52 protein-coding genes and 2 tRNA genes (1 of these 54 cut by a window edge) are annotated in these 56,311 nt (G+C 63.3%); 35 read left to right on the top strand and 19 right to left on the bottom strand.

The features are described 5' to 3' along the window. The first annotated feature begins 277 nt into the window (after positions 1 to 277). From GCN74_RS19135 to GCN74_RS19155, 5 genes are all read left to right on the top strand, one after another. The gene (locus GCN74_RS19135; protein ID WP_152258145.1) at positions 278 to 931 is read left to right on the top strand and encodes a phasin family protein; all 654 of its coding nucleotides are present in this window, start codon (positions 278 to 280) and stop codon (positions 929 to 931) included. A gap of 139 nt (positions 932 to 1,070) precedes the next feature. After that, entirely contained in the window at positions 1,071 to 1,742 is a 672-nt protein-coding gene (locus GCN74_RS19140; protein WP_152258146.1) for a TetR/AcrR family transcriptional regulator, read from the top strand. A gap of 49 nt (positions 1,743 to 1,791) precedes the next feature. Further along, positions 1,792 to 2,565: a hypothetical protein gene (locus GCN74_RS19145; protein ID WP_152258147.1), complete on the top strand. Its 774-nt coding sequence runs from the start codon at positions 1,792 to 1,794 to the stop codon at positions 2,563 to 2,565. A gap of 11 nt (positions 2,566 to 2,576) precedes the next feature. Next, positions 2,577 to 3,122, top strand: a complete 546-nt coding sequence (locus GCN74_RS19150) for a TIGR00730 family Rossman fold protein (RefSeq protein WP_193317163.1) — start codon at positions 2,577 to 2,579, stop codon at positions 3,120 to 3,122. A 301-nt stretch (positions 3,123 to 3,423) separates the two neighbouring features. Continuing rightward, positions 3,424 to 4,026, top strand: a complete 603-nt coding sequence (locus GCN74_RS19155) for a PEP-CTERM sorting domain-containing protein (protein ID WP_152258149.1) — start codon at positions 3,424 to 3,426, stop codon at positions 4,024 to 4,026. 132 nt (positions 4,027 to 4,158) lie between these two features. Here the strand turns inward: GCN74_RS19155 and GCN74_RS19160 are convergent, their stop codons facing one another. The 3 genes from GCN74_RS19160 to GCN74_RS19170 form a co-directional block, all read right to left on the bottom strand. Further along, positions 4,159 to 4,671, bottom strand: coding sequence for a YgjP-like metallopeptidase domain-containing protein (locus GCN74_RS19160; RefSeq protein ID WP_152258204.1), 513 nt, complete (start codon positions 4,669 to 4,671; stop codon positions 4,159 to 4,161). Positions 4,672 to 4,805: 134 nt separating this feature from the next. Continuing rightward, positions 4,806 to 5,219, bottom strand: coding sequence for a KGG domain-containing protein (locus GCN74_RS19165; protein WP_152258150.1), 414 nt, complete (start codon positions 5,217 to 5,219; stop codon positions 4,806 to 4,808). Between the two features lie 35 nt (positions 5,220 to 5,254). Continuing rightward, the gene (locus GCN74_RS19170) at positions 5,255 to 5,767 is read right to left on the bottom strand and encodes a phasin family protein (protein WP_152258151.1); all 513 of its coding nucleotides are present in this window, start codon (positions 5,765 to 5,767) and stop codon (positions 5,255 to 5,257) included. Positions 5,768 to 6,112: 345 nt separating this feature from the next. On the opposite strand from GCN74_RS19170, the gene purU reads away from it, so the two are divergent. Together purU and GCN74_RS19180 are read left to right on the top strand one after the other, a co-directional pair. Then, positions 6,113 to 6,994: a formyltetrahydrofolate deformylase gene (gene purU / locus GCN74_RS19175; protein ID WP_152258152.1), complete on the top strand. Its 882-nt coding sequence runs from the start codon at positions 6,113 to 6,115 to the stop codon at positions 6,992 to 6,994. A 50-nt stretch (positions 6,995 to 7,044) separates the two neighbouring features. Continuing rightward, complete coding sequence (locus GCN74_RS19180; protein WP_086139415.1) at positions 7,045 to 7,587, top strand: YaeQ family protein; 543 nt, start codon at positions 7,045 to 7,047, stop codon at positions 7,585 to 7,587. A gap of 60 nt (positions 7,588 to 7,647) precedes the next feature. On the opposite strand, the gene GCN74_RS19185 is transcribed toward GCN74_RS19180, so the two are convergent. Continuing rightward, the gene (locus tag GCN74_RS19185; RefSeq protein ID WP_152258153.1) at positions 7,648 to 8,433 is read right to left on the bottom strand and encodes a head GIN domain-containing protein; all 786 of its coding nucleotides are present in this window, start codon (positions 8,431 to 8,433) and stop codon (positions 7,648 to 7,650) included. 188 nt (positions 8,434 to 8,621) lie between these two features. Here GCN74_RS19185 and GCN74_RS19190 point away from each other — a divergent pair, with 188 nt between their 5' ends. Beyond that, positions 8,622 to 9,257, top strand: coding sequence for an SAM-dependent methyltransferase (locus GCN74_RS19190; protein WP_034786181.1), 636 nt, complete (start codon positions 8,622 to 8,624; stop codon positions 9,255 to 9,257). A gap of 115 nt (positions 9,258 to 9,372) precedes the next feature. On the opposite strand, the gene GCN74_RS19195 is transcribed toward GCN74_RS19190, so the two are convergent. Both GCN74_RS19195 and GCN74_RS19200 read right to left on the bottom strand, forming a co-directional pair. Next, positions 9,373 to 10,647 carry a cytochrome c gene (locus GCN74_RS19195; RefSeq protein ID WP_152258154.1) on the bottom strand — a complete coding sequence of 425 codons (1,275 nt, stop codon included), beginning with the start codon at positions 10,645 to 10,647 and terminating at the stop codon, positions 9,373 to 9,375. Continuing rightward, entirely contained in the window at positions 10,644 to 11,378 is a 735-nt protein-coding gene (locus GCN74_RS19200) for a c-type cytochrome (protein ID WP_152258155.1), read from the bottom strand. Before GCN74_RS19200 ends, GCN74_RS19195 begins: the two co-directional genes overlap by 4 nt. 140 nt (positions 11,379 to 11,518) lie before the next feature. On the opposite strand from GCN74_RS19200, the gene GCN74_RS19205 reads away from it, so the two are divergent. Both GCN74_RS19205 and GCN74_RS19210 read left to right on the top strand, forming a co-directional pair. Further along, positions 11,519 to 12,931: a PLP-dependent aminotransferase family protein gene (locus GCN74_RS19205; RefSeq protein WP_152258156.1), complete on the top strand. Its 1,413-nt coding sequence runs from the start codon at positions 11,519 to 11,521 to the stop codon at positions 12,929 to 12,931. Between the two features lie 101 nt (positions 12,932 to 13,032). Then, on the top strand, positions 13,033 to 13,380 hold the full coding sequence (locus GCN74_RS19210; RefSeq protein WP_152258157.1) for a DUF4870 domain-containing protein: 348 nt from the start codon (positions 13,033 to 13,035) through the stop codon (positions 13,378 to 13,380). A 21-nt stretch (positions 13,381 to 13,401) separates the two neighbouring features. Here the strand turns inward: GCN74_RS19210 and GCN74_RS19215 are convergent, their stop codons facing one another. Genes GCN74_RS19215 through GCN74_RS19225 form a run of 3 tightly spaced genes read right to left on the bottom strand, consistent with a single transcriptional unit; the run spans position 13,402 to position 15,041 of the window. Beyond that, positions 13,402 to 13,830, bottom strand: coding sequence for an SMI1/KNR4 family protein (locus GCN74_RS19215; RefSeq protein WP_152258158.1), 429 nt, complete (start codon positions 13,828 to 13,830; stop codon positions 13,402 to 13,404). A gap of 44 nt (positions 13,831 to 13,874) precedes the next feature. Further along, positions 13,875 to 14,522, bottom strand: a complete 648-nt coding sequence (locus tag GCN74_RS19220) for a 3'-5' exonuclease (protein ID WP_152258159.1) — start codon at positions 14,520 to 14,522, stop codon at positions 13,875 to 13,877. 9 nt (positions 14,523 to 14,531) lie between these two features. Then, on the bottom strand, positions 14,532 to 15,041 hold the full coding sequence (locus GCN74_RS19225; RefSeq protein ID WP_152258160.1) for a ProQ/FINO family protein: 510 nt from the start codon (positions 15,039 to 15,041) through the stop codon (positions 14,532 to 14,534). Positions 15,042 to 15,602: 561 nt separating this feature from the next. Between GCN74_RS19225 and rpoD the strand changes: the two genes are divergently transcribed. After that, positions 15,603 to 18,149 carry an RNA polymerase sigma factor RpoD gene (gene rpoD / locus GCN74_RS19230; protein WP_152258161.1) on the top strand — a complete coding sequence of 849 codons (2,547 nt, stop codon included), beginning with the start codon at positions 15,603 to 15,605 and terminating at the stop codon, positions 18,147 to 18,149. Between the two features lie 191 nt (positions 18,150 to 18,340). Here rpoD and GCN74_RS19235 read toward each other — a convergent pair whose 3' ends face one another. The 3 genes from GCN74_RS19235 to ppc form a co-directional block, all read right to left on the bottom strand. After that, positions 18,341 to 19,480 (bottom strand): HAF repeat-containing protein, encoded by a 1,140-nt coding sequence (locus tag GCN74_RS19235; protein ID WP_152258162.1) that lies wholly within the window; start codon positions 19,478 to 19,480, stop codon positions 18,341 to 18,343. A gap of 55 nt (positions 19,481 to 19,535) precedes the next feature. Further along, positions 19,536 to 21,329, bottom strand: coding sequence for a PAS domain S-box protein (locus GCN74_RS19240; RefSeq protein WP_193317157.1), 1,794 nt, complete (start codon positions 21,327 to 21,329; stop codon positions 19,536 to 19,538). Between the two features lie 175 nt (positions 21,330 to 21,504). Then, positions 21,505 to 24,345 (bottom strand): phosphoenolpyruvate carboxylase, encoded by a 2,841-nt coding sequence (gene ppc / locus GCN74_RS19245; protein WP_152258164.1) that lies wholly within the window; start codon positions 24,343 to 24,345, stop codon positions 21,505 to 21,507. A 243-nt stretch (positions 24,346 to 24,588) separates the two neighbouring features. Between ppc and hemC the strand changes: the two genes are divergently transcribed. The 4 genes from hemC to GCN74_RS19265 are packed head-to-tail and all read left to right on the top strand — an operon-like array spanning position 24,589 to position 28,720. After that, positions 24,589 to 25,593 carry a hydroxymethylbilane synthase gene (hemC, locus tag GCN74_RS19250; RefSeq protein WP_152258165.1) on the top strand — a complete coding sequence of 335 codons (1,005 nt, stop codon included), beginning with the start codon at positions 24,589 to 24,591 and terminating at the stop codon, positions 25,591 to 25,593. Then, a complete protein-coding gene (locus tag GCN74_RS19255; protein WP_152258166.1) occupies positions 25,586 to 26,368 on the top strand; it encodes a uroporphyrinogen-III synthase in 783 nt (260 codons plus the stop codon). Before hemC ends, GCN74_RS19255 begins: the two co-directional genes overlap by 8 nt. Next, positions 26,365 to 27,519, top strand: coding sequence for a uroporphyrinogen-III C-methyltransferase (locus tag GCN74_RS19260; RefSeq protein ID WP_152258167.1), 1,155 nt, complete (start codon positions 26,365 to 26,367; stop codon positions 27,517 to 27,519). The genes GCN74_RS19255 and GCN74_RS19260 overlap by 4 nt, the downstream gene beginning before the upstream one ends. A gap of 4 nt (positions 27,520 to 27,523) precedes the next feature. Then, complete coding sequence (locus GCN74_RS19265) at positions 27,524 to 28,720, top strand: heme biosynthesis protein HemY (RefSeq protein WP_152258168.1); 1,197 nt, start codon at positions 27,524 to 27,526, stop codon at positions 28,718 to 28,720. Between the two features lie 109 nt (positions 28,721 to 28,829). Here the strand turns inward: GCN74_RS19265 and GCN74_RS19270 are convergent, their stop codons facing one another. Continuing rightward, positions 28,830 to 31,256 carry a membrane-bound PQQ-dependent dehydrogenase, glucose/quinate/shikimate family gene (locus GCN74_RS19270; RefSeq protein WP_193317158.1) on the bottom strand — a complete coding sequence of 809 codons (2,427 nt, stop codon included), beginning with the start codon at positions 31,254 to 31,256 and terminating at the stop codon, positions 28,830 to 28,832. A gap of 659 nt (positions 31,257 to 31,915) precedes the next feature. Between GCN74_RS19270 and ppa the strand changes: the two genes are divergently transcribed. Further along, complete coding sequence (gene ppa, locus GCN74_RS19275; protein ID WP_152258169.1) at positions 31,916 to 32,458, top strand: inorganic diphosphatase; 543 nt, start codon at positions 31,916 to 31,918, stop codon at positions 32,456 to 32,458. Between the two features lie 212 nt (positions 32,459 to 32,670). Then, positions 32,671 to 33,231, top strand: a complete 561-nt coding sequence (locus GCN74_RS19280) for an HdeD family acid-resistance protein (RefSeq protein ID WP_152258170.1) — start codon at positions 32,671 to 32,673, stop codon at positions 33,229 to 33,231. Between the two features lie 56 nt (positions 33,232 to 33,287). On the opposite strand, the gene GCN74_RS19285 is transcribed toward GCN74_RS19280, so the two are convergent. Then, a complete protein-coding gene (locus GCN74_RS19285; protein ID WP_152258206.1) occupies positions 33,288 to 34,445 on the bottom strand; it encodes a GNAT family N-acetyltransferase in 1,158 nt (385 codons plus the stop codon). 102 nt (positions 34,446 to 34,547) lie between these two features. Between GCN74_RS19285 and GCN74_RS19290 the strand changes: the two genes are divergently transcribed. Continuing rightward, entirely contained in the window at positions 34,548 to 36,164 is a 1,617-nt protein-coding gene (locus GCN74_RS19290) for an NAD+ synthase (protein WP_152258171.1), read from the top strand. Between the two features lie 41 nt (positions 36,165 to 36,205). Beyond that, a complete protein-coding gene (locus tag GCN74_RS19295) occupies positions 36,206 to 36,544 on the top strand; it encodes a P-II family nitrogen regulator (protein WP_034758685.1) in 339 nt (112 codons plus the stop codon). 25 nt (positions 36,545 to 36,569) lie between these two features. Here GCN74_RS19295 and GCN74_RS19300 read toward each other — a convergent pair whose 3' ends face one another. The 3 genes from GCN74_RS19300 to trxB form a co-directional block, all read right to left on the bottom strand. Continuing rightward, complete coding sequence (locus tag GCN74_RS19300; protein ID WP_071324539.1) at positions 36,570 to 37,199, bottom strand: trimeric intracellular cation channel family protein; 630 nt, start codon at positions 37,197 to 37,199, stop codon at positions 36,570 to 36,572. 123 nt (positions 37,200 to 37,322) lie between these two features. Then, positions 37,323 to 37,997, bottom strand: coding sequence for a Smr/MutS family protein (locus GCN74_RS19305; RefSeq protein ID WP_152258172.1), 675 nt, complete (start codon positions 37,995 to 37,997; stop codon positions 37,323 to 37,325). A gap of 7 nt (positions 37,998 to 38,004) precedes the next feature. Further along, positions 38,005 to 38,958 (bottom strand): thioredoxin-disulfide reductase, encoded by a 954-nt coding sequence (gene trxB, locus GCN74_RS19310; protein ID WP_086139433.1) that lies wholly within the window; start codon positions 38,956 to 38,958, stop codon positions 38,005 to 38,007. Between the two features lie 216 nt (positions 38,959 to 39,174). On the opposite strand from trxB, the gene GCN74_RS19315 reads away from it, so the two are divergent. From GCN74_RS19315 to GCN74_RS19325, 3 genes are all read left to right on the top strand, one after another. Further along, the gene (locus GCN74_RS19315) at positions 39,175 to 41,529 is read left to right on the top strand and encodes a DNA translocase FtsK (protein ID WP_152258173.1); all 2,355 of its coding nucleotides are present in this window, start codon (positions 39,175 to 39,177) and stop codon (positions 41,527 to 41,529) included. Positions 41,530 to 41,548: 19 nt separating this feature from the next. Continuing rightward, entirely contained in the window at positions 41,549 to 42,205 is a 657-nt protein-coding gene (gene lolA / locus GCN74_RS19320) for an outer membrane lipoprotein chaperone LolA (RefSeq protein WP_152258174.1), read from the top strand. Between the two features lie 69 nt (positions 42,206 to 42,274). Beyond that, entirely contained in the window at positions 42,275 to 43,594 is a 1,320-nt protein-coding gene (locus GCN74_RS19325) for a replication-associated recombination protein A (protein WP_152258175.1), read from the top strand. Positions 43,595 to 43,596: 2 nt separating this feature from the next. Here GCN74_RS19325 and GCN74_RS19330 read toward each other — a convergent pair whose 3' ends face one another. Both GCN74_RS19330 and GCN74_RS28825 read right to left on the bottom strand, forming a co-directional pair. Beyond that, the gene (locus GCN74_RS19330; protein WP_152258176.1) at positions 43,597 to 44,337 is read right to left on the bottom strand and encodes an NAD-dependent epimerase/dehydratase family protein; all 741 of its coding nucleotides are present in this window, start codon (positions 44,335 to 44,337) and stop codon (positions 43,597 to 43,599) included. Further along, complete coding sequence (locus tag GCN74_RS28825) at positions 44,334 to 44,624, bottom strand: DUF2917 domain-containing protein (RefSeq protein WP_193317159.1); 291 nt, start codon at positions 44,622 to 44,624, stop codon at positions 44,334 to 44,336. Before GCN74_RS28825 ends, GCN74_RS19330 begins: the two co-directional genes overlap by 4 nt. A gap of 180 nt (positions 44,625 to 44,804) precedes the next feature. Here GCN74_RS28825 and GCN74_RS19340 point away from each other — a divergent pair, with 180 nt between their 5' ends. The 13 genes from GCN74_RS19340 to xsc all read left to right on the top strand — a co-directional run. Further along, complete coding sequence (locus tag GCN74_RS19340; protein ID WP_152258178.1) at positions 44,805 to 46,226, top strand: PLP-dependent aminotransferase family protein; 1,422 nt, start codon at positions 44,805 to 44,807, stop codon at positions 46,224 to 46,226. Between the two features lie 149 nt (positions 46,227 to 46,375). Next, positions 46,376 to 46,579, top strand: a complete 204-nt coding sequence (locus GCN74_RS19345) for a hypothetical protein (RefSeq protein WP_152258179.1) — start codon at positions 46,376 to 46,378, stop codon at positions 46,577 to 46,579. Between the two features lie 147 nt (positions 46,580 to 46,726). Beyond that, a complete protein-coding gene (gene serS / locus GCN74_RS19350; protein ID WP_152258180.1) occupies positions 46,727 to 48,016 on the top strand; it encodes a serine--tRNA ligase in 1,290 nt (429 codons plus the stop codon). Between the two features lie 111 nt (positions 48,017 to 48,127). Further along, a tRNA-Ser gene (locus GCN74_RS19355) sits at positions 48,128 to 48,217 on the top strand. Between the two features lie 334 nt (positions 48,218 to 48,551). Next, a tRNA-Ser gene (locus GCN74_RS19360) sits at positions 48,552 to 48,641 on the top strand. 304 nt (positions 48,642 to 48,945) lie between these two features. Continuing rightward, positions 48,946 to 50,001, top strand: coding sequence for a histidinol-phosphate transaminase (gene hisC, locus GCN74_RS19365; RefSeq protein WP_152258181.1), 1,056 nt, complete (start codon positions 48,946 to 48,948; stop codon positions 49,999 to 50,001). A 4-nt stretch (positions 50,002 to 50,005) separates the two neighbouring features. Next, a complete protein-coding gene (locus GCN74_RS19370; RefSeq protein WP_152258182.1) occupies positions 50,006 to 50,443 on the top strand; it encodes a GNAT family N-acetyltransferase in 438 nt (145 codons plus the stop codon). 63 nt (positions 50,444 to 50,506) lie between these two features. Continuing rightward, complete coding sequence (locus tag GCN74_RS19375) at positions 50,507 to 51,376, top strand: NAD(P)-dependent oxidoreductase (protein ID WP_152258183.1); 870 nt, start codon at positions 50,507 to 50,509, stop codon at positions 51,374 to 51,376. 205 nt (positions 51,377 to 51,581) lie between these two features. Then, entirely contained in the window at positions 51,582 to 52,646 is a 1,065-nt protein-coding gene (locus tag GCN74_RS19380; protein ID WP_152258184.1) for a YeiH family protein, read from the top strand. A gap of 16 nt (positions 52,647 to 52,662) precedes the next feature. Next, the gene (locus GCN74_RS19385) at positions 52,663 to 54,012 is read left to right on the top strand and encodes a D-amino acid dehydrogenase (RefSeq protein ID WP_152258185.1); all 1,350 of its coding nucleotides are present in this window, start codon (positions 52,663 to 52,665) and stop codon (positions 54,010 to 54,012) included. 29 nt (positions 54,013 to 54,041) lie between these two features. Beyond that, positions 54,042 to 54,851: a thiazole synthase gene (locus GCN74_RS19390; protein ID WP_152258186.1), complete on the top strand. Its 810-nt coding sequence runs from the start codon at positions 54,042 to 54,044 to the stop codon at positions 54,849 to 54,851. A gap of 71 nt (positions 54,852 to 54,922) precedes the next feature. Then, the gene (locus tag GCN74_RS19395; RefSeq protein WP_152258187.1) at positions 54,923 to 55,933 is read left to right on the top strand and encodes a porin; all 1,011 of its coding nucleotides are present in this window, start codon (positions 54,923 to 54,925) and stop codon (positions 55,931 to 55,933) included. 226 nt (positions 55,934 to 56,159) lie between these two features. Next, positions 56,160 to 56,311 carry the 5' portion of a sulfoacetaldehyde acetyltransferase gene (xsc, locus tag GCN74_RS19400; RefSeq protein ID WP_193317160.1) on the top strand. It continues 1,675 nt past the right edge of the window, so the window shows 152 of its 1,827 coding nt (coding positions 1-152); the start codon lies at positions 56,160 to 56,162; its stop codon lies beyond the right edge, outside the window.

Here is a 56,311-nt window from a genome sequence, read left to right on the forward strand (position 1 = left end):
GTGACCGTGATGGGGATTGGACGGCAGATGGGGTGCAAGTTTGCGCCACTGCTTTTCAGTAAGGTCAGTTCGGCTCATCGTCCTATGACCATTCAACCCTAATTAAGTTCAGTCAGACAGACCCTAGGCGCCGCCGCGCAAGCCGCCGGCCGGGACGTGCGCTGGCGCACGATTGGAAGCCGATTTCTATCGAATTAGACTCCCGTCTCTAGTTTTGCTCACTAGAATAAAAAACATCCATGAAGTGGCATGGCCTTTCAGATGACGGGAGCTGGCGATGGTGAAGAAATTGAAGGAGCTGACGGAAGACAAGGAACTGGCAAGCGCCGTGCGCTTGTCCGCGCAGCAGATCTGGCAAGCGGGTCTCGGCGCCTTCGCCAAGGCGCAGGAAGAGGGCGGGCGCGTGTTTTCCAAGCTGGTCAAGGAAGGCACGGAATTCCAGAAGCGGGCCGAAGACAAGGTGGCCGATGTCAGCGACAGTGTCAGCAGGCTGGCCGATGGCGTGGGCAAGCAGGCCAGCGGTTCCTGGGACAAGCTCGAGCAAGTGTTTGAAGAGCGTGTCGCGCGCGCGCTGGCCACCATCGGCGTGCCCCGGCAAGACGATATCGCCGCGCTGCACGCGCGGATCGATGCCTTGAGCCGGCAGGTGGCGGCGCTGTCGGCCGAGGCCGCGCCGGCGGCCAAACCAAAGGCTGCGGCCAAGCCCGCCGTGAAGGCGACGCCGAAAGCGGCATCGAAAACCGTCTCGAAAGCCGCGCCGAAAACCGTAGCGAAAGCGGTCGCCGCCAAGGCCCCGGCCAAGCCGGCAGCCAGGGCTGCGCCGCGCGCCGCGGCCACGCCTGTGAGCAAGGTAGTGAGCAAGCCGGCAAGCAAGGCGGCGAGCAAGCCAGTGACTAAGCCGGCGGCGAGGAAAAAAACACCGTCCGCCTGAGTTGGCGTCGCATCCCGCCCGGCCTGCTCGCGCAGGCTTTTTTTTGCCCCCCGTTTTCACCGGCGCCGGCAGGCGCAGTGTTTCATTACGGCTATTTTAGGTGGTATGCTTGCGGCAGAACACAGAGAGATTGCCCGCCATGCTACAAAAAGCACCACGCCGTACCCGCGAACGCATCCTGGAGTTGTCGCTGCGCCTGTTCAATGAGTTTGGTGAGCCGAATATCACGACGACCGTGATTGCGGAAGAGATGAACATTTCGCCGGGAAACCTGTATTACCACTTCCGTAACAAGGACGATATCGTCAATTCGATCTTCGTCCAGTTCGAGGCGGAAATCGAACGCATCCTGACCGTGCCTGACGGGCGCCGTTCGAATATCGAGGATGTCTGGCTGTACCTGCACCTGATGTTCGAACTGATCTGGCGCTACCGCTTTTTCTATCGAGATCTCAACGATTTGCTGTCGCGCAACCGCAAGCTGGAACTGCACTTCAAGCTGATCCTGGCGCACAAGATCAAGGTGGCCACGCAGCTGTGCGAAGATTTGCGCAGCGAACAGTCGCTGGAAGCGTCGGACATGGAAGTGGCTGCGATGGCGACGAACATGGTGGTCGTCGCCACCTACTGGCTGTCGTACGAGTATGTGCGCAACCCGCGCAAGTACAGCGAGCAGCAATCGATGTCCGATGCGCTGGCGCGCGGCTGCTACCAGGTGCTGTCGCTGATCGGGCCGTATTTGCGCAATGAAACGCATTTGTTGTTTCGCAAACTGTCGGAAGAGTATGTGACCAAACTCAAGAGCGACTGACAGGGCCGCTGGCGGCAAGGCGGCAAGTCGTTATTTACAGGAGACATGTATGGCTTGGAATCAATTTCCCTATCCGGATGACGCATATGTCTACACGCCGCAGACCCTGGAGGCGGCCTGGGCGCGCCTGCATGCGGGCGACGTGGAACCTTTTCCCACGCACCCGGTGCTGCTGCAGGCCTGGCTGGCCTTTCACGCGGGCGACTTCGAGCGCGCGGCGAAGCTGGGCCTGGCCGTCGGCGTGCCCGGCTATGCGGTAGCGCACAAGGCCACCTGCATCTACGCCACGCACCTGGAAGTGAGCGACAGCCAGAAACTCGACATGTACGAAGAAGTGGCGGAACGCTGCGAGCGCCAGCAGAGCGAGCAGCCGGACAATCCGGCCGGCTACTACTGGCATGCCTACAGCCTGGGCCGCTATGCGCTGGGGACTTCCGTCGTCAAGGCCCTGGCGCAGGGCATGGGCGCCCGCGTGCGCAACAGCCTGGACCGCACGATGACGGTGGCACCCATGCATGCGGAAGCGCATATTGCGTTTGGGATTTATCATACGGAAATTATCGACAAGGTCGGGGCCATGATCGGCAACCTGACCTATGGCGCCAACAAGGAAGACGGCTATCAGCACTTCAAGACGGCGCTGGCCCTGACGCCGTATTCGGCGCTGGCGCACAGCGAATATGCGCGCGCCTTGAACATGCTCGACGGAAAGAAAAAGCTGGCGGAAGCGCTGGCCCTGTATGAAAAGGCGGCCGATTGCGTGGCACTGGACGCCAAGGAACGCCTCGAGGTCGAGGCGGCGATCGATGAACTGAAAGGATAAGGATTACTGTGATCAAGGCTTTATGTGTGTACTGCGGCGCCAATGCGGGCGTCTCGCCGGACTATGCCGTGGCGGCGCGCGCACTGGCGCGCGTGCTGGTGGCGGAAAATATTTCACTGGTGTATGGCGGCGGCAAGGTCGGCCTGATGGGCGTGATCGCCGATGAAGTGCTGCGCCTGGGCGGCGAGGTGACGGGCGTGATTCCCACCCAGTTGGTCGAACGCGAAGTGGGCCACACGGGCTTGACGCGCCAGTTCATCGTGAAGGACATGCATGAGCGCAAGGCGATGATGGCCAGCCTGTCCGATGCCTTCATCGCCATGCCCGGCGGCTATGGCACCCTGGAAGAACTGTTCGAGATGCTCACGTGGGCCCAGCTGGGCCTGCATGCCAAGCCCATCGGCTTGCTCAATGTCGACCGTTTTTATGATGGCTTGATTGCTTTCGTGCAAAACGGCAAGGAGCAGGGCTTCATCCGCCCGCAGCACGCGGCCTTCCTCAACGCCGATGCCGATCCGGCAGCGCTGGTACAGCGCCTGAAGGAGTGCGCGCCCTAGCATCGCCGAAGTCCAGCGATACAGCCATGCCCTGGAAAGTGCATGGCTTTTTTTATTTCTGTACGGGAAAATTGATCAAGCTCAATTAATTAATTAATAAAAATGTGGCCATTTTGTTTCCCTTGAGGCATGTTTTTTTGAAAATGAAGATGCTTTTTATGCATTAGTGTGGTCTACTGGAATTGTTCAAAAGACAGGCATGTCGGACACCCAGCGAGGCGCCTCCCGTTTCCCGCTACGACGCCTAAGTATTGCAAGTTGCCACAACCTCGCTACTTCATCATTTTGAAAGGATGCTACTGTGAAACCAATGACCCTCTTGCGCACGGCTGCTGTCGCTGCCATCCTCGCCGCCGGCGGCGCCCACGCTCAAACCACCATCATCGGCTTTGATGCGCTGGAACACCCCGGCATCCTCGGATCCGTCTTCGACTCCTATTCCGAAGGGGGCTACAATTTCGACAGCAGCTTCCTGGGCTTGCTCAGTTCTGCCCATCAAAGCAATTTTGCCTATGCGGGCTCGGCCGGCCTTGGCGCCACGGTGCTGACGACAACCACACTGAGCCGTAACGATGGGGCCGCATTCTCGCTGAGCTCGATCAGCCTGGCCGACTTCGTGAGCTTGCCCGGCCCCTACGACGTGACTTTCGTCGGCCATCAGGCAGGCGGCGGCACGGTGACCCAGACCTTCAGTCTCGATGGCAGCCATACTTTCAGCAATTACACGTTCACGGGCTTCAACAACCTGCTATCGGCATCGTGGCAGGAAGGCGCCCTGCACACCTTCCAGGTCGATAATATTGCCGCCAGCGTCAGCGCCGTGCCGGAACCGGCCACATACGGCATGATGCTGGGCGGACTGGGCCTGCTGGCCTTCCTGCGCCGCCGCAAGAACGCCGCCTGAGCCTGGCGCCGCCTGGCGCAGGCCACGCCAGCGCATGCGTAAGCCACCGCCCGTTTCAGCCGGCGGCGATACCCACAGGCTGGCGCCCGTCACTACGCCCCGGAGTTTCTCCGGGGCGTAGTCATTCGTGCGTCACGACCACAGGGGCTGGCCGGACAGGTCGAGCTGGGTCAGGTACAGGCGCACGTCGAATTCGTACTGGTGGTACTGCGGTTCCATATATGTGCACAGTTTGTAGAACGCCTTGTCGTGCTGCTTTTCCTTGACATGCGCCAGTTCGTGCACGGCGATCATGCGCAGGAATTCCAGCGGCACTTCCTTGAACATGGTGGCCACGCGGATTTCATGCTTGGCCTTGAGCTTGCCGCCTTGCACGCGCGAGATCGAGGTATGCAAGCCCAGCGCATGCTGGATCACATGGATCTTGCTGTCGAACGCCACCTTGTTGATGGGTTCGGCATTGCGCAGGAATTCCGTCTTCAAGTCTTGCACGTACAGGTACAGCGCCTTGTCGTTGCGCACATCGTGCGCATTCGGGTAGCGTTTTAGCAGGACTTCGCCCAGCTTGTCCTGCGCGATCAGTTGTTGCACTTGCGATTGCGTTTGTTCGGAATAGGCGCTCAGGTATTTCAGGGATGGCTGCATGCGGGGAAGGGCGGGATGGAAGGCGAGGCGAGAATGTACCATACCGCCGCGTCCGGTGCTGCGCCAGCCCCGGCACGGGGCCGCCAGGGCTGCCCCGTGCCGTCGTCTAGCCGCGCGCTGCCGGGGCGGCCCGGTCAGCCCTTGTCGTCTTCGTCCTTGCTGCCCTGCCGGCCAGTGCGTCCCTGCTCGGTGCGTCCCTGCTCGGTACTGCCGCTGCGCGTGGCCGTGCCGCTGCGGCTTTCATTGGCGCGCTGGGCCGATTGCCGGCTTTCGCCACCCTTGCGGCCGATTTCCGCCATGTGTTCGCGGTTGCGGCTGACGGCTTCTCCGCCTTTCTGCCCGGCCCGGCGCGCTTCTTCCGAGTCGAATTCGTGCGCCGTGCCCTTTTGATGGGCTGCCTGGCCGCCCTTGCTGGCAATTTCGCGTTGCTGCTCCTCATTCATGGCGGCGAAGCCGCGCTTGCTCGTGCCTTTGGCGCTGCCCGATTCGCCCGCTTTCTGGCTGCTGCCAGCGCCTTTGCCTTGTTCATTGCCTTGATTGTTAGCCATGTCGGTCTCCTTGCTATCGAGTGGGAATCAGATGCTCAATGCGCCTGATCGGATTGTCTGCCCGTATCGCGGCTGCGGCCCGCGCCATCGCGGTGGCCCGTGGCCTGCATTTTTTCGATCATTTCACGCTGGCGTTGCGTGGCTTTTTCCGTTTCTTCGGCCGTCTTGCGCACCACTTCGTCAGCGAAGGCCATGGCCGTGCGGCTGGTTTCGGGCAGGTGGTTTTCTGCCGTGCGGTTCATTTCGACATTGGCGTTGGCGACGAGACTGCCGAGTTGCTGCTGGTACTGGCGCAGCTTGTCGTTACCCGGCTGCAACTGGGCCGCGGCCAGCGACAGGAACTCGCCCGTGTCGCGCGCGCACAGCAGTCGCTGGCTGGCGTTGCTCCATTCCTGCAGCAAGTCTTGCGCCAGCCGCAGGTGCAGTTCGCTCAATTGCTGCGCCGTATCGAACAGCTTGCGTGACAGTTCCGTGGCGAAATTGCACTGGGCCTCCAGATGGGACTTCAGGGCGGGGCTGAGACTGGGGGAAATACTGTTTGTGAACATGTTCTACCTCAATGAAAAACTGATCCAGGAAACACCCGGTGCACCGGATGCGGCGTATGGTGAGACAAGCAAAGAGATAGACGCCGGATGGCGTGCCAGGTTCCACGCCAGATGCCGCTTTGGCGCGAGAATGGCCCCTGGCTGAGGGAAAAACGCGATGACTTTGTGCTAGATCAAATGAACGTGAATTGGCTTGCCGCCGTCGGCCGCCATGCTGCTTGTGTGGAAAATGCAGGTTTACGGGCCCGGCCGTGCGACAATAGCCGGCTCGCGGCAGCGCAGCCGATGGCCGGCGCGCGTGGCTGAGCCGAGCATAGCCCTACTTTTTTGCCTTATTCCGCGACCATGACGCATCCCGAATACATCCTGACCCTGTCCTGCCTGGACCAGCGCGGCATCGTGCACCGCGTGTCCGGCTTCCTGGCCGAGCGCGGCTGCAACATCCTCGATTCCGCCCAGTTCGGCGACCAGGAATCCCAGCTGTTCTTCATGCGCGTGCATTTCGCGCTGGAAGACGGCGCCGTCAGCGACGCCCAGCTGCGCAGCGACTTCGCTGACCTGTCGCAAGCCATGCAGTTGAACGGCCCTTTCCACGGCCAGCTGCACGATGCGCGCGTCAAGCCGCGCGTGATGCTGATGGTGTCGAAGATCGGCCATTGCCTGAACGATTTGCTGTTCCGCTACAAGAGCGGCTTGCTGAACGTGGAAATTCCCGCCATCGTGTCGAACCACATGGAGTTCTACCAGCTGGCGGCCAGCTACAATATTCCCTTCCACCACCTGCCGCTGGCGGCGGGGGCGCCGGAAGCGGCCAAGCTGGCGCAGGAAGCGAAGATCGTCGAGCTGATGGACACGCACAAGATCGACCTGGTGGTGCTGGCGCGCTACATGCAGATCCTGTCGCCGGGGCTGTGCCAGGCGCTGGACGGCCGCGCCATCAATATCCACCATTCCTTCCTGCCCAGCTTCAAGGGCGCCAAGCCGTATGCGCAGGCGCACCACCGCGGCGTCAAGCTGATCGGCGCGACGGCCCATTTCGTCACGGGCGACCTGGATGAAGGCCCGATCATCGAGCAGGACGTCGAGCGCGTCGACCACGCGATGGATGCCGAGACCCTGACGGCCATCGGCCGCGACGTCGAGTGCGTGGTGCTGGCACGGGCCGTGAAATGGTTCGTCGAGCACCGCATCCTGAAAAATGGCGACAAGACGGTCGTCTTCCGCTAGATTGGCGGGCAGCATTTACTTACCTGATTGATTACTGAGACAGAAATACGATGGCCCTTAAAGCAACAATTTTCAAAGCCGATCTGCAGATCGCCGACATGGACCGCAATTATTACCAGGATCACGCGCTGACCCTGGCGCGCCACCCGTCCGAAACGGACGAGCGCATGATGGTGCGCCTGCTGGCATTTGCCATCCACGCCGACGAGGCGCTGACCTTCACCAAGGGCCTGTTCGACACGGAGGAGCCCGACCTGTGGCAGAAGGATCTGACGGGCGCCATCCAGCTGTGGATCGAGGTGGGCCAGCCGGACGAAAAACGCATCCTGAAGGCCTGCGGCCGTTCGGAACAGGTGATCGTCTACAGCTATGGCGCAACCAGCCACATCTGGTGGAAGCAGATCGCGAACAAGCTGGAACGGGCGAAGAACCTGACCGTGATCAATTTGCCGTCGGAAGCGGCGCAAGACATGAGCAAGCTGGCGCAGCGCACGATGCAGCTGCAATGCACGATCCAGGATGGCCAGATCTGGCTGACGGACAGCGTCGACACGGTGCTGATCGACCGCGAACCGGTGAAGCCGGCCCGCTGATTCTGGCTGTGTGAAATGCAGAAAGCCCGGAGCGATCCGGGCTTTTGTCATTGCGGGCGCTTAATTCGGCGCCGCGCCCAGGCGCCTGATGCTGCTCGAACGCTGCATGCTGCGGCTGATGCGCGGGTCGCCGTAGTAGCTGACTTCGCCCGAACCGCCGATGCTGACGGTCAGGTCGTCCTTGGCCCATACCTCCGCTTCGCCCGAGCCGCCGATGCTCACCTGCACTTCGCGCGCGCCCAGGCGGCCCGCCTGGATATTGCCCGAGCCGCCGATCGATGCCGTCAGCTGCTCCGTCTTGCCGCTGGCCTTGAAGTTGCCGCTGCCGCCGATGGCCACGGACACCATGCGGCTGTCGAGGTCGCGCGCGTGGATGGAACCGGAGCCGCCCACGTCGAAGCGCAGCTTCTCGGCGCGCAAGCCCGTTGCCGTGATGTTGCCCGAACCGCCCACGCTGACGCGCTCCACCTGCCGCGCCTGGATGACGATGTTCAGGCTGCTCTGGCGGAAATTCGCGTTGCGCTTGGCGGGGCGGATGCGCAGGGTGCCGTTTTCCACCGCCGTCTCGATCAGGGGCAGGATATTGTCGTCGGCTTCGATGGTGATGCTATCCGTGTTGCCGATGCGCAGCTCGACCGTGCCCGGCACGTTCAGCGCCACGCCATGGAAACTGCCGACATCGCGCGTCTGCTTCTGCAGCTTGCCGCTGCCCTGGATGCTGTTGCCGGAGATCCAGTCGAGCGGCGACGCCAGCGCCGGCGCGGCGGGGAGGGCCAGCGCGCAGGCGGCCAGCAGCAGGGCGGTGGCGGCGCGGGCCTGGCGGGGATGGAAAAGTGGATGTGTCATTCTGGCTCCCTGTTTTGAGTTGGTATGCATGCATGGTATGCGAAGCGGCCACGCTTGCGTACTGCGCTGCGACAGACTGCGGCAGCGGCGGCACAGAATGCAGGAGGATGCGACAGGATGGCATGAGGTATCATGCGTGGATTGGACATACGACGACCGGCAGGTGCCGGTCCCACTACTGGAATTACATGCTGATCATCACCATCAAACAGGGCAAGGAAAAGAGCTTGCTGGGCCAATCGTGGATTTACGCGTCCGCGATTGAAAAAGTCGAAGGCAAGCCGCAGGAAAAAATGAAGCCGGGCTCGACGGCCATCGTGCAAAGCTCGTCGAAGCAGTTCATCGCCCGCGCCGCCTACAATTCGAAGTCGCAGATCCGCGCGCGCATCTGGAGCTTCAAGGAAGACGAACCCGTCGACCACGCGCTGATCAAGCGCCGGGTCAAGGCCGCCATCGAGAAAAAATTAACTGCCATCAAGAAGGCGGGCGAGAACCAGCTGCTGACCCTGATCAAGGGCGAAGACGAGGGCTTGCCGGGTCTGGTGGTGCAGCTGTTTGGCGGCGTGCAAGGCTATCTGATCTGCGAATTCAACGCGGGCGGCGTCGATGCGTGGAAAGTGGCCATCGTGCAATCGCTGATGGCCTCCACGGGGTGCGTGAACGTGTACGAGCGTTGCGACGACCTGATGCGCAAGGGCGAAGGCTTGCCCCTGATCGACGGCGCCCTGGCCGGCGAGGAGCCGCCCGATGAAGTCATGCTGACGGACAATGGCGTGCGCTATGCGCTGGACCTGAAGACGGGACACAAGAGCAAGTTCCGTTGAGGACTGCTGTTTGAGATGAAAAAAAACCGGCGCTGGCCGGTTTTTTTTCGTATGCGTGCCTGCAAAACGTTCAGGGCAAGGCGATGCAAGCCGCCATGGACGTTCTGCAGGCGCCTTACTCCAGCGGCACGCTGCGGTACTTGTTCACCTCCAGCGCCGACACGGCCGGCGCATCATTGCCCCATGACGCGCGCAGATACGTGACCACGGCGGCCACTTCGGCGTCATCCATGACGGGGCCGAACGGCGGCATGCCGTAGGGGCGCGGATTGCCGCTGGTCCCGGGCGCGAAGCCGCCGTTGAGCACGAGGCGGATGGCGTTGACGGCCGAGACGGTCGTCAGCGCGCGGTTGCCGGCCAGCGGCGGGTAGCCGGGCGGCACGCCCTTGCCGTCGTCCCCATGGCAGCTTGCGCATTGCGCCTCGTACAGTTTGGCGCCCAGCGCCAGTTGCTGCCGGGCTTGCTCCGAGGTGTCGCGCGGCGTCCGTTTGACCGCTTGCGCGGGGCCGGGCAGGCTTTTCAGGTACACGGCCATCGCCTGCACGTCGGCCGTGCCCATGTGCTGCAAGCTTTGCCGCACCACCTCGGCCATGGGGCCGAAGACGGTGGCGCGCGGCGACACGCCCGTTTGCAGCAATTCCACGATATGCGCCGTGTCCCAGTCGCCCAGGCCCGCTTCCGCGTCCGACGTCAGCGACGGCGCGTACCAGCCCAGCACGGGGATCAGGCCGCCCGACAGGCCGTCGTCGCTGCCGCCCAGGGTGCTGCGGCTGCTATGGCAGGCGCTGCAGTGGCCCAGGCCCTGCACCAGGTAGGCGCCGCGGTTCCATTCCATGCTTTTTTCCGTCAGCGGCTGGTACACGCCCGGCTTGAAGTACAGCGCGCGCCAGGCGGCCAGCGCGATCTGCTGGCTATAGGGGAAGCGCAGCGCGTGCGGCGCGTTTGCCTGCCTGTGCGGCGGCACGCTCTGGAAATACGCGTACAGGGCGTCGCTGTCTTCGCGCTGCACCTTGGTGTAGTTGGTGTAGGGAAAGGCCGGATACAGCAGCCGGCCGTCTTTCGACTTGCCGTTGTGGATGGCGCGCCAGAAATCGTCGGCCGTCCAGCTGCCGATGCCCGTTTCCCTGTCGGCCGTGATGTTGGGCGAGAGCACCTTGCCGAACGGCGTCTGCAAGGCCCGTCCCCCCGCGTACGGCACGCCGCCGCGCGTCGTGTGGCAAGCCATGCAGTCGCCCGCCTTGGCCAGGTAGGCGCCGCGCGCGACCAGCTGTTCCTGGCTCAGGGTGCTGGCAACCGCGGGCGGCAGCTGGTCGTCGTCCGGGTACAGCAGGAATGTGGCGCTGCTGCCGGCGACCAGCACCAGGCCGGCCGCGATCATCCATGTCTTCATGGCGCCACCTGCGCGCTGGAACCGGGCACGCCGCCGCAGTGCAGCGGCAAGGGCAGGGCGATGCCGGCGGCGGGACGCGCGTCGGCGCCGGCCACCTGCGTGCCCAGCCAGGCCGACACGGCGCCCACGTCGGCGTCCGACAGGCGCTGGGCCACTTGCGCCATGCAGTCGGGCGCGTGGGCGCGGCGGATGCCGTTCTTCCACGCGCCCAGCTGGGCGTTGATGTAGTCGCGCGGCAAGCCCAGCAAGCCGGGGATGGCGGGCGCCACGCCGGCCAGCTTCTCGCCGTGACAGGCGATACAGGCAGGAATCTTCTTGCCGGGATCGCCGTGCAGCACCAGCTGCCTGCCGCGCGCCAGGGCCGCCGTGCCGGCGCCGCTGGGCTGGGCCGGCGGCGGGGCAGGGTGCTGCGCCGCGAAGTAATCGGCGATTTCGCGCAGGTAGTCGTCCGGCAGGTGCTCGACCATGTAGTTCATCATCGGATACTGGCGCCTTCCCTCGCGGAAATTGAGCAGCTGGTTGTACAGGTAGCCGGCCGGCTTGCCGGCGATGCGGGGAAAGAAGGCGTCGTGGCGCTCCTTAGGCGCATGGCAGGCCGTGCACGCCTTGATGCGCTGTTCCAGGCTGTCGTGGCTGGCGGAGACGGCGGCGGGAGCGGCCAGCACCATGCCGGGCAGCGCGGCGGCCAGGGCCAGCAGGGAGAGGGAATGCAGTTGCCTGGAAAGTCGCATGGAAAGGTCACCTGTCTCGTCGGTCGGTATGGCGTGCCGGTGTTGCTCCCCGGATGTTGTTACCCTAGCATATAACGGGTGCTGTCACGGTGACAGGATCAGTTGTGCAATAAAACTACGGATCAGTTTGAGGAGCAGGGTTGAAACGATATGAGGAATTGGCGGAAGAAGTGGCCGCCATGATAGCCACGCAGCTGTTGCTGCCGGGCAATAAATTGCCTTCCGTGCGCCAGCAGCACGCGCGCAGGGGCGTGAGCCCGTCGACGGTGTTCCAGGCGTATTATTTGCTCGAGGCGCGGGGCATGATCGTCTCGCGTCCCCGCTCCGGCTATTACGTGGCGCCGCAGCGCGCCGCGCTGGCGCCCGAGCCGGACAGTTCCCACCCGCTCGACGCCAGCACCACCGTCGATGTCAGCGATCTCGTGTTCGAAGTGCTGGGCGCCGCGGGCGCGCGCGATATCGTACCCTTTGGCTCGGCCTTTCCCAGCCCCCATCTGTTCCCGATGGAACGGCTGGCGCGGGCCGTGTCGGCCAGCATGCGCCGCCTCGACCCGTGGAGCACCGTCACCGATTTATCCCTGGGTAATGCCGAACTGCGCCGCCAGATCGCCCTGCGCTACCAGCTCGACGGCGTGCCCGTTTCCAGCGACGACATCGTCATCACGAATGGCGCGCTGGAAGCGCTGAACCTGTGCCTGCAAGCCGTCACGCGGCCCGGCGACACGGTGCTGATCGAGTCGCCCAGCTTCTATGCCTGTCTGCAGGCGCTGGAGCGGCTGGAGCTCAAGGCTGTCGAGATCGCCACCAGCCCGCGCGACGGGGTTGATCTGGCGGCGCTCGAGGAATTGCTGCAGCGCCATCAGCCCAGGGCGTGCTGGCTGATGACGAGCTTCCAGAATCCCCTGGGCAGCCTGATGCCGCCGGAAAAGAAGCGCGCGCTCGTCGCGTTGCTGGCGCGCCATGGCGTGCCCCTGATCGAGGACGACGTATATGGCGAGCTGTACTTCGGCAAGCAGCGCCCGGGCTTGACGAAAAGCCACGACAGCGCGGGCCTCGTCATGCATTGCAGCTCGTTTTCCAAGACCCTGGCGCCCGGTTTCCGGCTGGGCTGGGCCGTGGCGGGCCGCTACGCGCGCCAGGTCGAGCGATTGAAACTGACGACCAGCCTGTCGGCACCGATCCCGCTGCAGATGGCGCTGGCCGACTACCTGGCGCAGGGCGGCTACGACCGCCATTTGCGCCAGCTGCGGCTGACCCTGGCGGCGCAGCAGAACACCATGCTGCAAGCCATCGCCGTGCATTTTCCGCCCGGTACGCGGGTCACGCGGCCGCAGGGCGGCTATTTCGTCTGGGTGGAGATGCCTGCCAGTGTCGACGCGCTGGCCTTGCACCGCAGCGCGCTGGCGGCCGGCATCAGCATCGCGCCCGGCCCCATTTTTTCCGCCACGCGCGCGTTTCGCCACTGCGTCCGCCTCAATTACGGCCACCCGTGGAGCCCGCAGCTGGAAGAGGCCATCGCCACCCTGGGACGGCTGGCGCAGGCGGCGGCGTAAGGGGGCATGCAAAAAAAGTCCCTGGTGGCAGCAAGTGTTTCATTCCAAAAAGAAATATTACTGTTATATTGATGTATCTATAACTAATGATGGGAATGATAATGGACAACACGCAGCCGGAAGTGGGTCGTACGCAAGATACGACGATCGCCATCCTGTCCCACGTTGGCGGCCTGTTCACCAGCTGGGTGGCGCCGCTGATCATTTATTTGATCAAGAAAGACGATGCGGATAAATTCTCGGCCGAGAACGCCCGCGAAGCGCTGAATTTCCAGATCACCCTGATCATCTGGTATTTCGCCTGCTTCATCCTGTCGTTCGTGCTGATCGGCCTGTTCCTGTTCTGGGTAGTGGCGCTGGCCAACCTGGTGTGCTCGATCGTCGCGGCCGTCAAGGCCAGCAATGGCGTCACCTACCGCTATCCCTTGACCTTGCGCCTCGTCAAGTAAGGCTGCACGGCCTGCCGGGTGTCAGCCCGGGCGGCCGGGCAGCGCCAGGAATGGGGCAAAGCCGGGCGCCACCGTGGCGGTGGCGCCTGTTTCGTGCGACCACAGCACGACTGCCGTTTCGCCCGCCGCCTCCGTTTGCGCATAGTCAAAACAATAGTAATCGCCCGTGCCGAACCGGGCAAAGGGCAGCAGGCTGCCGGCGTCGTTGCCGGACCCGTCCATATTCTCCAGCCACTGCTGCCAGTCTTCCTGGTAGTGGCGCGTAATCGATTCCCACGTCTTGCGCGCGTTGGCCGCATCGTAGACGGGAAACACGCTCAAGGCGCCCAGCGCGCGGCCATTGTTCACCAATAACCATTGCACGAAGGACGGGGGCAGCTTGCGCCCCAGCGCCTGTTCGGCGGCCGCGATCGCGGCGGGCGTGGTGCCGATCGATGTATTTTTGCTCATGAGAAAATGTGACGGTGCCGGCCAGGCGCGGCGCCTGTGCCGGCTCAGGCAGGCACGGCGGGCGGCGCCGGCGGCGTGCTGGCGCGCGGGGCCTTCTGCGGCGCGACCTTGCCGCCGTCGGCGATCCAGCGGCGGTACACGCGCAGGGCCACTTGCGCATCGTCGGCCGCGTACAGGATCTGCTTTTCCGTCAGGCGCGCGGTGGCCCAGTTGGTGGTGGAGATCTTTTTCGATTTCTGCAGGTGCAGGCCGAAGAATTTGGCCACGGCCGTCTTCGCGCCCAGGTCGTTGCGCTGGCCGCCGCGCAGGGCGACGGACAGGTCGAGCACCTGGGCCGGCGCGATGCCCAGCTTGTTGCGCAGGCGCTTGACGTCGTCGGACAGGCCGAAGCCCACCTTCAGGGTGGTGGTCGATTCGAGGATGGCTTTCAGTTCGGCCAGGGCCGGGGCCGGCGTGCTGCCCACCTGGAACAGGTAGGCGATGTCGTCGGTAGCCAGCTGGATCAGGTGCGGTCCCGTGGAGGACTCGCCCTTGACGAACGTCGGCTTCGATTCCGTATCGAAGCCGATGGCGTCCGCTGCCAGCAGGGCAGCCATGGCCGCCCTGGCGTCGTCACCGGTGCGTACCAGCTTGACGTGGTCGAGTGCGATGCCTTGATACGGGGGCAGTGGCGGTGCGGCAGCGGTGTCCATGAAACCGGATCAGCCTTTGCGCGAGAATTTCGCGGTCAGCTGATTCAGTTTTTCCAGGCGCAAGCGGTTCGCTTCTTCGGCGGCAGCGGCGTCGCGTTCGGCTTTCTTGCGCTCGGCTTCCTTCTTGAAGCGTTGCTGCAGTACTTGCGTGGCGTGGTCGCGGTGCGTTTGCGTCACTTCCGCGCCGGCTTTGCCGTCGAGGTCGTAGCGTACCTTGGCTTTTTCCATCGCGCGCAGGTAGCGCAGCGAACCCGTGTGGATGCCCAGCGCCGTGCGCATCAGCTTGCGGTCCAGGTCCGGCAGGCGCGCCAGGATCTGCTTGTCGATACCGATCGACAAGGGCAGGCAATCGCGGAATGGCGGGAATTGCTCCTGGAATTGCTTGAGCAGCGCGCGCGCGGTCAGGCCGGCAGGCGCCGGCGTGGTCGCTGCGGCCGGTGCCGCCGCTGGGGCTGCATCGACTGGCGTGTCAGGAGTGGTGGCTTGCTGGTCTGGCGTGGAGCTGGTCATCGACATCATTGGTTGGGCTATAAAAGGGGAGCATAGCACGCGCCACAGGCAAGTGCATTGTCTTTTTTGGCAACTTGCACTGCGATAGGCGGGGCCGCACTACAGCGGCCACAGCGCGAAATGCGGGAAATGTGTATAATGTCGGCTTGCGCTGATGACTGGACCCCATGTTTGACGGTCTGGCTCAGGTGTGCAGGGGATAGGAGCAGTGCGGTGCAGGGCCATGATTATTGACATTTTTGATATCAGATATTTTGCTTATCAATTATCCAGATAACTGGCCTTCGTGCATAATCTTGCTCTCCGCTGTGTCTTCACTGAACAACAATAGATTCAAGCCCGTTCTGGTACGGGCTTTTTTTCATTCCGCAATGTACATCGCTTATTTATCTGACCCGGCTTCGGCCCCGCCGCCGCTGGATGCGCGGGCTTTGAACGTCCCGATAGACAGGCGCCGCTGCCGTTAACGGCAGCCGCAACAATACGCTCCATCGAGTCCGGTTTCGCAGGCTTAGGTGGAATCATTCACTTCGCGCCGACACCATCTGGTCTCGCATTAAGAGATATCTCATGAAGAATACGCCAAAAACTTTAACGTTGTCCGCCAAGGCGCCACGCCCAGCAGCGGCACCGCTTGCCGTACCCAAAACGACTTTATCTTACTTCATCGATAATGCGCAAGCGAATCCGGAAGCCACCGTCACGACGGCGCCTACCGTTGTCACCGTCGTCAAGAAAAGCCGTTCGCGCCTGGCTGCCGTGCCGCCCGCCGAAACGGCAGCGGAAGCGCCACTTGCCGCACCCGTGGCCGAGGCTGCCGAGGCCGTCGTAGAAGCGGCGCCCGCCAAGACGCCGAGCGTCAAGGTGGCGCCAAGCGCCAAGGCAGCGCCTGCGCCGCGCAAGGTCAGCGAAAGCGCCGCCACGAATAAAGTGGTGACGGCCGCCCGTTCGAAAGTCGTGCGCGCCAAGCCCGAAGCGGCGCCCGTGACCATCATTACCGGCGCGCAAGTGGTCAGCAAGACCACGGACGCCGATGCCCTGGCCGCCATCGACACCTCGAATTACTTCTTGCCGACCGTCAAGGTGCCGGGCCGCCGCGGCCGCAAGCCCAGCGAATTCACGCCGGAAAACGATGAAGTGGCAGCACTGAACGCCGTCGAGCGCGCCGAACTGAAGGCCGTGTCGAAAGCGCGCGACCGCAAGGCCAAGGGCGGCCTGGCCGACGCGCTGGGCGATCCGGAAGCGTCGGCAGCGGACCTGGAGCGCCGCCGCAAGCAGATCACGGGCTTGATCAACATGGGCAAGGAACGCGGTTTCCTCACCTATGCCGAGATCAATGACCAATTGCCAGAAAACATCATCGATCCGGAAGCCATCGAAGGCATCATCGCCACGTTCAACGACATGGGCATCGCCGTCTACGAACGCGCGCCTGACGCGGAGAGCCTGTTGTTGACCGACAACGTCGCCACCGTCACCAGCGACGATGAAGTGGAAGCGGCTGCCGCCACCGCCCTGTCGACGGTCGATTCCGACTTCGGCCGCACCACCGACCCCGTGCGCATGTACATGCGTGAGATGGGCGCCGTGGCGCTGCTGACGCGCGAAGGCGAGATCGAGATCGCCAAGCGCATCGAAGGCGGCCTGAAGGACATGATCCAGGCGATTTCCGCCTGCCCCACCACCATCGGCGAAATCGTTGCGCTGTCGCAAAAAATCGCGCGCGACGAAGTCAAGGTCGATGAAGTGGTCGACGGCTTTGTCGATTTGAACGAAAGCAATGCTCCGGCGCCTGCCGCCGCCGCGCCTGTCGCCGCCAGCGGCGACGACGAGGAAGAGGAAGAGGAAGCCGAGGAAGAAGACGGCGACGCCAATGGCGGCGCGGCCGGGTTCTCCAGCGAGCAATTGGCGCAGCTGAAAAAAAATGCGTTGGAGAAATTCAACGTCATTTCCACGCAGTACGACAAGATGCGCAAGGCGCCCGAGGGTTACAACTCGAAAGCCTACGTCAAGGCGCAGGAAGCCATTTCGCAGGAATTGCTGGGCATCCGCTTCACGGCCAAGGTCGTGGAAAAGCTGTGCGACACCCTGCGCGGCCAGATGGAAGAAGTGCGCCACATCGAGCGCGCCGTGCTGGAACTGTGCGTGAACAAATGCGGCATGCCGCGCGCCCACTTCATCAAGGTGTTCCCGGGCAATGAATGCGACCTGGAATGGGTCGACCGCGAAGTCGATTGCAAGTACCCGTACAGCGCCATCCTCAGCCGCAACGTGCCTGCCGTCAAGGAATTGCAAAAGAAGATGATCGACCTGCAAGCGCGCGTGGCCCTGCCGCTGGCCGACTTGCGCAAGATCAACAAGCAGATGGCTGCCGGCGAAAAGCGCGCCCGTCACGCGAAACGCGAAATGACGGTCGCCAACTTGCGCCTGGTGATCTCGATCGCCAAGAAATACATCAACCGCGGCTTGCAATTCCTCGACCTGATCCAGGAAGGCAATATCGGCTTGCTGAAGGCCGTCGATAAATTCGAATACCGCCGCGGCTACAAGTTCTCGACCTACGCCACCTGGTGGATCCGCCAGGCCATCACGCGTTCGATCGCCGACATGGCCCGCACCATCCGCGTGCCCGTGCACATGATCGAAACGATCAACAAGATGAACCGCATCTCGCGCCAGATCATGCAGGAAACGGGCAGCGAGCCGGACCTGGCGACCCTGGCCGTCAAGATGGAAATGCCGGAGAACAAGGTGCGCGAAATCATGAAGATCGCCAAAGAGCCGATTTCCATGGAAACGCCGATGGGCGAAGATGGCGATTCGCAACTGGGCGACTTCATCGAGGACAACACCACCCTGGCGCCGCTGGACGCCGCGCTGCACGCCTCGATGCGCAACGTGATCAAGGAAGTGCTCGATTCCCTGACGCCGCGCGAAGCGAAAGTGCTGCGCATGCGTTATGGCGTGGAAATGTCGAACGACCACACCCTGGAAGAAGTGGGCAAGCAGTTCGACGTGACGCGCGAGCGCATCCGCCAGATCGAAGCGAAAGCCATGAGCAAGCTGCGCCAGCCTTCGCGTTCGGACAAATTGAAGACTTTCCTGACGCAGAACTAGAGACACCTGTCAGTACCTACTGCGCGTCGTGACTTGCGGCCTGCGATGCTCACTGTACTAAAGTACAGTTCCGCGTCTCGGCCACAATTCACTTCCGCTCGCGACGGTTCTGTCAGGCCTCGTGGCCGTTGTTGAGTATATTTAGAAGGAGGCGCGAGCCTCCTTTTTTTACGCCCGTGCCGCGCGCAGCCTTACAGGAAATGCATGCGCTGGCCCGCCAGGCCGGCGCGGTGGCGGCGCTGCAGCTTGTACAGCAGCACGCCGCTGGCGGAGATGAGGAAGGTGATGACCAGCCAGTCCAGCGGGTTGCTGCGGTGCGGCGCGGGAGCCGCCTGCGACGGCACGGCGAAAGCCTGGAACTTGTGTCCCGTGTAGATGGCGCCCACCACCAGGCCCGCATCCGTGATCTTGTTGGTCAGGTACAGGCCGTCGTCGCGGCGGCGCACCGTCATCACGCCTTCCTTGTAGACAAAGGTCATCGGCTCATAGCCGTTGATGTTGACGCTGCCGACCACGTGCCCGGCCGCGTTGACGGCCGTGGCGTAGCTGTCGCCCTGGCCGATCATGGCGCCCAGGTCGAGCATGCGCTTGCCGTCCCAGGCAAACGCGTGCCAGCGGCGTTTTTCCGTTTCCGATGCGCCCACGATCAGGCCAGCGTCATTGACGGCGGTGGCCGAGCTGATGCGTCCGCCGGGCAGGGTGCCGATTTCCTGCATGCCCGTGCCGGGGCGGTAGACGAAGGCGCGGCGGAAGCCGTCGCTGCGCTGCGCCGTGCCCACTACCACACCATGCGTGTTCAGGCCGCTGGCATAGCTGCTGGCGCCGCCCAGGGTGCCCAGGTCCTGCAGGCTGTGATCGGCTTTCGTGACGAAGGCGTGGAAGTCGCCGCTGTTCGTGTCGGCATAGCCGGCGATCGTGCCGTCGCGCGTGATGGCCGTGGCATAGCTGCTGGTGCCGCCCAGGGTGCCCAGGTCGCGCATGCCGCCCGCTTCCTCAAAGCGGAAGGCATGCCAGGCGCCGCTGGCCGTCTGCGCCGAACCCACCACCACGCCATGGGTATTGATGGCCTTGGTGAAACCTTCATTGCCGCCCAGGGTGCCCAGCTCGCGGATGCGGCCATGCTGATACGTCACGGCGCGGCGCCGCCCTTCCTCCTCCAGGATGACGCCGGCCGCCAGGCCAGCGGGATTCAGGTCGGATGCGATGCTGCCATTGCCATCCCTTTCACCAAAGCCGCGTTCGGCATAGATGGCGGCGCTGGCGCCGGGAACGGCGGCCAGCAGGAGCAGGCTGAGCAATGGGGGGCGGAAGCAGGAGAGCCGTGGCAGCATGTTAGTTTCCTCAAAGAAAAAACCTACTATACTTTTTTATGTTGAAAAAACATACTTAATTTGCTACTGTTTTTGCTAATTTTCGTATTTCATCATGATCGGCCGGGGCGGCGGCCTGCTGCGGCAGATAGATGGCCAGCGCCGTGCCCCGGCCCGCCTGGCTGTCGATGCGCAGCTCGCCGCCCAGTGCGTGGACTCTTTCGCGTATGCTTTTCAGGCCGAAGGCGGTCCGCTTGCCATGGTCGCCCGGCTGCATGCCGATGCCGTTGTCGCTGATGCGCAGCACGATGGCGTCCGCATCCTGCGCCAGCGCCACTTCCACTTCGCTGGCCTGGGCGTGGCGCACGATGTTCGACAGCGATTCCTGCAGGACGCGGAAGATGGCCGATGTCTGGCGCTGGTCCAGGCCCAGGTCGGGCGCCTCGCTATCGAGCGTGAGGCGGTAGCGGATGGGGCCGCGGTTCTCCATCTGGCGTATCAGCCATTCGGCCGCCGGGCCCAGCCCCAGTTCCAGGGTGCTCGGGTGCAAGTCGTTGATGATGGTGCGCACGGAACGGATGGTGGTGTCGATGGTGTCGAGCACGCGCTGCGCGTGGCGGTGCAGGCGCGGGTGGGTGCTGGCCGTGCGCGCATGCAGCAGCGACACGTCGATGCGCAGCACCATCAGGTTCTGCCCCAGGTCATCGTGGATGTCGAGGGCGATGCGGCGCCTTTCCTCTTCCTTGATGGTTTGCTGGTGGTCGGTCAGTTCGCGCAGCTGGGCCAGGGTGCGCTCCAGGTTTTCCTCGTTGCGCTTGCTGTCGGTGATGTCGATGGCCATGGCGATGATCATCTGCGGCTGGCCGTCGGCGTCGAACACGGGTTTCTTGTGCGTCTGCAGCAGGCGATTTTCCTGCAGCTGCGCATTCCATACCAGTTCTTCGCGGATCACCACCTGGCGGCTGGCAAACGCTTCCTGGTCTGCCGCCTGGAAGCCCCTGGTCTGTTCGTCGGGAAAGTGCTGGACGTCGCGCCCTTCGGCGATGTCTTGCTGGCGGACGCCCCATTGCTGTTCGCAGGCCTGGTTCATCAGCACGACGCGCGAATCGGCATCCTTGAGGAACAGCGACAGGGGCATCATGGAAATGATGTCCTGCAGCCGTTCTTCGCTGTGCGCCAGCGCCGCTTCCGTTTGCGCGCGCATGGCGATTTCCGCGGACAGCTGGATATTTACGTCGAGCAACTGCGCCGTGCGCAGGGCCACGCGGTTTTCCAGCTCCGTGTGGGCCAGGCTCAATGCGTGTTCGGCCCGCTTGTGTTCGGTGATGTCGCTGATCAGCACGAGCGCGCCCGTCAGGCGTCCCTGGCGGTCGTACAGGCGCCGCCCGCTGAGCATGGCCCAGCGTTGCGTGCCGTCGCTGTGCTGGAACTGCAGTTCTCCCATGCAGCTTTGCTCGGCCGCGCGGCGTAGCGGACACAGGCGCTGCAAGGTGGCTTCGTCGTGGAATTCGTTCACCGAGTGGCCCAGCAAATCTTCGGGCCGGAGGCCCAGCATGTCGCACAGGCGCTGGTTGATATGCAAGATCGTGCCTTGCGCATCCGTTTGCCACATGCCGTCCTGCGCCGTCTCGGCCAGGTCGCGGTAGCGCATGGCGCTGGCGTCGAGCTGCAGGCGCGTGCTGGCCAGGTGGGTGCGCAGCTTGTGCATCAGCCACAGGGCCGTGCTGCCGGCGGCCAGCAGCAGCAGGGCCAGCCCGGCGTGCTCCCAGAAACCGAGCTCCGACCAGGCCACGCCCGCCAGCCAGCCCAGCATGATCAGGACGAGGGCGGCGCATGCCGCGCTCAGCGTTTCAATTGACCATTTGCTCATCCGCGTCCCTGGCGTCATGGTTGGCCGCTGCGGTGCGCAGGGGGCCGGAGTGGGAAAGTATCCGACGCTAGTGTAATACCAGATGTTGTTTTCTTGAGAATATTTTTCCAACAGGAAAGCAAAAAGGCCGGCCCCTGCGGTGCCGGCCCCTGCCTGCCGATGGCCGCCGGCGCGATCAGCCCGTGTTGCGCAGGCCCGCTGCCACGCCGTTGATCGACAGCTGGATGCCGCGGTGCACGCGTTCGTCGATCCGGCTTTCCGCCGACAGGGCGCGGTTGCGCTTGATCAATTCCACCTGCAAGTGGTTCAGCGGGTCGAGATAGGCAAAGCGGTTCTGGATCGAGCGGGCCAGCAGCGGATTGCCCGCCAGGCGCTCCGTATTGCCGGTGATCAGTTCCAGGCAGCGCAAGGTGTTGCCGTGTTCGTCAGTGATGCGCTTGTAGATGCGTTCGCGCAAGCCCTGGTCCGCCACCAGTTCCGCGTAGCGCGAGGCAATGGCCAGGTCCGTCTTGGCCAGCACCATGTCCATGTTCGACAGCAGGGTGGCAAAGAACGGCCAGCGCGCGTACATGGCGCGCAGGGTGGCGATCTTTTCATCTTTCGCGGCGCCTTCCGCCTGGTTGATCCAGGCCCCGATGGCGCTGCCGAAGCCGAACCAGCCCGGCAGCAGCAAACGGCACTGGCCCCAGGAAAAGCCCCAGGGAATGGCGCGCAAGTCTTCGATGCGCTGGTTGGCCTTGCGCGAAGCGGGGCGCGAACCGAGGTTCAGCTCGGCGATTTCCGCGATCGGCGTGGCCGAGAAGAAATACTCCGTAAAGCCCGGCGTTTCGTACACGAGGTGGCGGTAAGCGTGGTAGGCCAGGTCCGACAGCTGCGCCATCACGGCTTCGAACTGCGCCAGCTCGCCTGCATGGGCCGGGCTGGCCGCCTGCGGCGCCAGGCTCGCTTCCAGGGTGGCGGCCACCAGCAATTCCAGGTTGCGCCGGCCGATTTCCGCGTTGGAAAACTTCGAGGCGATGATCTCGCCCTGTTCCGTCAGGCGGATCTGGCCGTTGACGGTGCCCGGCGGCTGGGCCAGGATGGCTTCGTAGCTGGGGCCGCCGCCGCGGCCCACGGTGCCGCCGCGGCCATGGAACAGGCGCAGCTTGACGCCCGCCTTCCGGAAGTCGGCCACCAGCGCCAGTTCCGCCTTGTACAGTTCCCAGTTCGACGTGAGGAAGCCGCCATCCTTGTTCGAATCGGAATAGCCGAGCATGACTTCCTGCAGCTGCCCCTGCTTGGCGATCAATTGCCGGACCAGCGGCAAGGCCATGAGCCGGCTCATGATGCCGGCCGCGCGCTGCAGGTCGGGTATCGTTTCGAACAGGGGGATGACCATCAGCTCGCAGCGGCTGTCGCCAGTCTGCCAGTCCGTGCGCAGCAAGCCCGTTTCCTTTTGCAGCAGCAGCACTTCCAGCAGGTCGGACACGGTTTCCGTGTGCGAAATGATGTAGTTGCGGATGGCCCGCGCGCCGTAGCGCTGGCGGATGTCGCGCGCCGCGCGCAGGATGGCCAGTTCGGAATCCGTTTCCGTGGCGTAGCTGATGTAGGGCGAGTACAGCAAGCGGGGCTGGGCCAGTTCGCTCAGCAGCAGCGCTTCCTTGTCCGCCTCGGACAGGGCCGTGTAGTCGGCGGCCACGCCGCTTTTGGCGAACAGCTCGGCCAGCACGCGTTCGTGCACGTCGGAGGTCTGGCGCATGTCCAGCGAGGCCAGGTGAAAGCCGAAGATGTCGGCCGCGCGCGCCAGGGTGGCCAGGCGGGGGCGCGCGAGGGCGGCGCCGTGGTGCGACTCGAGCGAGGCGACGATGGTGCGCAGGTCGGCCAGGAACGCGTCCGCGTCCGGATAGGCGGCCGCCGCGCCCACTTCCTTGCGCAGGATGTTGGTGGCGCCCAGGGCGCGCGCGGTGGCGGCCAGGCGCGCATAGATGCCGATCAGGGCGCGGCGGTACGGTTCGTCGCTGCGGTGGGGCGAGGCGTCCGGCGACTGGTCGGCCAGCGCCTGCAGTTCGGCGCTCACGCCCACCATCAGGGTCGAGACGGACAGTTCCGCGCCCAGGGTGTGCACTTCGTCGAGATAAAAGTCGAGGATGGTGGTGGCGTGGCGCGCCAGCGCATGCTGCATGGTGCCCGCGTTGACGTTGGGATTGCCGTCGCGGTCGCCGCCGATCCAGCTGCCCATCTGCACGTAGGCGGCGTTGATGGGTTCGATGGTGCCGTCGCCGTTCGGGTATTCGGCGGCGATGTCGTCCTCGATATCGTCATACAGGCCCGGCAGTTCGCGCAAGAAGGTGATGCGGTAGTAGGACAGGGCGTTTTCGATCTCGTCGGCCACCGTCAGCTTCGAATAGCGCAGCATGCGCGTCTGCCACAGGGTGGCCACGCGCGAGCGCAGCAGCTGCATATTGGCTTGCCGTTCCTTCGGCGTCTGCGGCAGGTCGCGCTCGGCCAGCAGGCGGGCGATGTCGTGTTCGGCGTCGAGGATGCTCTTGCGCTGCACTTCCGTCGGGTGGGCCGTCAGCACGGGGGCGATCAGCGCGTCCTGGAAGAAGGTGTCGACCGTCTTGCGGGGCACGCCGGCCAGGCGCAGGTTTCTCAGCGCAAAGCTGACGCTGCCCTTTTGCGCGGGGGAGCCCGCCAGCAGGTGGGCTCGGCGGCGGCGGATGTGGTGCTGGTCTTCCGCGATGTTGGCCAGGTGCGAAAAGTAGGAAAAGGCGCGCACGACGGAAATCGTCTGTTCGCGGCTCAGTTCCTTGAGCATGGCGTCGAGTTCCAGCGCGGCGCCCGCGTCCGCTTCGCGGCGGAAGCGCACGGAGGTCTGGCGTATGGTTTCCACCACATTGAAGACGGCGTCGCCTTCCTGTTCGCGCAGCACGTCGCCCAGCAGGCGGCCCAGCAGGCGGATGTCTTCTTTCAGCGGCGCGTCCTTGTCGGAGCCGGCCGCTGGAACTATTTCTGGTGCTACTGCGTCATTGAGCATGATAAAGAACCAAAGTAAGTGTAAAAGCAAGGAAATGAGGATGGCACCGGGCGTTTGGCCGCAGAGGGGAGGGGGCGCATGATAAAATTTGTGGTCTTCAACATGGACGCTAGCCTGACTTGGCCTTCTAGGCTAAGCGATAACGATTATAGCGACGCCAGGCGCCACCCGATACAAAATTGATATCAGACGGGCGAAATGGCAACGATAATGACAACGACAGCCACAGCGAAAGAACTTGTTTTGAAAGCATCCGAATTGACCCCGAACGAATTGCATATTCCTGCCCGCCTGGTGATCGCCACGCGCGAGAGCCGCCTTGCCATGTGGCAAGCTGAACACGTGCGCGCCCGCCTGGCCGCCCTGTATCCGCAGTGTAGCGTTGAAATTCTCGGCATGACCACACGCGGCGACCAGATTCTCGACCGCGCCCTGTCCAAGGTAGGCGGCAAGGGCCTGTTCGTCAAGGAGCTGGAAGTGGCGATGGAAGAAGGCCGCGCCGACCTGGCCGTGCATTCGCTGAAAGACGTGCCGATGGAGTTGCCGGAAGGCTACAGCCTGGCCGCTATCCTCGAGCGCGAAGACCCGCGCGACGCGTTCGTCTCCAACGATTACGCCAGCCTGGCCCAGCTGCCGCACGGCGCCGTCGTGGGCACCAGCAGCCTGCGCCGCCAGTCGCTGATCGCCGCGCGCTATCCGCACCTGACGATTCTGCCCCTGCGTGGCAACCTCGATACGCGCTTGGGCAAGCTGGACCGTGGCGACTACGCGGCCATCATCCTGGCCGCCGCCGGCCTGAAACGCCTGGGCCTGGCGTCGCGCATCCGCGCCGTGCTGGCGCCGGAAGACAGCCTGCCGGCCGCCGGCCAGGGCGCCATGGCGATCGAGATCCGCGGCGCGCGCGCCGACGGCGCCGACCTGGCGCGCCTGCTGGCGCCGCTGAACCATACGGCCACGGCGCAAGCCGTCACGGCCGAGCGCAAGGTGTCGAAGATCTTCGGCGGCAGCTGCCAGATTCCCCTGGCCGCGTTCGCCACCGTCGACGGCGAACAGATGCGCTTGCGCGCCATGGTCGCCACGCCGGACGGCGCGCGCATGGCCAGCGCCGAGCTCGAAGGTGCTGCCGGCGCGCCGGAACTGCTGGGCGAACAGGTGGCCGAACTGCTGCGCGGGCAAGATGCCGCGGGCATCCTCGCCTCGTGTGCCGTGACGCCCGACAACCATGAAGGCCTGGCGCCGCATGCCTGACACCGTGGTGATCACGCGGCCCGCGGCGCAAGCGGGGCCGCTGGCTGCCCGGATCGCGGCGCTGGGCTGGCCTGTGAGCCTGCTGCCGTTGCTGGAAATCCACGCGCTTGACGGCGCAGAGGAATGCGCGCGGCTGCAAGCCGTGCTGGCCCGCCTGCGCGACTACGACCTGGTGGCGTTCGTCTCGCCCAACGCCATCGACTGCGTCTTTGCCCACTTGCCCGCCTGGCCGGCGGGCCTGCCGCTGGCCGTGGTGGGCGAGGGCAGCCGCCTGGCGCTGGCCGCCCACGGCGTCACGGATGCGAATGCGGCCATCACGAGTCCGCTGGACACGGCGCGCAGCGATTCCGAACACCTGCTCTTGGCGCTGGACTTGCCGGCCCTGCGCGGCAAGCGCGTGCTGATCGTGCGCGGCGATGGCGGACGCGACTACCTGGCCGACGGCTTGCGCGCGGCCGGTGCCAGTGTCGAGTTCGTCACCGCCTACCGGCGCAAGGTGCCGAGGCTGACACCGGCCTTGCGGGCGACCCTGGAAAACCTGTTGCAGCATAATAACGACTGGATCATCACCAGCTCGGAAGCGCTGCGCGGCTTGCTGGCGCTGCTCGAGGAATTGGATGGCAAAAAGATAGCTGTTGCGAAAATGCAACAGCAGCATCTGATCGTGCCGCACGCCCGCATTGCACAAACGGCGGCGGCCCTGGGTTTTGCCCATGTCACCCTGACAGGATCAGGCGACGCAGGAGTGCTCGCCGCGTTACAATCACGACCATGAACGAAATGCCTACACTCTCCGAACCGAATGCAACGCCTGGCAGCGCCGTGAAGACGGCGCCGCAGGCGGCCGACCAACCCGCTGGCCGTGCGCCGACCCTGCTCGAACAGCTGCAAAAGCCCATGAGCATTGCCGTCATCGTGCTGGCCGTGCTGCTGGCTGCGCAAAGCTGGTCGACCAGCAAGCAGATCCGCAACTTGCGCGAAGAAGTGGCCAAGCGCTTGCAAAAAGGCGATGTCAGCAATGCCGAAACGGGCGTGCTGGCGCGCAACGTGCAAGAAGGCACGAAAGAGCTGCAGATCAAGGTGGGCGCGCTGGAAAACCGCCAGAGCGAAACGCAAAGCCAGCAGCTGGCGCTTGAGCAACTGTACAACGACCTGTCGAAGAACCGCGACGAGTGGGCGCTGACGGAAATCGAGCAAGTGCTGTCGACGGCCAGCCAGCAGCTGCAACTGGCCGGCAATGTGCCCGGCGCGCTGATCGCCCTGCAAAATGCGGACCGCAGCCTGTCGCGTTCCGACAAGCCGCAATTCATCACCATCCGCCGCGCCATCGGCCGCGACATGGAAAAACTCAAGGCCCTGCCCAGCGTCGATTCGACGGGCGTGGCCCTGCGCCTCGACGCCGTGATCGCCCAGATCGACTCGCTGCCGATGCTGTCCGACGAAACGCCGGCCTTGCCGGCCACCCCGGAAAAGCCGGGCAAGGCCAAGGCCAAGCCGGCGCGCGATGCCAGCGGCAAGCTGGTGGGACCGCCGGAGCCGGAACCGCTGCTGCAGAAAGTACGCGACGGCTGGAATACGTGGAGCGGCGACATGTGGAACGATGTGCGTCAGTTGATACGCATCCGCCGCGTCGATACGCCGGAAGCGCTGATGCTGTCGCCGACGCAATCGTATTTCTTGCGCGAAAACGTCAAGCTGCGCCTGCTTAATGCCCGCATGACCTTGTTGTCGCGCAATGAAACGGCGTTCCGCAACGACTTGATCGCTGCCCAGGATGCGCTGGCCAAGTATTTCGATACGCGCGCCAAGAGCACGCAGACGGCGCAAGCGCTGCTGCGCCAGGTGCAGGCCAGCAACCTGGCCATCGAAATGCCAACCTTGTCCGACAGCCTGACGGCTGTGCGCAACTACAAAGCGAAGTCCTGAGCCCATGCGTCTATTTCTCTGGTTACTCGCCCTGATGGCCGCGGCGATCGGTATCGCCGTGACGGCCCGTTTCAACCCCGGCAACGTGGTGCTGTTCTATCCGCCGTACCGCATCGACTTGTCGCTGAACTTCTTCCTGTTGCTGCAGGTCGTGCTGTTCGTGCTGCTGTACCTGCTGGTGCGCGCCGTGCGCGCCACCGTGCGCATGCCGGCGCAAGTGGCGGCCTATCGCCACCGCAAGCGTGAGCGCGATGGCAACAAGGGCTTGCGCGAAGCCTTGAAAGCCCTGTTCGAAGGGCGTTTCGGCCATGCGGAAAAAGCCGCCTTGCGCGCCGCCGAACTGGATGAGAATGCGGGCCTGGCCGCGCTGATCGGCGCGCGCGCCGCGCACCGCATGCGCCAGTCCGAACGCCGCGACAGCTGGCTGGCCCGCGTCGAAGACGACGCCAGCCTGAAGACGGCCCGCTTGATGACGGTGACGGAATTGCTGGTCGACGACCACCAGCCGGAAGCGGCGCTGGCCGCCGTGCGCGAACTCAACGCCAGCGGCACGCGCCACATCCACGCGCTGCAATGGTCGCTCAAGGCCGAGCAGCAGGCGAAGAACTGGCCGGAAGTGCTGCGCCTCGTGCGTTCGCTGGACAAGCACCGCGCCCTGCATCCGGCCCTGTCGTCGCGCCTGCGCGAGCTGGCCTACGACCATTTGCTGTCCGACCCGTCGCATGACGCCGAATCGCTGATGCGCGTCTGGTCCACCGTGCCGAACGCGGACCGGGTCAAGCCGTATATCGCCTGCCGCGCCGCCACGGCCCTGAATGCGCGCGGCCTGCACGACGAAGCGCGCCTCGTGTGCGAAGAGTCGCTGGCCGCCGACTGGGACGAGCGCGTCGTGCGCGCCTACCGCGAAGCGGCGGCGCCAGCCGGCACGCCGGCCCTGCTGCTGCAGATCGAACATTGCGAGCAATGGATGAAACAGCGTCCGCTGGATGCGGAACTGGCGCTGACCCTGGGTACCTTGTGCCTCAAGCAAAAACTGTGGGGCAAGGCCCAGCGCCACCTGGAGCAGGCGCTGTCCGACGCGAACGAGCCGCAAATGGTGCGCGACGCCCACCTGAAGCTGGCGCAGATGCACGATGCCCTGCAGCAGACGGAACAGGCTGCCGCCCATTACCGGCAGTGCGCGCTGGCCACCATCCTGTAAGCCGTTTTGTAAGCCAATTCGCCAGACGTAAAAAAGCCGTTCAGTGCAGACTGAACGGCTTTTTTTATGCGCACGCCATGGCGGCGTGCGCTGCTTTACTGCTTCTGCCTTACTTCTTCGCTGCGGCAGTACCTTCCGGCAAGGCATACGCGATCAGGGTGTCGCTCATCTTCGTGCCCAGCGAACCGTGGCCGCCGGCCATGACGACGACGAACTGGCGTCCCGACTTGTTCGACACATAGCTCATCGGCGTAGCCTGGCCGCCTGCCGGCAAGCGGGCTTTCCAGATCACCTTGCCGTTGCTGACGTCGTAGCCGCGGATGTAGTAGTCGAGCGTGCTGCTGAGGAAGGTCACGCCGCCGCCCGTGGTGACCATGCCGCCCAGGCTGGGCACGCCCAGCGGCAAGGGAATCGGCACGGGGCCGCTGTCGCGCGTGGTGCCGTTCTTGTGCATCCACACTTTTTTCATGGTGCGCAGGTCGACGGCGGCCACATAGCCCCACGGCGGTGCCTGGCATGGAAAGCCCAGCGGCGATAAAAATGCCTTGATTTCCACGGCGAACGGTACACCCGTCTGCGGCTGCAAGCCCATTTCACCGCCCGTGCCGCCCTTGGCCGTCGTTTCGGCGCGCGGCACGAGTTTTTCCAGGAAGCCCATGTAGTCAGGGTTGACGATCAACAGCTGGCGCACGGGGTCGATGGCCGCGCCGCCCCATTCGAAGATGCCCAGCGGACCCGGGGAAATGACGGCGCCCTTGCCCGCCGTTTGCGGCGTGAACGGGCCTTCATAGCGGCGTTCCTTGAAGATGATGCGGCAGGCCAGCTGGTCGAACGGTGTCGTGCCCCACATGTCCGCTTCGCTGATATTGCGCTCAGGCAGGAAGGTCAGGGCGGAGAACGGCTGCGTGGGCGACAGGGTGTCGCCGGCGGCAGGATTGCTCGTTGGCACGGGTTTTTCCGGCGCCGGCACCACCAGGCTGCCGTCGCGGCGGTCGATCACGTAGATGTCGCCCCGCTTGGTCGTGGCCACCACGGACGGTACTTTGCCTTTCGGCGTGTCGATGTCGACCAGGCTGGGCTGGCCACCGATATCCATGTCCCAGATATCGTGGTGCACGGTCTGGTAGACCCAGCGTACCTTGCCCGTCGCCAGGTCCAGCGCGACGATGGCGCTGTTGAATTTCTCGCCATTCTTGTTGCGCTTGCCGCCCCAGGTATCGGGGGTTTCATTTCCCATCGGAATATAGACCATGCCCAGCTTTTCATCGATGCTGGCCACGCCCCACGAGTTGGGCGAGTTGTTGGTGTAGTTCTTGCCTTCAGGGAAGGGCTGCGTATCTTCCGGCGTGGCCGGGTCCCAGTTCCACAGCAGCTTGCCCGTGACGGGATCGTAGCCGCGGATCACGCCCGATGGCTCTTCCGTCGAGTGGTTGTCCGTCACGCTGGCGGCGATCACGGCCACGTTTTGCGCCACGGCCGGCGGCGAGGTGGGCATCAGGAAACCGCGCTTGATCATGGCCATGTTTTTATACAGGTTGACGACGCCGTTGTTGCCAAAGCTCTTGCACGACTCGCCCGTATCGGCGTTGACGGCGATCATGGTGCCGTCCATGGTGGGCGCCAGGATGCGGCGCGGGCATTCCATGCCGGCCGCTTCGGGGGCAGGGTTGTTCTTCGCGCGGCCCGCGTTGACGTCCCAGTAGGCAACGCCGCGGCAGATCATGTGCTGGTAGCTGGCCGCATCGCGGTTGATCTTCGGATCGTGGCGCCACAGTTCCTTGCCCGTGTCCGGGTTCAGGGCGATGACGATATTGTGCGGCGTGCACAGGTACAGCATGTCATTGACCTTCAGCGGCGTGACTTCGTTGGCGATCTCGCCCGGGTCGTTGGGGCCCTTGAAGTCGCCCGTGTGGTAGGTCCAGGCTTCTTTCAGGCCGGAAATATTGGCGGGCGTGATCTGCGCGGCCGGGGCATAGCGGTCGCCATAGCCGGAGCGGCCATAGGCGGACCAGTCGTTGTGCTCGACGCCGGGCGCCAGGTCGCCGGCGGCCGTGGCGGCCATGCTGTCGGCCGGCACGTCGCCATGCAGGTCATGGTAGTCCTGGAACAGGGCGATGACGCCGGCGATGACGGTCAGGGCCACGGCGGCGGACAGGGCCGTCTTGCCGGCAGACGCCTGTTTCGCTGCGGCGGGTGGCGCCAGGCGGCGGCTGACGAAGGGCAGCAGCAGCCAGACGGCGGCGGCAAACCAGATGTCCAGGCGCGGCAGCAGTTGCCACCAGTCGAATTTCACTTCAATGAGGGACCAGACCAGGGTGGCGAACAGCAGCAGCGCCATGAACGGTTGCGCGCTGCGCTTGCCCTGGAACACCAGTACGCCGGCCCCGAGCATGCCGATGCCGGCCAGCAGGTAGTACCAGGAGCCGCCGAGACTGGCCAGCCAGATGCCGCCGCCCAGCAGGGCGAGGCCAAGCAGAATGAAAATAACGCCGGTGACCTTTAATAAAGGACCGGGCCGGAAAGAGGGAATCATCATATTCCTTTTTGCAAGGATTTATCGGTGGCGCCTGGGTGGCGCCATATTGAATTCAGGGAAGGCGTCGATTGCAGAATATACAAAGTTTGGAATCACCGGAATGTGACAGTTTATCAGAATTGACGATTGTCTTCCGGTCGTGCCATTTTTTGGCAGGCGCGCCATTTGAATCAATTAAATGCTTCAAATAAGAACAAATATTATGCTGGATCAGGGGCTTGCGGGGCTGGAAGGCAGGCGTGGCGGTGATGGCCGGGGATTGCCTGAATAGTGGGGATGCATTGTGGCGCGGGCCATAATAAGACCGTTGTGATAAGTGGCTGCAAAAAATGCAATGCCGATTATAATAACCACGTTTATGGGGCGGGAATATTAAAATGGAAATGTGCAGGGGTTCTCCGTATTAATTCAGAGGTATGCGTAGTATTGCTTAGGTGTTTGTGCTTATTATTTCCGGCACCTTGTCTATTCTCCCGCCAGGCAGGCGCGGCGGACGGGAAAGGCAAATGCGCGGCAGGCTGCGCGCGTTGCTCTATGGTCCGTGCCACTGTTGCTGGCGTGATGCGCAAAATGCCGGCAGGCCGCTGCTGCATCGCACAAGCTGCCTGTACTTCGCTATAATTACGCGGTTAAAACACAATCCGCTATAAGGAAAATCCATGAGTTTGAATAACGTCTCTTCCGGCCGCGACCTGCCGAACGATTTTAACGTCGTCATCGAAATCCCGATGAACGCCGATCCGATCAAGTACGAAGTCGACAAGGAAAGCGGCGCGATCTTCGTCGATCGCTTCATGGGTACCGCCATGCACTACCCGTGCAACTACGGCTACGTGCCGAACACCCTGTCGCCGGACGGCGACCCGGTCGACGTGCTGGTCATCACCCCGTTCCCGCTGATCCCGGGCGTGGTCGTGCGCTGCCGTCCTATCGGCGTGCTGAAAATGACCGACGAGTCGGGCGAAGACGCGAAAGTGCTGGCCGTGCCAGTCGACAAGGTCCTGTCGATCTACAGCCACTGGCAAAAGCCGGAAGACTTGAACGAACTGCGCCTGCGCCAGATCCAGCATTTCTTCGAGCACTACAAAGATCTGGAAAAAGGCAAATGGGTCAAGATCGACGGCTGGCATGGTCCTGAAGTGGCCAAGGAAGAGATCCTGAGCGGCGTTGCCGCGTTCAAGGCTGAGAAAGCCGCTTCCTGAGTAATCCCCGCGCGGAACACGGCGGCTTGCCGCCCGTTCCCTGCCGTGTGCGAGTAAAAAACGCCCCCTGCTATGATGGCCGGAGGCGTTTTTTTTTGCCGACAACATCAGGCTTCCGATGGATGAAGGTGCTTGAGTGAGTCTAATTTATTGTTAAAAATTCAATTTCACAATAATTAAGGGGAGGGGATATGTATTCTGAGCATTTATTGATGCGTTCCTGGTGGGTGCTGGCCCTGCGTGGCCTGGCGGCGCTCGCCTTTGGCGCGATCACCCTGGCCTGGCCCGGCGTGACGGTATTGTCGCTGCTGATGGTGTTTGCCGCGTATGCGCTGCTCGGCGGCGGCGTGTCCGTCGTCGGCGCGTTCAGCAACCGCAAGCATGGCGGCGACTGGTGGGCCTTGCTGCTGCTGGGCATCTGCGGCCTGGCCGTGGGTATCCTGACCATCGTCTACCCGCTGCTGACGACGTTTGCCTTGATCGTCATGATCGGCGTCAATGCCCTCGTGTCGGGCGTGTTCGATATCGTGCTGGCGGTCCGTTTGCGCAAGGTCATCCGCGGTGAATGGCTGCTGGTGCTCAATGCCGTCATTTCCATCCTGTTCGGCATCCTGATCCTCGTCTTCCCCGCGGCCGGCACGTTTGCCCTCGTGTGGATGATCGGCGTGTATGCCTTGCTGACGGGTATCTTGCTGCTGACCTTGGCATGGCGCGCGTACAGGCTGAAAAAGGACGGTGTCTTCGGCAGCTATTCCGGCCGCTCGGCCGCCTGATCCTGCCGGCGTGTCCGCGAGCGCTCCCCGCTAGCCGGCCGGGAGCGCTTTTGCTTTCAGGGCGCCGTGGCGGGGCGAAACGGGCTGTGCTCGTTCAATTCATCGAGATAGGCATCGATGCCGCCCCGTTCGCGCTCGAGGAAGCGCTGCACGGCGTCAGCAAAGGCCGGGTGCGCCAGCCAGTGGGCGGACCAGGTCTTTTGCGGCAGGAAGCCCCGCGCCATCTTGTGCTCGCCTTGCGCGCCCCCTTCGAAGGTGGCGATGCCGTTGGCGATGCAGAATTCCAGCGGCTGGTAATACGCCGTCTCGAAATGCAGGCAGGGCACGTGCTCGAGCGCGCCCCAGTAGCGGCCATACAGGGTGTCGCCCGTGTGGATCACCAGCGAGGCGGCAATGGCCCGGCCTTCGCGCTCGGCGATCACCAATAAAATGTTCTGCGGCATGGTGGTGCCGATGCGGCGGAAGAAGTCCAGCGACAGATAGGGCGAGGAGCGGTGTTCCGCATAGGTATTGCTGTAGCAGCGGTGGAACAGCTTCCAGTCGGCATCCGTCGCTTCCACCCCGCGCACCTGGCGCATGACGACGCCCGCTTCCCGCACCTTGCGCCGCTCGGCGCGGATATTCTTGCGCTTCTTGTGTTCCAGGGTGGCCAGGAATTGCTCGAAATCCGTGTAGCCGGGATTGAGCCAGTGAAACTGCACGCCACTACGCATCAAATAGCCGGCTTCCGCCAGCTGGCGCGCTTCGCTTTCCGGCGGGAACAGGATGTGGCAGGACGATACGTCGGCCGCTTGCTGCTGCGCCTGCAGGAAGGCCAGCAGGGCGGCGCGCGCCTGGCCATCGCGGGCCAGCAAGCGCGTGCCGCTGACGGGCGTAAATGGTATCGCGGACAACAGTTTCGGGTAATATTCAAGGCCATGCTGCCGATAGGCATCGGCCCAGGCCCAGTCGAACACGTATTCGCCATACGAGTGCTGCTTCAGGTACAGGGGCAGGGCGGCGGCCAGGGTCTCGCCTTGCCACAGCGCCAGGTAATTCGGCTGCCAGCCCGTGTCGGCGCTGGCGCAGCCGGACTCGTGCAGCGCGTGCAGAAAGGCATAGGAGAGGAAGGGATTGGTCTCCGCCTTGGCCTCCGCCTGGCTTGCCAGCAGTTCAGACCAGGCCGCTTCGCCAATTTCAGCCAGGCTCGAGACGATAGCCGTGCGATAATTCATTGTTGTAGTGTGCATTCATCACTCTCGGGGCGCCACCACCGGCCTGCGCGCCCCTGTCTTGTTCTTGTTTAATAAAATTAATAAAACGAAATTTCCACCATCATGACAGTCAAAGTCGCAATTGCTCAAATGAATAGTACGGTCGGCGATCTGGCCGGCAACCGTGCCAAGATCTTCGACCTTTCCCGCCGCGCCTTTGAAGCGGGCGCCGATATCGTGCTTACGCCGGAACTGTCGCTGGTCGGCTATCCACCCGAGGACCTGCTGCTGCGCAATGCATTCTACGCAAAAACGCAGGAAGCGTTTGCGGGGCTGGCCGCCGATCTTGCCCAGTTCAAGGATTTGCACGTGGTGGTGGGCTTGCCCCTGCAAGATGAAAAGGGCGTGCGCCACAATGCCGCCTCCGTGCTGCTGAACGGCGAAGTGCTGGGCACCTACCGCAAGCACGATTTGCCGAACACGACCGTGTTCGATGAGAAACGTTACTTTACGTCGTCGGACCAGGCCTTCGTGTTTGGCGTGAAGGGCGTGCGTTTCGGCATCAATATCTGCGAAGACACGTGGTTCGGCCACGCGCCCATGCGCGCCCGCGCCGCTGGCGCGCAGGTGCTGCTGGTGCCGAACGGCTCGCCCTACCACATGAACAAGCAGCATTTGCGCTATGAAACCATGCGCCAGAACGTCAGCGCGCAAGGCATGGCCCTCGTGTACGCCAACCTGGTGGGTGGCCAGGATGAACTGATCTTCGATGGCGACTCGTTTGTCATGGATGCGGCCGGCACGATCTGCGCCCAGCTGCGCCACTTCGAGGAAGACTTGCAACTGGTCGAGTTCGACGGCGCCACGCCCGTGCCGCAGGCGCTGGCCGCGCCGTTGACGACGGAAGCCCAGGTATACCGGGCGCTGGTGCTGGGCGTGCGCGACTACATCGGCAAGAACGGCTTCCCCGGCGTGCTGATCGGCATGTCGGGCGGCGTCGATTCCGCCCTGACCCTGGCGATTGCCGTCGATGCGCTGGGCGCCGACAAGGTGCGTGCCGTCATGATGCCGTCGCAATTTACGGCCGATATCTCGTGGATCGACTCGCGCGACATGGTAAAACGCCTCAATGTGCGCTACGATGAAATTCCGATCAAGCAAACCTTCGACGCTTTCCGCGCCACCCTGGCCGGCGAGTTCGCTGGGCTGGCGGAAGACGCGACGGAAGAAAACATCCAGGCCCGCATCCGCGGCACCTTGCTGATGGCCCTGTCGAACAAGCATGGCAGCATCGTGCTGACGACGGGCAACAAGAGCGAGATGGCCGTCGGCTATTGCACCCTGTATGGCGACATGGCAGGCGGTTTTGCCGTCATCAAGGATATCGCCAAGACCCTCGTGTACCGCCTGTGCGCGTACCGCAACGGGGTGTCGGAGGTGATTCCCGAGCGCATCTTGACGCGCGGGCCGTCGGCCGAATTGCGCGCCGACCAACTGGACCAGGATTCCTTGCCGCCGTATGACGTGCTCGACGGCATCATGCAGCTGTACATGGAAGAAAACCGGCCGATCGCCGACATTATCGAGGCTGGCTACCCGCCGGCCGACGTGGCGAAAATCACGCGCCTGATCAAGATCAATGAATACAAGCGGCGCCAGTCGCCGGTGGGCATCCGCGTCACGCACCGTGGCTTTGGCCGCGACTGGCGTTATCCCATCACGTCGAAGTTTTACGAATAAGCAGCCATCTGTCCACAATCCAACAATTTTAAGGAGTAGCCATGAAACAGATTACCGCCATCATCAAACCATTCAAGCTCGACGAAGTACGCGAAGCCTTGGCCGATGTGAACGTGACGGGCTTGACCGTGACGGAAGTGAAGGGCTTTGGCCGCCAAAAGGGTCATACCGAGCTGTACCGTGGCGCCGAGTATGTGGTCGACTTCTTGCCGAAAGTCAAAGTCGAAGTGGTGGTGGACGACAGCGTGTCGGAACTGGTGGTCGACGCCATCATCAAGGCTGCCCGCACGGGCAAGATCGGGGATGGCAAGATCTTCGTACGCGACGTGGAGCAGGTCATCCGCATCCGCACGGGCGAGACAGGTCCCGACGCGGTGTAAGTGTTTCAGCTGGGGCCGCTGACTTTCAGCGCCCCAGCCGCATGTCGAATTTCCAGCAAATCAGGCGCAGGATGGTGATGCCGCTGGCGCTGGTCCACAGCGCGAAGTCGTGCTCGGCGCCGAAATGCATCTGCAATAAATAAGCCCAGCAGCCGAAAAACGCGCAGATGGCGTAGGGTTTGCCGTCACGAAATACCATCGGCACTTCATTGCAGACGATGTCGCGCATCACGCCGCCGAAAATCCCCGTAATCACCCCCATCATCGAGGCAATAAAGATCGGCATGCCGGCGCGCATCGCTTCGGCCACCCCGGCGATGGCGAACATGCCCAGGCCGATGGCGTCGGCCACGACGATCAGGCGTTCCGAGACGATCTGGCGCAAGTGCTGGATCAGGGGCGCCGCCGTCAGGGCCAGCACGAAGATCAGAATCGCGTATTCCTGGTGCGAAACCCAGAACAGGGGCCGCTTGTCGAGCAGGATGTCGCGCAGGGTGCCGCCGCCGAATGCCGTGATGAAGGCCACGACAAACACGCCGACCAGGTCCATGCGCTTGCGGCGCGCTTCGATGAAACCGGAAAACGCGCCCACCAGGATGGCGATGACCTCAATGATCTTGATCAGCGAGCCAGGCGGCAATTGGGGTGGCATCATGGGTGGAGCGCTTGAGCAGGAAATAATTGTCACAGGTTAACATGACACGGCCCCGAATGGTGACAAACGGGGCCGTGTGCGGTGTGGAACTGGTGACTGAATGGTAATTGCTTGCTGTCAAGCCTAGCGGATGGGCTGCAAGGCTGCCGAGAGCAGCACGACGAGGGCGCCATCGCCCCCTTCGGAGCGGCGTGCCTGGCAAAAGGCGATGACTTCATCCTTTTGCACGAGCCAGCTGTGCACCATCGATTTCAAGACCGGTTCCTGGCCTTTCGAGCCGAAACCCTTGCCGTGGATTACGCGCACGCAGCGCAGCTTGCGCCGCGCCGCCTGGTTCAGGAAGGCGCCGATGCCGTCGCGCGCCTCGTCGCGGCGCAAGCCGTGCAAGTCCAGCTCATCCTGGATGGGCCAGTGGCCCTTGCGCATCTTCTTGACCACGTCCGGTCCCACGCCGGGGCGGGCGTAGTTCAGGGCGGGATCGTTTTCCAGGTAATGGTCGACCTCGAACAAGTCCGACAGCGACTCGCGCAGAACGGCCGCGTCGTCCTCTGCCGGCGTCAGCTTGCGCGCCGGCTGCTGGGCGCTTGCCGCGCCCGTCTTCGGCAGGCTGGGCACGTAGCGGTCCGACTCGGGCAGGCGCTTGACGCCGCCGATGCTGGCCTTGAACAGATTGCTCTCCACGGCCTGCACCTGGACTTGCCTGGCGCGCTCCGCTTCAGCCTGGGCGCGCGCGTCCGCCTGTTCCTTGAGCTGCTTGCTGACCGCTTTCAGGTCGGCGAAGTCTTTCATCGACGCCATGCGACGCTTACTCCTGGCCTTCCAGGTAGCGCTGGGCGTCCAGTGCTGCCATGCAACCCGTACCGGCGCTGGTGATGGCCTGGCGGTAGATGTGGTCCTGCACGTCGCCGGCGGCAAACACGCCCGGCGCGCTGGTGGCGGTGGCCATGCCTTCCAGGCCAGTCTTCGTCTTGATGTAGCCGTTGTGCATGTCCAGCTGGCCTTCGAAGATGCCCGTGTTCGGCTTGTGGCCGATGGCGATGAACACGCCGTGCACGTTCAATGCCTCGACCTTGCCGTCGATGGTCGACTTGATGTTCAGGCCCGTGACGCCGCCTTCGTTGCCCGTCACTTCGTCCAGAGTGTGGTTATATTTCAACACGATCTTGCCTTCGGCAACCTTGGCGTTCAGGCGGTCGATCAGGATCGCTTCCGCGCGGAACTTGTCGCGGCGGTGGATCAGGGTGACTTTATTGGCGATGTTCGACAGGTACAGCGCTTCTTCCACAGCCGTATTGCCGCCGCCGACGACGGCCACTTCCTGGTTGCGGTAGAAGAAACCATCGCAGGTGGCGCAGGCGGATACGCCCTTGCCCATGAATTCCGCTTCCGATGGCAGGCCCAGGTATTGCGCGGACGCGCCCGTGGCGATGATCAGGGTGTCGCACGTGTATTCGTGGCTGTCGCCCTTCAGGCGGATCGGTTTTTCGTTGAGGAACGTGGTGTGGATGTGGTCAAACACGATTTCCGTATTGAAGCGCTCGGCGTGCTGCAGCAAGCGCTGCATCAGGTCCGGGCCTTGCACGCCCATGGGGTCGCCGGGCCAGTTTTCCACGTCGGTGGTGGTCATCAGCTGGCCGCCTTGCTCCACGCCGGTCACCAGCATCGGGTTCAGGTTGGCGCGCGCGGCGTAGACGGCGGCGCTGTAGCCGGCGGGGCCGGAGCCGAGGATCAAAACGCGGGCGTGTTTGGTAGTGGTCATAATGAGGCTTCTCTATGAGTGGGGTCTATCCGAATTGGGGGCATACGCGCGAAGAACAAGGGCGTATTGCGCTTGCGCAAGCAATCCCCGATTATAGACCAAGCCGCCTGTGGCGACGAATCGTGGGGCCGCCCGGGGCATATATGGCTTAGAATACTTCCTTATTATGGGAAATTCCCTTTCAGAAACATTTTTCACCTTGCAGCGCTTCCCAGAATGACTAAACCAGCCCAGGCCAATCAAAATAGCTACACCCGTAAACCGGTCGAACGCCGGCCCCTGCCCAACCGGCTGGTGCGGCTGCTGTCCGAGGCGCGCTGGTTCGCGCTGGCCGCGTTTGCCCTGTATTTCGTGCTGATACTGGCCAGCTTCCACAAGCTCGACCCGGGCTGGTCGCATGCCACGTCCGTCGACAAGGTCGCCAACCTGGGCGGCAAGCTGGGCGCGACCCTTTCCGATCTGTTGCTGTATATCTTCGGCTTTTCCGCCTGGTGGTGGTGCGTCTGGCTGCTGCGCACGGTGTGGAATGGCTATCGCCGCCTGAGCAAGCGCTTCCTGCTGGAAGAGGAAGACGTGGAGCGCGAGCACCATGTCGAGATGCTGATCCGCATCGTCGGCTTTTCCATCATGCTGATCGGCAGCATGGGCCTCGAATACCTGCGCATGGCGAAAAGCCTGCACGTGCAGCTGCCGCGCGAGCCGGGCGGCGTGCTGGGCCAGCTGGTGGGCCACTCGGCCCACGTGGCCTTCGGTTTCACGGGCGCTACTTTATTACTGTTGCTGCTGTTCGGCCTGGGTTTCAGCCTGTTCTTCCATGTGTCCTGGCTGCAAGTGGCCGAGCGCATCGGCGGCGCCATCGAAGACGCTTTCAACTGGTTCGTGCTGCGCTACCAGGACCGCGAAGACCGCCGCCAGGGCGAAGTGGCTGCCGTGCGCCGCGACGAGGTGGTGGTCATCGAACGGGCCAAGCACGTGGAAAAGCACGTGGCCGCGCCGCCCATGAAGATCGAGCCGCAGGTGGTGACCGTGGTGAAATCGGAACGCGTGGAAAAAGAGCGCCAGGCCCATCTGTTCGAAGGCCTGGGCGATGGCAAGCTGCCGCCCCTGTCCCTGCTCGACGAAGCGCCGCCCGTGGTGGAAACGGTGTCCGTGGAAACCCTGGAATTCACGAGCCGCCTGATCGAAAAGAAATTGTCGGACTTTGGCGTGGATGCCAAGGTAGTGGCCGCTTACCCCGGCCCCGTCGTCACGCGCTATGAAATCGAGCCGGCCACGGGCGTCAAGGGCAGCCAGATCGTGGGCCTGGCGCGCGACCTGGCCCGTTCGCTGTCGCTCACGTCCATCCGCGTGGTGGAAACCATTCCCGGCAAGAATTACATGGCTTTGGAGTTGCCGAACAGCAAGCGCCAGATCGTGCGCCTGACGGAAATCCTCGGTTCCAAGGTCTACAACGATGGCGTGTCCAGCCTGACGATTGCGCTGGGCAAGGATATCGCGGGCAAGCCCGTCGTGGCCGACCTGGCGAAGATGCCCCACTTGCTGGTGGCCGGTACCACCGGTTCCGGTAAATCCGTGGGCATCAATGCGACGATCCTGTCGCTGCTGTACAAATCCGACCCGCTCGACGTGCGCCTGATCCTGATCGATCCGAAGATGCTGGAAATGTCCGTCTACGAAGGCATTCCCCATTTGCTGGCGCCCGTCGTGACGGACATGCGCCAGGCCGGCCACGCGCTGAACTGGGCCGTGAACGAGATGGAACGCCGCTACAAGCTGATGAGCAAGATGGGCGTGCGTAACCTGGCCGGCTACAACGCCAAGATTGCCGACGCGAAAAAGCGCGAAGAACACATCCCGAATCCGTTCAGCCTGACGCCGGATTCGCCGGAGCCGCTGGAAAAACTGCCGACCATCGTCATCATCATCGACGAGCTGGCCGACCTGATGATGGTGGTGGGCAAAAAAGTCGAGGAATTGATCGCGCGTATCGCGCAAAAGGCGCGCGCCGCCGGCTTGCACTTGATTCTGGCCACGCAGCGCCCATCTGTAGACGTGATCACGGGCTTGATCAAGGCGAACATTCCCACGCGTATCGCGTTCCAGGTGTCGTCCAAGATCGATTCGCGCACCATTCTCGACCAGATGGGCGCGGAAACCCTGCTGGGCATGGGCGACATGCTGTACATGCCGCCCGGTACCGGCTTGCCGATGCGCGTGCACGGCGCGTTTGTTTCCGATGATGAGGTCCATCGCGTCGTCAGCCATTTGAAGCTGCAGGGCGAACCGAATTACATCGAGGGCATCCTCGAAGGCGGCACCCTGGAAGGCGACGGCGCCGAAGGCGGCGTGCCGGGCGAGGGCGGCGGCGAGGCCGATGCCCTGTACGACCAGGCAGTGGCGGTGGTGCTGAAGAACCGCCGCGCCTCGATTTCGCTGGTGCAGCGTCATTTGCGCATCGGCTACAACCGCGCCGCCCGCCTGCTTGAGCAGATGGAGCAGAGCGGGGTGGTATCAAGCATGCAATCCAACGGCAACCGGGACATCCTGGTGCCGGCGGCCAGTGCGGAATAAGACAAGAAGGATAGAAAGAATGCAGAACACGACTTTCGCAGCAAAAATGATGATCGGTGCGGCCAGTGTCGCCTGCAGCCTGCTGTTCGCGGCCAGCGCCTCGGCCAGCGCGCTCGAGCAGTTCAAGAGCTTTGCCGCCGGCACCAAGTCGGCCAAGGGCGAGTTCGTGCAGCGCCAGGTCAAGAAGGCGGACGCCAGCGGCAAGGCGAAAGTGTCGACCCCGGCCAGCGGCACCTTCGAGTTTGCCCGCCCAGGCAAGTTCATCTGGACTTATCTGAAGCCGTACGAGCAGCTGCTGCAGGCGGACGGCGACAAGCTGTATATCTACGACAAGGACTTGAGCCAGGTGACGGTCAAAAAACTGGGCGACGCGCTCGGTTCCTCGCCCGCTGCCATCTTGTTTGGCAGCAACGACCTGGAAAAGAATTTCACCCTGGCGGAAGCGGGCACGCGCGACGGCCTGGAATGGCTGAAAGCCACGCCGAAAGCCAAGGATACGACGTTCGACGAAATCACCATCGGCCTGCGCAACGGTGTGCCGGAAGCGATGGAATTGCGCGACTCGTTCGGCCAGACGTCGGTGCTGGCGTTCAAGAACTTCCAGAAAAATCCGGCCTTATCCGCCGATCACTTTAAATTTGTCATGCCCAAGGGCGCGGATGTGATTAATAATTAATTTTTCGCAGACTGTCATTGACCGGCCTCGCACCATGCGGGGCCTTTGCATTCTTACCCGGTAAATATTATGGCGGATCTCTTTTCCACCGCACCGCGCCAGCCGCTGGCCGAGGCCTTGCGGCCATCCACCCTGAACGAAGTCATCGGCCAGACGCATTTGCTGGGCGCGGGCAAGCCGCTGCGCCTGGCGTTCGAGGCGGGCAAGGCCCATTCGATGATCTTGTGGGGCCCGCCCGGCGTGGGCAAGACCACCCTGGCGCGCCTGATGGCGAACGCATTCGACAGCGAATTCATCGCCCTGTCGGCCGTGTTCGCGGGCGTAAAAGATATCCGCGCCGCCATGGACCAGGCCCGCCACAGCCTGGTCCAGTTCGGCAAGCACACTTTATTGTTCGTCGACGAAATCCACCGGTTCAACAAATCGCAGCAGGACGCCTTGCTGCCTTTCGTGGAATCGGGCCTCGTGACCTTCATCGGCGCGACGACGGAAAACCCCAGCTTTGAAGTCAACTCCGCGTTGCTGTCGCGCGCGCAAGTGTATGTGTTGAAGTCCCTCAACGAAGACGAGATGAAGCAGTTGCTGGCCAAGGCGCAATCGACGGCCCTGACGCACCTGACGTTTGACGAGGCGGCGGCCGACACCCTGATCGGCTACGCGGACGGCGATGCGCGGCGCTTCTTGAACTTGCTGGAGCAGGCCGAGACGGCCGCCAGCTCGACGGGCACGACCAGCATCGACGCGGCCTTCGTCGACAATGCGCTGACCTTGAATTCGCGCCGCTTCGACAAGGGCGGCGACAATTTCTATGACCAGATTTCCGCCTTGCACAAGTCCGTGCGCGGTTCGAACCCCGATGCGGCCCTGTATTGGTTTTGCCGCATGATCGACGGCGGCGCCGACCCCCGCTACCTGTCGCGGCGCATCGTGCGCATGGCCTGGGAAGATATCGGCCTGGCCGATCCGCGCGCCTTGACCATGGCCAACGACGCGGCGGAAACGTATGAACGCCTGGGTTCGCCCGAAGGCGAGCTGGCCCTGGGCCAGGCCGTGATCTACCTGGCCATTGCCGCGAAGAGCAATGCCGGCTACAACGCCTTCAACACGGCCATGGCCTTCGTCAAGAAAGATAAATCGAAGGAAGTGCCCGTGCACTTGCGCAATGCGCCGACCAAGCTGATGAAGGAGCTGGGCTACGGCCACGCCTACCGCTACGCGCATGACGAACCCGATGCCTACGCGGCCGGCGAAACGTATTTCCCGGACGGCATGGCGGAACCGGGCTGGTACCAGCCCGTGCCCCGCGGCCTGGAAAGCAAGATCGCCGATAAATTGGCGTGGCTGCGCGAGCTGGACAGAAAAGCGGGAAAACCAGCCGGCAAGGGCTGACGCTACAGTCCCAGCAGGGTAAAACCGTCGTCCTGCGGCGCGTAGCCCACCAGCTGGCGCGTCGCTGCGATCGACAGCCGTTTGTAGCGGTTGTCCGACACGCCATGCACGACGTGGTAGCCGGGCGGCACGTCAGCACTGAGGCAGCAGGCCAGCAACTGCACCACGTCGCGCTCGCTGATGAAGGCGGCGATGTCGCGTGCGCTGTGCTGTTGACCTGGCGCAAACTGCGCCACGTTGGCGATGCGCACGGCAATCGCCGTCATGCCATGCTGGTGCGCGAACGCGGAGGCCACGCCTTCGCCGAAGGCCTTGCTGGCGCCATACATATTGGCGGGCCGGGCCGGCATGTGCTCGTGCACCTGCACATCGAGCGGATAGCCTTCGATGGCTTGCGCGCTGCTGGCAAGCACCACTCTTTGCACGCCCTGCGCCTGCGCCGCGCGGAAGATGTTGTGCGTGCCGATGATGTTCGGCTGCAGCAGCTGCGTGTCGAAGTCGGCGCTGGCATGGGGCACGCCGGCCAGGTGCAGCACCACGTCGGTATGGGCGCAGGCGGCCAGGCAGGCGGCGTAGTTGCCCACGTCGAGCTGAATGGACGGGCAGGGCGCCGGTGCCAGCCCGTCAGTGTGCAGGTCGGCCAGGCGCAGGGAGAATTCCCCGTGCCGGCGCTTCCAGAAAGCGGTGCCGATGACGCCGGCGGCGCCCGTGACGAGGACGCGCAGTGGTGGTGCTTGAGTCATGTATTCCTAATATGCAAGGTGTGAGGCAGTGCCAGGTTCAGCCAGCGCAGCAGGGCGGGACGCGGTGCGGCCGTGCCATGGACGCGGATGTGTCCGCTACCCACGGCTTCCACCAGCACCAGGCCGTCATTCGGTACGGTGTAGCGCTCGCCGCTGCGCAGCACGCAATCCTCGAACTGGGCGTAGGCCGTGATCCAGGCCGTGCCGGACAGGCATTCGATCACCTTCGCATGCGCTTTTTCCAGGCGCAAGGGCCGTTCGCTGCGTAATTCGTGGTCGGTATGCATGGCATCGATCCTGTTGTGCTGACAGGAACAGCTTAGGCCCTTGCTGCCAACCATGACAGATGCAGGAAAACGAAATTGTGATGAATACAGTGCACTTCGTCGTACACTGTGCTTGTCAAAAAACTCGGCAACTGTATCTGTGCCGGCCACGCGCGGCAGCCGCATACTGAAGGGATGAACATGAGTACGCACACGAATCTGTACGAGCACCTGGCCAACGAGCTGGGCGCCCTGATCGACGCGCGCGTGTTCGCGCCCGGCGACCGCCTGCCGTCGATCCGCCACCTGGCGCAGCAAAAGCGCATCTCCATCAGTACCGTGATGCAAGCCTTGCGCCTGATGGAAGACCGGGGACAGGTCGATGCGCGGCCCCAGTCCGGCTATTTCGTGCGCCACCGGGCGCCGCGCCGCCCGTGCAGCGCGGACGCCCAGCATTTGAAGGAGCCGGCCTTTGTCGGCATCAACAACCTCTTGATGCGGGTGCTGAAGGAGAACGAGACGCGCGATGTGGTGCAGCTGGGCACGGCCTGGCCGCCCGACGAGATCCTGCCCATCAAGCGCATGCAGCGCACCATCAGCGCCGTGGCGCGGCGAGATCCCGTCCTGCTCAGCAAGGTCAGCTGCTATGACATCAGCGAAGGCAATTTCCTGCGCCAGGTCACGCGCCGCGCGCTGGACTGGGGCAAGCTCGACCCGCAAGAAATCGTCGTGACGAATTCCTGCACGGAAGCGATCAGCCTGTGCCTGCGTGCCGTGGCCAAGCCGGGCGACACCATCGCCATCGAGTCGGCCACGTATTTCGTGCTGCTGCAGATGATCGAAAGCCTGGGCATGAAGGCGCTGGAAATTCCCACCGACCCGAAGACGGGGCCGTCGCTCGATGCGCTGGAACTGGCCCTGCGCGCCGGCCTCGTGCAAGCGTGCCTGTTCGTGCCGAATGCGAACAACCCGCTCGGTTGCGTCATGCCGGAAGCAAACAAGAAGCGGCTGGCGGGCCTGCTGTCGGAATTCAATATTCCGCTGGTGGAAGACGACGTGTATGGCGACCTGTGCTTTGCACCGCAGCGGCCGTGGCCCGTGAAAGCCTACGACACGAGCGGCAACGTTTTATTGTGCTCCTCGTTTTCCAAGGCCATCACGCCCGCCTCGCGCGTGGGCTACGTGCTGGCCGGGCGTTTCGCGCAGGAAGTGGCCCTGCTGAAAACCGTGTCCAGCGGCGCCACCAGCCATTTCTTCCAGGCCGTGCTGGCCGACTTCCTGGAAGGCAGCAGCTACGACCAGCAGCTGCGCAAGATGCGGCGCACCTTGGTGCAGCGCATCGCGCGCATGTCCGACGCCGTGGCGGCGCACTTTCCGGCGGACTGCATGCTGTCCGAGCCGCAAGGCGGTTTCGTGCTGTGGGTGCAGATGCCGCCGCAAGTCGATGCGCTGGCCCTGCATGGCCAGGCCATCGCGGAAGGCGTGGCGTATATGCCGGGCCAGCTGTTCTCGGCCTCTGGCAAGTTCGGCAATTATCTGCGCCTCAATTGCGGCAATGCATGGACGCCGCGCATCGAGCAGGCTATCGGCCGGTTAGGGCGTCTCGTCAAGGACGCCTTGTAACTGTTCTGCGCGCTTCAGTCCCCGTTTTTCACCGTTCGCTCCCTGTTTTTCGCCGCTGGTCGCAAGCCGGTGGCGTCTTGCCTGCGCGTTGGCTAAAGTACCACCATACCAAGCGCAGTCAAACAAACAAACCAACTAGGAGTTACATCATGAACGCACTGAAAAACATGGAAATCGCCTTTGTCGCCGCCGCCGTCATCGCCATCGGCACCAGCTTCGCCACCGCCGGCGCGAATACGGTCGAGGTAAGCGCCAGCAGCACCGTGATCGCCCGGGCTGCCGACAGCAAGATGCCGGTCGTTACCGTCAGCGCCCGCCGCCTGACGGCTGCCGAAAAAGCGGCCTTTATCTGAGCGCCAGCCTGAGCATCGGATGTAAAGCGGGCGCGGGTGCCCAGCCAGGCTGCCATGACGATGGCGGGCCGTGTGCAAAACTCATAATGAACTGAACGGGTCTTGGTACAATGGATGCTTTCGATACATCGGCACCGCCATCCACCCATGATAGATATCCAACTTCTCCGTAAAGACATCGCCACCGTTGCCGCCCGCCTGGCAACGCGCAAATTCCAGCTCGACGTGGCAGGTTTCAACGCCCTCGAAGCCGAACGCAAGGCGATCCAGACGCGCACCGAAGAGCTGCAGGGCAAGCGCAACGCGCTGTCCAAGCAAATCGGCATGTTGAAAGGCAAGGGGGAAGACACCTCGGCCGTGATGGCGCAAGTGGCGGGCCTGGGCGACGAATTGAAAGCCGATGAAGCGGCGCTGACCCTCGTGCAAGCCAAGCTGAGCGAATTCATCATGGCCGTGCCGAACCTGCCGCACGAATCGGCCCCCGTTGGTACGGACGAGTCGGGCAACGTGGAAGTGCGCAAGGTGGGCACGCCGCGCACCTTCGATTTCGAAGTCAAGGATCACGTCGACGTGGGCGCCCCGCTGGGCCTGGACTTCGAAGTGGCCACCAAGCTGACCGGTTCGCGCTTTTCCGTCATGAAGGGCGGCATCGCCCGCCTGCACCGCGCGCTGGCGCAATTCATGCTCAACACGCACGTGGACGAGCATGGCTACACGGAATGCTATACCCCCTACATGGTCAATGCCGATTCGCTGCGCGGCACGGGCCAGCTGCCGAAATTCGAAGCCGATCTGTTCTCGGTGAAAAAAGGCGGCGTGGAAGGCGAGGGCGAGACCTTCTACCTGATCCCCACCTCGGAAGTGTCGCTGACCAACATCGCGCGCGACGAGATCCTGGCGCTCGACCAGCTGCCCCTGAAAATGACGGCCCATACGCCATGCTTCCGCTCGGAAGCGGGCAGCTACGGCCGCGATACGCGCGGCATGATCCGCCAGCACCAGTTCGACAAGGTGGAAATGGTGCAGGTCGTGCATCCGGACACGTCGTACCAGGTGCTGGAAGAAATGGTCGGCCACGCGGAAACGATTCTGCAACGCCTGGGCCTGCCATACCGCGTGATGTCGCTGTGCACGGGCGACATGGGCTTTACGGCCACCAAGACCTTCGACCTGGAAGTGTGGCTGCCGGCGCAGAATACCTACCGTGAAATCTCGTCCCTGTCGAACACGGAAGCCTTCCAGGCCCGTCGCATGCAGGCGCGTTTCCGCAACGCGGCCGGCAAGCCGGAACTGGCGCATACCCTGAACGGCTCCGGCCTGGCAGTGGGCCGCACCCTGGTCGCCGTGCTGGAAAACTACCAGCAGGCAGACGGCAGCGTCGAGATCCCGCCAGTGCTGCGTCCGTACATGGGCGGCCTGACGCATCTGAAGGCCTGAAAGGTTCAGGCAGCCTGGTGAATGGAAGGCGCAAAATAGTCCTTCCATTTTTTCAAGCGGCTGCTATAATCTTGCCTTCCCGCAGCAATGCAGGAAAAGACCGCAGCAAATGGAGAGGTGGCAGAGTGGTCGAATGTACTTGACTCGAAATCAAGCGTACGTTAAATCGTACCGTGGGTTCGAATCCCACCCTCTCCGCCAGAACAAATAGAGAAAGCTCCCGCAAGGGAGCTTTTTTTATTTGTGGCGGCGAAGAGGAGCAAGGCGCCTGCGCGCCTTGCGCGTGGGATTCGAAGACGAGCGCGTATTCGCGCGAGGCTCTCCGAATCGTCCAATTGGTTTTCACGCGTGCGCGAAGGCGGCGTCTACAAAGACGAGCCGCGTCTCGCGCGAGGCTCTCCGAATCGTCCAAATGGTTTTTGCTTTTCCAAAGCCAGATTAGCAATAAACCCCTACCCAATTGAACAATGCCCATGCTAAAATAGCGCCTCGTTCAAACAGGCATGCCAGTTTGGATGAATAGACCGCAGTAAACGGAGAGGTGGCAGAGTGGTCGAATGTACTTGACTCGAAATCAAGCGTACGTTAAATCGTACCGTGGGTTCGAATCCCACCCTCTCCGCCAGAATACATAAGAGAAGCTCCCGCAAGGGAGCTTTTTTTATTCCCGCAAGGTCAAAAGACCACCAGCGCAAAGTCCAGGTAGAAAAACCGCCCAAAGCGCGCAGCGCAAGGCGTCTTTTTCCTCCATTCAGGTTTTAAATGGCCAGCACCCGTCACGAACACCGCCAGTGCACGAGCTTGCCCACCGCAAACGCGACGCCCGACAAAGCAGATGCTGTCCACGCTACCCCTCGCCGCTGCCACTCGCCTTGGCCCTCCTCGGCCTATGGTAATCTATCCGATCCCCCATCCCGCGAACCCAAGCAATGAGCCGATTCTGGAGCACCATCGTCAGCGAGCTGACCCCCTACGTCCCGGGCGAGCAGCCGAAGCTGCCCGACCTGGTCAAACTCAACACCAATGAAAATCCCTACGGCCCGTCGCCGCAGGTGCTGGCCGCGCTGCGCGAAGCTGCCAATGACAGCCTGCGCCTGTATCCCGATCCCACGGCCAGCGAACTGAAGCAAACCCTGGCCGGCTACCACGGTCTGAACAGCGCGCAAGTGTTCGTCGGCAATGGTTCCGACGAAGTGCTGGCGCTGGCCTTCATGGCCCTGCTCAAGCACGATGCGCCGCTGCTGTTCCCCGACATCAGCTACAGTTTCTATCCCGTGTATTGCAAGCTGTATGGCATCGATTACCGCACGGTGGCACTCGACGAGTCGATGCGCATCCGTCCGCAAGATTACCGGGGGCCATGCGGCGCCATCATCTTCCCCAATCCCAACGCGCCCACGGGCGTGGACTTGCCGCTGGCCGGCGTGGAAACCCTGTTGCGCGACCATCCCGACGCCGTGGTGGTGGTCGATGAAGCGTATGTGGATTTCGGCGGCGTCAGCGCCGTGGCCCTGGTCGACCGTTATCCGAACCTGCTGGTGGTGCAGACGTTCTCGAAATCGCGCTCCTTGGCCGGCTTGCGCGTGGGGTGCGCCTTCGGGCATCCGGACCTGATCGAGGCGCTGGATAGGGTGAAGAACAGTTTCAACTCGTATCCGCTGGACCGGCTGGCCCTGGCCGGCGCCGTGGCCTCGCTGCGCGACGAAGCGTATTTCCAGCAGACGCGCCAGGCCGTCATCGCCAGCCGCGAACACCTGGCGGCGGACCTGGCGGCGCTGGGCTTCGAGGTGCTGCCGTCGGTGGCCAACTTCGTGTTTGCCCGCCACCCGCAGCATGACGCGGCGCAACTGGCGGCCGGCTTGCGCGCCAAATCGGTGATCGTGCGCCATTTCAATGCACCGCGCATCAGCCAGTATCTGCGCATCAGCATCGGCAACCGGGCCGAATGCGGGGCCCTGCTGGCGGCGCTGCGCGGCCTGCTGTGACGCCATGCTGACCTTCTTGCCTGCCAGCCTGGCCGATGGCGAGGCGCTGGCCAGCCTGCGCGTGGCTGCCATGCGGGCAAGCCTGGAGCGCATCGGACGCTATGATCCGCAGCGCGCGCGTGATCGTTTCCTGGCCAGCTACGACCCCGATTGCACCTGGCAGTTGCGCCATGACGACACGCTGGCCGGCTTCTATGTGTTGCGGCCGCAAGCGGACTATTTATTGCTCGACCACCTCTACCTGGCGCCCGCCTGCCAGCGGCAAGGCATGGGCGCGGCCGTGCTGGCGCGCGTGTTTGCCGAGGCCGATGCGGCCCGCAAGAGCGTGCGCGTGGGCGCCTTGCGCGGTAGCGAGGCGAACCGCTTTTATGTCCGTCACGGCTTCGTGCCGGACGGCGAGGGCGAGTTCGACCTGTATTATCGGCGCGCCCCCGGGCCTTGAGGCTGCCGGCGGCGACTGTTTGTGCAACAATAATCGGATTCATACATCGACAGGACGGACAATATGGCAAAAGTGGCATTCATCGGTTTGGGCGTCATGGGTTTTCCCATGGCAGGTCACCTGGCGGCGGGCGGGCACGACGTCACCGTGTACAACCGCAACCCGGCCCGCGCGGCCGCCTGGCTGGAACAGCACAAGGGCCAGAGCGCCGCCACGCCGGCCGCGGCCGCAGCAGGCGCCGAGTTCGTCTTCACCTGCATCGGCAACGATAACGACCTGTACCAGGTCATCCTGGAAGAGGGCGGCTTGCTGTCCGCCATGGCGCCGGGCAGCATCCTGATCGACCATACGACGGCATCAAGCGAAGCGGCGCGCACCATCCATACGGCGGCGAAAGAGAAGGGGGTGTTCTTCCTCGACGCGCCCGTGTCCGGCGGCCAGGCGGGCGCGGAAAACGGCAAGCTGACGGTGATGGTGGGCGGCGACGCCGAGGCTTACGCCCGCGCCGAGCCCGTCATCGCCCTGTTTTCGCGCGCCGTCACCTATATGGGGGCCTCCGGTTCCGGCCAGCTGACGAAGATGGTGAACCAGATCTGCATCGCGGGCCTCGTGCAAGCCTTGAGCGAAGGCATCGCCTTCGCGGAAAACGCGGGCCTGGACGCGGCGCTCGTCGTCGACGTGATTTCCAAGGGCGCGGCGCAGTCGTGGCAGCTGGAAAACCGGGGCAAGACCATGATAGAGCGCAAGTTCGACTTCGGCTTCGCCGTCGACCTGATGCGCAAGGACCTGGGCATCTGCCTCGCCGAAGCCAAGCGCAACGGCAGCGATTTGCCCGTGACCACCTTGACGGACCAGTTCTATGGCGAAGTGCAGCAGGCGGGCGGCAACCGCTACGATACGTCCAGCCTGATTACCCGCCTGAACAAGAAGTAAGCCTTAACTCGTCAGTAGAGAGCGGCGCGTCCCTGCAAAGGGCCGCGCCGCTTGTCGTTTACGGCGTCGATATCATTAAAACGTCAGTTTCCGGAACATCCGGTTTCGATTTTCATGGAAAAGCATGGACTTCGCTAGCTCATCGTGTATTATTAAAAAACGAGATGAAATGTCCCAATTTTTAAAACATTATGAGCGGACCCGCATGAAAACCAACTCCTCAGCGATAACACGCGTTGTCGACAAGAACATTCCCTACCTGTCTTCCGCCGTCGCCATCTGGCGTCCCCGCGCCGTGCTGCGCAGCTGGCCCGGCGTGGCCATTGCGCTGGTGATTGCCCTGTCGGCCACCTTTATTTCCAGCAATTACGGCGGCCCCCAGTTGCTGTATGCGCTGTTCTTCGGCCTGGCCTTCCACTTCCTCGCGTCCGATCCCACCTGCAAGCCCGGCATCGAGTTTTGCAGCAAGGTGCTGCTGCGCACGGGCGTGGCCCTGCTGGGCGCGCGCATCACCTTCAACCAGATCGCCTCGGTCGGCGTGACGCCCTTGCTGATCGTCGTCGGCGGGCTGATCGCCACCCTGGGTTTCGGCTATCTGCTGGCCAGGTGGCTGAAACGGCCCATCACGGAAGGCATCCTGTCGGGCGGCTCCGTGGCCATCTGCGGCGCCTCGGCCGCGCTGGCCATCTCGGCCGTGCTGCCGCAAACCAAGGAAAACGAAAAATTCACCCTGCTGACCGTGGTGGGCGTGACGTCGCTGTCCACCCTGGCCATGATCGTCTATCCGCTGCTGGTCAAGCTGCTGGGCTTTGACCCGACGGAAGCGGGCGTGTTCATCGGCGGCACCATCCATGACGTGGCGCAGGTGGTGGGGGCGGGCTATCTGGTCAGCAACCACACGGGCGACGTGGCCACCTTCGTCAAACTGACGCGCGTGGCTTGCCTCGTGCCCGTCGTGCTGGGCCTGTCGATCATGTTCAAGCGCAAGGACGGCAAGAGCGAAGTCGATGCGCCGCCGCTGGTGCCGTTCTTCCTGATCGGCTTTGTCTGGCTGGTCATCACCAACAGCCTGGGCCTGATCCCGCAGGAAGTGAATAGCTGGATCAACAATGCTTCGCGCGCCTGCCTCGTCATCGCCATCGCCGCCCTGGGCGTGAAAACCTCGTTCCAGTCGCTGGCTTCGCTGGGCTGGCGTCCCGTGATCATGCTGGTGATGGAAACGGTGTGGATCGCCGCCTTCGTCGCCATCGCCGTGCTGCTGACGCGCTGAGCGAGCCGGGCCTGCCATGAAGATCCTTGTCCTCGGCGCCGGCGTGGTCGGCACGGCCACGGCCTGGTACTTGCGCCAGGCGGGCCACGACGTGCGCGTGCTCGAGCGCCAGGCGGGCGCCGCGCAGGAAACCAGCTTCGGCAACGGCGGACAGATTTCCGTCTCGCACGCGGAACCGTGGGCCAATCCCGCCACCCTGCGCAAGGTCGTGCGCTGGCTGGGCAAGGACGATGCACCGCTGCTGTTCCGCCCCCGCCTGGACCCGCTGCAATGGCAATGGGCCTTGCACTACCTGCGCGAATGCCTGCCGTCGCGGGTGGCGCGCAATATGCGCCAGATCGTCGCGCTGGCCGAGTACAGCCGGCAGAGTCTGCAGGCACTGCGGCGCGAAACGGGCATCGCGTATGACCACCTGGAGCGGGGCATCCTGCATTTCTATACGGACCAGCAGGAGTTCGATAAATCGCAGTCCGGCGCCGCGCTGCTGCGCGAGCTGGGCTGCCCGCGCAACAGCGTCAGCGCCGATGAGGTGATCCGCATCGAGCCGGCCCTGGCCCACGCGCGCAGCCGCATCGTGGGCGGCGACTTCACGGCCACCGACGAGTCGGGCGACGTGCACTTGTTTACCACGGCGCTGGCGGCCCGCGCCGCGGCGGCCGGCGTGGATTTTCAGTACGGCACCACCGTGACGCGTTTGCTGCTGGACGGAGAGAGAGTCACCGGCGCGGAATGCATCGATGCGCAAGGGCGCCACCGCCTGGAGCACGCGGATGCCGTGGTGGTGGCCATGGGCAGCTTTTCCGCGCCCCTGCTGCAGCCGCTGGGCATCCGATTGATGCTGTATCCGGGCAAAGGTTATTCCGCCACGTATCCGATTCTCGACCCTGCCGGCGCACCGACCGTCTCGCTGACGGACGACGGCCACAAGCTCGTGTTTTCGCGCCTGGGCGAACGCCTGCGCGTGGCGGGCACGTGCGAGTTGAACGGCTACACGCGCGAACTGAACCCGCTGCGCTGCGCCGCCATCACGCGCCGCGTGCAGGCGCTGTTTCCCCATGCCTGCGATTACAGCGATCCCGTCTACTGGGCCGGCCTGCGCCCCCTGACACCGTCAAACGTGCCTTACATCGGCGCCACGCGCTACCGCCAGCTGTTCCTCAACACGGGCCACGGCACCCTGGGCTGGACCATGGGCTGCGGCGCGGGCAGGGCGCTTGCCGACCTCGTGTCGGGACGGCGGCCCGACGTCGATTTTGCGTTTTGCGGGCAACGCTTGGCACCGCAGTCTGCGGCAGAGGCATTCCGGGGTCAGACCCGCCGGGGGAATATGCCCCAATGGGGCACATTCCGATCCCGCAAGGACTGACCCCAGCTTTAACTTAGGAGAGCACCACGATGAGAGACGACGCCACCCCCGCACAAAACGGCCTGACCCTGGCCGGCACCACCTATCAGTCGCGCCTGCTGGTGGGCACGGGCAAGTACAAGGATTTCGAGGAAACGCGCCTGGCCATCGAGGAGAGCGGCGCCGAGATCGTCACCGTGACGATACGCAGGGTCAACATCGGCCAGGAAAAGGGCGAACCCAACCTGCTCGACTTCATCCCGCCGTCGAAATACACGATCCTGCCCAACACGGGCGGCTGCTACAACGCGCGCGACGCCGTCTACACCCTGCAGCTGGCGCGCGAGCTGCTGGGCGGCCACCCGCTGTGCAAGCTGGAAGTGCTGGGCGATGACAAGACCCTGTTCCCGAACATGCCGGAAACGTTAAAAGCGGCCGGGCAGCTGGTGCGCGACGGCTTCCAGGTGATGGTGTATTGCAGCGACGATCCCATCCAGGCGCGCATGCTGGAAGACCTGGGCTGCATCGCCGTCATGCCGCTGGCGTCATTGATCGGCTCGGGCATGGGCATTCTGAATCCGTGGAACTTGTCCCTGATCATCGAGCAAGCCACGGTGCCCGTGCTGGTCGACGCGGGCGTGGGCACGGCGTCGGACGCGGCCATCGCCATGGAACTGGGCTGCGACGGCATCCTGATGAATACCGCCATTGCGGCGGCGCGCGAACCGATACGCATGGCGCGCGCCATGAAACTGGCAGTGCAGGGCGGACGCGAGGCTTACCTGGCCGGACGCATGCCCCGGAGAGCGAACGCCATGAGCGCCTCGCCCTCGTCGCCCATGGCCGGGCTGATCGCCTGAGCAGATTTTGTAGCCCCCGTAGTTGATTATCGTTTCAAGCGTTTATAAAAACCACAATACCTGGAGATGACATGAAACACACACTCGCAGCGGCGGCCGTCCTGGCCTCCCTCCTTGCCGGCAGCGCCGGCGCCCAGTCGTCCGTCACCGTGTACGGCTTGCTCGACGCGGGCCTCACATCGGAACACGGCGGCGCGGACGGTTCCGTCACCAAGCTGGCCACCGGCGTGCAGTCGGGCAGCCGCATCGGCTTCAAGGGCACGGAAGACCTGGGCAATAACCTGAAAGCCAACTTCTTGCTGGAAAATGGCCTGGACCTCGACACGGGCGCCTACCGCCAGGGCGCCTTGTTCGGACGCAAGGCCTACGTGGGCCTGTCGGGCGGCTTCGGCGCCGTGAACCTGGGTTTGCAGCACAACCCGCTGTTCACCGCGCTGGACAATATCGACCCGTTCGAGACGGGCATGACGGGCGCCTCGATCAACCTGATGAGCGTGGCCAGCCTGCGCACGAAAAATTCCATCATGTACGAAACGCCGAAGGTGAACGGCTTGTCGGCTGCCGTCATGTACGGCCTTGGCGAAAAGCCGGACAGCAACACCCTGGGTCGCACCATCGACTTTTCCATCGATTACGCCAACGGCCCGCTCGTGCTGACCCTGGCCCACGACAACCGCAAGGACACGCCGCTGAACACGGCGAGAGTGACCTTGCTGGGCGGTACCTACGACTTCGGCCCCGCCAAGCTGCACGCAGCGTATGAAACGGACAAGGACGATGCGGGCACGGACTTCCGCGACTACATGCTGGGCGTGTCGGCCCCCGTGGGCGCGGCGGGCAGCGTGATGGCCTCGTACATCCGCAAGGATGACCGCACGAACCTACGCCGCGGCGGGCGCCAGCTGGCCATCGGCTACACGTATGCCTTGTCCAAGCGCACGAATCTGTACACCTCGTACGGCCGCATCAATAACGATGGCGCAGGCACCAACTTCGTCGGCGACGCGTCCAGCGGCGGCAGCGTGCCCTTGCCAGGCCATCACTCGAGCGCCTTCACGGCCGGCATGCGCCTGAAGTTCTAAGGCGCACGGCAGGCGACACCGGTGGCGGCTTATCTGTTGCGGATAAGCCGCCATTGTTGTTTCAGGAATGGACCTTGCTCACGGATTCCGGATTCAGGAATGAAACAGTCCGATTTTTCATGAATTTTCATTGACAGCGCATTTCGCAACCGTTAAATTGAACATGTATTTCAAATATCGGAACAAAATATACCGATTTTTCATAAAACTGTAAGGAGACTGAGCCATGACCGATTTGTCCGACCAAAAAGCCGCCGCCGCAGCGGCCACCGCAGCTACCCCCGTAGGCCCGCAAAAGATGACGCCTTCCGAAGCGTTCGTGGAAACCCTGGCCGCCAATGGCGTGACCGATATGTTCGGCATCATGGGCTCGGCCTT

The organism is Janthinobacterium sp. FT14W (assembly GCF_009208755.1).
GTDB lineage: Bacteria > Pseudomonadota > Gammaproteobacteria > Burkholderiales > Burkholderiaceae_D > Janthinobacterium > Janthinobacterium violaceinigrum.

Coding starts and splice junctions, on each gene's coding strand:
- GCN74_RS19370 (WP_152258182.1), top strand. CDS start 50,006: ATGCTGACCTTCTTGCCTGCCAGCCTGGCCGATGGCGAGGCGCTGGCC.
- GCN74_RS19200 (WP_152258155.1), bottom strand. CDS start 11,378: ATGCGACTTTCCAGGCAACTGCATTCCCTCTCCCTGCTGGCCCTGGCC.
- ppa (WP_152258169.1), top strand. CDS start 31,916: ATGAGTTTGAATAACGTCTCTTCCGGCCGCGACCTGCCGAACGATTTT.
- GCN74_RS19225 (WP_152258160.1), bottom strand. CDS start 15,041: ATGATGTCGATGACCAGCTCCACGCCAGACCAGCAAGCCACCACTCCT.
- GCN74_RS19240 (WP_193317157.1), bottom strand. CDS start 21,329: ATGAGCAAATGGTCAATTGAAACGCTGAGCGCGGCATGCGCCGCCCTC.
- GCN74_RS19385 (WP_152258185.1), top strand. CDS start 52,663: ATGAAGATCCTTGTCCTCGGCGCCGGCGTGGTCGGCACGGCCACGGCC.
- GCN74_RS19390 (WP_152258186.1), top strand. CDS start 54,042: ATGAGAGACGACGCCACCCCCGCACAAAACGGCCTGACCCTGGCCGGC.
- GCN74_RS19190 (WP_034786181.1), top strand. CDS start 8,622: ATGCTGATCATCACCATCAAACAGGGCAAGGAAAAGAGCTTGCTGGGC.
- GCN74_RS19295 (WP_034758685.1), top strand. CDS start 36,206: ATGAAACAGATTACCGCCATCATCAAACCATTCAAGCTCGACGAAGTA.
- GCN74_RS19300 (WP_071324539.1), bottom strand. CDS start 37,199: ATGATGCCACCCCAATTGCCGCCTGGCTCGCTGATCAAGATCATTGAG.
- lolA (WP_152258174.1), top strand. CDS start 41,549: ATGCAGAACACGACTTTCGCAGCAAAAATGATGATCGGTGCGGCCAGT.
- GCN74_RS19135 (WP_152258145.1), top strand. CDS start 278: ATGGTGAAGAAATTGAAGGAGCTGACGGAAGACAAGGAACTGGCAAGC.
- GCN74_RS19185 (WP_152258153.1), bottom strand. CDS start 8,433: ATGACACATCCACTTTTCCATCCCCGCCAGGCCCGCGCCGCCACCGCC.
- GCN74_RS19170 (WP_152258151.1), bottom strand. CDS start 5,767: ATGTTCACAAACAGTATTTCCCCCAGTCTCAGCCCCGCCCTGAAGTCC.
- GCN74_RS19345 (WP_152258179.1), top strand. CDS start 46,376: ATGAACGCACTGAAAAACATGGAAATCGCCTTTGTCGCCGCCGCCGTC.
- rpoD (WP_152258161.1), top strand. CDS start 15,603: ATGAAGAATACGCCAAAAACTTTAACGTTGTCCGCCAAGGCGCCACGC.
- GCN74_RS19140 (WP_152258146.1), top strand. CDS start 1,071: ATGCTACAAAAAGCACCACGCCGTACCCGCGAACGCATCCTGGAGTTG.
- GCN74_RS19215 (WP_152258158.1), bottom strand. CDS start 13,830: ATGAGCAAAAATACATCGATCGGCACCACGCCCGCCGCGATCGCGGCC.
- trxB (WP_086139433.1), bottom strand. CDS start 38,958: ATGACCACTACCAAACACGCCCGCGTTTTGATCCTCGGCTCCGGCCCC.
- GCN74_RS19210 (WP_152258157.1), top strand. CDS start 13,033: ATGGACAACACGCAGCCGGAAGTGGGTCGTACGCAAGATACGACGATC.
- GCN74_RS19380 (WP_152258184.1), top strand. CDS start 51,582: ATGAAAACCAACTCCTCAGCGATAACACGCGTTGTCGACAAGAACATT.
- GCN74_RS19395 (WP_152258187.1), top strand. CDS start 54,923: ATGAAACACACACTCGCAGCGGCGGCCGTCCTGGCCTCCCTCCTTGCC.
- GCN74_RS19280 (WP_152258170.1), top strand. CDS start 32,671: ATGCGTTCCTGGTGGGTGCTGGCCCTGCGTGGCCTGGCGGCGCTCGCC.
- GCN74_RS19160 (WP_152258204.1), bottom strand. CDS start 4,671: ATGCAGCCATCCCTGAAATACCTGAGCGCCTATTCCGAACAAACGCAA.
- GCN74_RS19265 (WP_152258168.1), top strand. CDS start 27,524: ATGCGTCTATTTCTCTGGTTACTCGCCCTGATGGCCGCGGCGATCGGT.
- GCN74_RS19260 (WP_152258167.1), top strand. CDS start 26,365: ATGAACGAAATGCCTACACTCTCCGAACCGAATGCAACGCCTGGCAGC.
- GCN74_RS19285 (WP_152258206.1), bottom strand. CDS start 34,445: ATGAATTATCGCACGGCTATCGTCTCGAGCCTGGCTGAAATTGGCGAA.
- GCN74_RS28825 (WP_193317159.1), bottom strand. CDS start 44,624: ATGCATACCGACCACGAATTACGCAGCGAACGGCCCTTGCGCCTGGAA.
- serS (WP_152258180.1), top strand. CDS start 46,727: ATGATAGATATCCAACTTCTCCGTAAAGACATCGCCACCGTTGCCGCC.
- GCN74_RS19270 (WP_193317158.1), bottom strand. CDS start 31,256: ATGATGATTCCCTCTTTCCGGCCCGGTCCTTTATTAAAGGTCACCGGC.
- GCN74_RS19375 (WP_152258183.1), top strand. CDS start 50,507: ATGGCAAAAGTGGCATTCATCGGTTTGGGCGTCATGGGTTTTCCCATG.
- ppc (WP_152258164.1), bottom strand. CDS start 24,345: ATGCTCAATGACGCAGTAGCACCAGAAATAGTTCCAGCGGCCGGCTCC.
- purU (WP_152258152.1), top strand. CDS start 6,113: ATGACGCATCCCGAATACATCCTGACCCTGTCCTGCCTGGACCAGCGC.
- GCN74_RS19235 (WP_152258162.1), bottom strand. CDS start 19,480: ATGCTGCCACGGCTCTCCTGCTTCCGCCCCCCATTGCTCAGCCTGCTC.
- GCN74_RS19330 (WP_152258176.1), bottom strand. CDS start 44,337: ATGACTCAAGCACCACCACTGCGCGTCCTCGTCACGGGCGCCGCCGGC.
- GCN74_RS19145 (WP_152258147.1), top strand. CDS start 1,792: ATGGCTTGGAATCAATTTCCCTATCCGGATGACGCATATGTCTACACG.
- GCN74_RS19180 (WP_086139415.1), top strand. CDS start 7,045: ATGGCCCTTAAAGCAACAATTTTCAAAGCCGATCTGCAGATCGCCGAC.
- GCN74_RS19220 (WP_152258159.1), bottom strand. CDS start 14,522: ATGGACACCGCTGCCGCACCGCCACTGCCCCCGTATCAAGGCATCGCA.
- GCN74_RS19290 (WP_152258171.1), top strand. CDS start 34,548: ATGACAGTCAAAGTCGCAATTGCTCAAATGAATAGTACGGTCGGCGAT.
- GCN74_RS19315 (WP_152258173.1), top strand. CDS start 39,175: ATGACTAAACCAGCCCAGGCCAATCAAAATAGCTACACCCGTAAACCG.
- GCN74_RS19165 (WP_152258150.1), bottom strand. CDS start 5,219: ATGGCTAACAATCAAGGCAATGAACAAGGCAAAGGCGCTGGCAGCAGC.
- hisC (WP_152258181.1), top strand. CDS start 48,946: ATGAGCCGATTCTGGAGCACCATCGTCAGCGAGCTGACCCCCTACGTC.
- GCN74_RS19325 (WP_152258175.1), top strand. CDS start 42,275: ATGGCGGATCTCTTTTCCACCGCACCGCGCCAGCCGCTGGCCGAGGCC.
- GCN74_RS19255 (WP_152258166.1), top strand. CDS start 25,586: ATGCCTGACACCGTGGTGATCACGCGGCCCGCGGCGCAAGCGGGGCCG.
- GCN74_RS19305 (WP_152258172.1), bottom strand. CDS start 37,997: ATGGCGTCGATGAAAGACTTCGCCGACCTGAAAGCGGTCAGCAAGCAG.
- GCN74_RS19340 (WP_152258178.1), top strand. CDS start 44,805: ATGAGTACGCACACGAATCTGTACGAGCACCTGGCCAACGAGCTGGGC.
- GCN74_RS19195 (WP_152258154.1), bottom strand. CDS start 10,647: ATGAAGACATGGATGATCGCGGCCGGCCTGGTGCTGGTCGCCGGCAGC.